The 57,671-nt window shown below is 54.0% G+C and carries 53 protein-coding genes (2 of these 53 cut by a window edge); 24 read left to right on the forward strand and 29 right to left on the reverse strand.

The window, feature by feature from the left end; all coding sequences use genetic code 11:
* From ABR39_RS15440 to ABR39_RS15460, 5 genes are all read right to left on the reverse strand, one after another.
* On the reverse strand, positions 1 to 278 hold the start of the coding sequence (locus ABR39_RS15440) for an amino acid ABC transporter permease (RefSeq protein ID WP_047347649.1). 904 nt of this gene lie to the left of the window's left edge; only the first 278 of its 1,182 coding nucleotides appear in the window; its start codon is at positions 276 to 278; its stop codon lies off the left edge, out of view.
* 67 nt (positions 279 to 345) lie between these two features.
* Positions 346 to 1,371 (reverse strand): amino acid ABC transporter substrate-binding protein, encoded by a 1,026-nt coding sequence (locus ABR39_RS15445; protein ID WP_023333654.1) that lies wholly within the window; start codon positions 1,369 to 1,371, stop codon positions 346 to 348.
* A 474-nt stretch (positions 1,372 to 1,845) separates the two neighbouring features.
* Positions 1,846 to 2,067 carry a lipoprotein gene (locus ABR39_RS15450; RefSeq protein ID WP_008502867.1) on the reverse strand — a complete coding sequence of 74 codons (222 nt, stop codon included), beginning with the start codon at positions 2,065 to 2,067 and terminating at the stop codon, positions 1,846 to 1,848.
* A 303-nt stretch (positions 2,068 to 2,370) separates the two neighbouring features.
* Positions 2,371 to 5,484, reverse strand: coding sequence for an efflux RND transporter permease subunit (locus ABR39_RS15455; protein WP_047347650.1), 3,114 nt, complete (start codon positions 5,482 to 5,484; stop codon positions 2,371 to 2,373).
* A gap of 11 nt (positions 5,485 to 5,495) precedes the next feature.
* On the reverse strand, positions 5,496 to 6,635 hold the full coding sequence (locus ABR39_RS15460) for an efflux RND transporter periplasmic adaptor subunit (RefSeq protein ID WP_047347651.1): 1,140 nt from the start codon (positions 6,633 to 6,635) through the stop codon (positions 5,496 to 5,498).
* A gap of 388 nt (positions 6,636 to 7,023) precedes the next feature.
* On the opposite strand from ABR39_RS15460, the gene envR reads away from it, so the two are divergent.
* Positions 7,024 to 7,743: an acrEF/envCD operon transcriptional regulator gene (gene envR / locus ABR39_RS15465; RefSeq protein WP_047347652.1), complete on the forward strand. Its 720-nt coding sequence runs from the start codon at positions 7,024 to 7,026 to the stop codon at positions 7,741 to 7,743.
* On the opposite strand, the gene ABR39_RS15470 is transcribed toward envR, so the two are convergent.
* From ABR39_RS15470 to ABR39_RS15535, 14 genes are all read right to left on the reverse strand, one after another.
* Positions 7,647 to 9,740, reverse strand: coding sequence for a putative bifunctional diguanylate cyclase/phosphodiesterase (locus ABR39_RS15470; protein ID WP_047347653.1), 2,094 nt, complete (start codon positions 9,738 to 9,740; stop codon positions 7,647 to 7,649). The two genes, envR and ABR39_RS15470, sit on opposite strands and share 97 nt — an antisense overlap.
* A 139-nt stretch (positions 9,741 to 9,879) precedes the next feature.
* The gene (locus tag ABR39_RS15475; protein WP_023309432.1) at positions 9,880 to 10,044 is read right to left on the reverse strand and encodes a DUF2556 family protein; all 165 of its coding nucleotides are present in this window, start codon (positions 10,042 to 10,044) and stop codon (positions 9,880 to 9,882) included.
* 179 nt (positions 10,045 to 10,223) lie between these two features.
* Positions 10,224 to 10,520 (reverse strand): DNA-binding transcriptional regulator Fis, encoded by a 297-nt coding sequence (gene fis / locus ABR39_RS15480; protein WP_000462905.1) that lies wholly within the window; start codon positions 10,518 to 10,520, stop codon positions 10,224 to 10,226.
* A 23-nt stretch (positions 10,521 to 10,543) separates the two neighbouring features.
* Complete coding sequence (dusB, locus tag ABR39_RS15485) at positions 10,544 to 11,509, reverse strand: tRNA dihydrouridine synthase DusB (RefSeq protein ID WP_047347654.1); 966 nt, start codon at positions 11,507 to 11,509, stop codon at positions 10,544 to 10,546.
* A gap of 330 nt (positions 11,510 to 11,839) precedes the next feature.
* A complete protein-coding gene (locus tag ABR39_RS15490) occupies positions 11,840 to 12,580 on the reverse strand; it encodes a carbonic anhydrase (RefSeq protein ID WP_047347655.1) in 741 nt (246 codons plus the stop codon).
* Positions 12,581 to 12,708: 128 nt separating this feature from the next.
* A complete protein-coding gene (gene prmA, locus ABR39_RS15495) occupies positions 12,709 to 13,590 on the reverse strand; it encodes a 50S ribosomal protein L11 methyltransferase (RefSeq protein WP_047347656.1) in 882 nt (293 codons plus the stop codon).
* A gap of 11 nt (positions 13,591 to 13,601) precedes the next feature.
* Positions 13,602 to 15,053: a sodium/pantothenate symporter gene (gene panF, locus ABR39_RS15500; RefSeq protein WP_047347657.1), complete on the reverse strand. Its 1,452-nt coding sequence runs from the start codon at positions 15,051 to 15,053 to the stop codon at positions 13,602 to 13,604.
* Positions 15,043 to 15,285 carry a YhdT family protein gene (locus ABR39_RS15505; protein ID WP_047347658.1) on the reverse strand — a complete coding sequence of 81 codons (243 nt, stop codon included), beginning with the start codon at positions 15,283 to 15,285 and terminating at the stop codon, positions 15,043 to 15,045. Before ABR39_RS15505 ends, panF begins: the two co-directional genes overlap by 11 nt.
* A gap of 108 nt (positions 15,286 to 15,393) precedes the next feature.
* Entirely contained in the window at positions 15,394 to 16,743 is a 1,350-nt protein-coding gene (accC, locus tag ABR39_RS15510; RefSeq protein ID WP_023333644.1) for an acetyl-CoA carboxylase biotin carboxylase subunit, read from the reverse strand.
* Between the two features lie 10 nt (positions 16,744 to 16,753).
* Entirely contained in the window at positions 16,754 to 17,215 is a 462-nt protein-coding gene (accB, locus tag ABR39_RS15515) for an acetyl-CoA carboxylase biotin carboxyl carrier protein (protein WP_010436174.1), read from the reverse strand.
* A 21-nt stretch (positions 17,216 to 17,236) separates the two neighbouring features.
* Positions 17,237 to 17,689, reverse strand: a complete 453-nt coding sequence (gene aroQ / locus ABR39_RS15520) for a type II 3-dehydroquinate dehydratase (RefSeq protein WP_023309405.1) — start codon at positions 17,687 to 17,689, stop codon at positions 17,237 to 17,239.
* A gap of 234 nt (positions 17,690 to 17,923) precedes the next feature.
* On the reverse strand, positions 17,924 to 18,523 hold the full coding sequence (gene msrQ, locus ABR39_RS15525) for a protein-methionine-sulfoxide reductase heme-binding subunit MsrQ (protein WP_047347659.1): 600 nt from the start codon (positions 18,521 to 18,523) through the stop codon (positions 17,924 to 17,926).
* The gene (gene msrP, locus ABR39_RS15530; RefSeq protein ID WP_047347660.1) at positions 18,524 to 19,525 is read right to left on the reverse strand and encodes a protein-methionine-sulfoxide reductase catalytic subunit MsrP; all 1,002 of its coding nucleotides are present in this window, start codon (positions 19,523 to 19,525) and stop codon (positions 18,524 to 18,526) included.
* A 77-nt stretch (positions 19,526 to 19,602) separates the two neighbouring features.
* On the reverse strand, positions 19,603 to 20,577 hold the full coding sequence (locus ABR39_RS15535) for an MDR family oxidoreductase (protein ID WP_047347661.1): 975 nt from the start codon (positions 20,575 to 20,577) through the stop codon (positions 19,603 to 19,605).
* 182 nt (positions 20,578 to 20,759) lie between these two features.
* Here ABR39_RS15535 and csrD point away from each other — a divergent pair, with 182 nt between their 5' ends.
* From csrD to tldD, 8 genes are all read left to right on the forward strand, one after another.
* Positions 20,760 to 22,700 (forward strand): RNase E specificity factor CsrD, encoded by a 1,941-nt coding sequence (gene csrD, locus ABR39_RS15540; RefSeq protein WP_047347662.1) that lies wholly within the window; start codon positions 20,760 to 20,762, stop codon positions 22,698 to 22,700.
* A 282-nt stretch (positions 22,701 to 22,982) separates the two neighbouring features.
* The gene (mreB, locus tag ABR39_RS15545; RefSeq protein ID WP_000913396.1) at positions 22,983 to 24,026 is read left to right on the forward strand and encodes a rod shape-determining protein MreB; all 1,044 of its coding nucleotides are present in this window, start codon (positions 22,983 to 22,985) and stop codon (positions 24,024 to 24,026) included.
* A 62-nt stretch (positions 24,027 to 24,088) separates the two neighbouring features.
* Entirely contained in the window at positions 24,089 to 25,105 is a 1,017-nt protein-coding gene (mreC, locus tag ABR39_RS15550) for a rod shape-determining protein MreC (RefSeq protein WP_023309400.1), read from the forward strand.
* The gene (gene mreD / locus ABR39_RS15555; RefSeq protein WP_023309399.1) at positions 25,105 to 25,593 is read left to right on the forward strand and encodes a rod shape-determining protein MreD; all 489 of its coding nucleotides are present in this window, start codon (positions 25,105 to 25,107) and stop codon (positions 25,591 to 25,593) included. The genes mreC and mreD overlap by 1 nt, the downstream gene beginning before the upstream one ends.
* Before the next feature lie 9 nt (positions 25,594 to 25,602).
* On the forward strand, positions 25,603 to 26,196 hold the full coding sequence (locus ABR39_RS15560) for a Maf family protein (RefSeq protein ID WP_047347663.1): 594 nt from the start codon (positions 25,603 to 25,605) through the stop codon (positions 26,194 to 26,196).
* On the forward strand, positions 26,186 to 27,655 hold the full coding sequence (gene rng, locus ABR39_RS15565) for a ribonuclease G (protein ID WP_010436156.1): 1,470 nt from the start codon (positions 26,186 to 26,188) through the stop codon (positions 27,653 to 27,655). The genes ABR39_RS15560 and rng overlap by 11 nt, the downstream gene beginning before the upstream one ends.
* 42 nt (positions 27,656 to 27,697) lie before the next feature.
* Complete coding sequence (gene yhdP / locus ABR39_RS15570; protein WP_047347664.1) at positions 27,698 to 31,498, forward strand: AsmA2 domain-containing protein YhdP; 3,801 nt, start codon at positions 27,698 to 27,700, stop codon at positions 31,496 to 31,498.
* Between the two features lie 84 nt (positions 31,499 to 31,582).
* Positions 31,583 to 33,028, forward strand: coding sequence for a metalloprotease TldD (gene tldD, locus ABR39_RS15575; protein ID WP_047347665.1), 1,446 nt, complete (start codon positions 31,583 to 31,585; stop codon positions 33,026 to 33,028).
* A 44-nt stretch (positions 33,029 to 33,072) separates the two neighbouring features.
* On the opposite strand, the gene ABR39_RS15580 is transcribed toward tldD, so the two are convergent.
* Positions 33,073 to 33,687: a YagU family protein gene (locus ABR39_RS15580; protein ID WP_047347666.1), complete on the reverse strand. Its 615-nt coding sequence runs from the start codon at positions 33,685 to 33,687 to the stop codon at positions 33,073 to 33,075.
* 219 nt (positions 33,688 to 33,906) lie between these two features.
* A complete protein-coding gene (gene aaeR / locus ABR39_RS15585) occupies positions 33,907 to 34,833 on the reverse strand; it encodes an HTH-type transcriptional activator AaeR (RefSeq protein ID WP_023616809.1) in 927 nt (308 codons plus the stop codon).
* A gap of 179 nt (positions 34,834 to 35,012) precedes the next feature.
* Between aaeR and aaeX the strand changes: the two genes are divergently transcribed.
* From aaeX to ABR39_RS15610, 5 genes are all read left to right on the forward strand, one after another.
* Positions 35,013 to 35,216 (forward strand): p-hydroxybenzoic acid efflux pump operon protein AaeX, encoded by a 204-nt coding sequence (aaeX, locus tag ABR39_RS15590; RefSeq protein WP_003860416.1) that lies wholly within the window; start codon positions 35,013 to 35,015, stop codon positions 35,214 to 35,216.
* Positions 35,217 to 35,223: 7 nt separating this feature from the next.
* Positions 35,224 to 36,156, forward strand: coding sequence for a p-hydroxybenzoic acid efflux pump subunit AaeA (aaeA, locus tag ABR39_RS15595; protein ID WP_047347667.1), 933 nt, complete (start codon positions 35,224 to 35,226; stop codon positions 36,154 to 36,156).
* A gap of 5 nt (positions 36,157 to 36,161) precedes the next feature.
* Positions 36,162 to 38,129, forward strand: coding sequence for a p-hydroxybenzoic acid efflux pump subunit AaeB (gene aaeB, locus ABR39_RS15600; protein ID WP_047347668.1), 1,968 nt, complete (start codon positions 36,162 to 36,164; stop codon positions 38,127 to 38,129).
* Positions 38,130 to 38,220: 91 nt separating this feature from the next.
* On the forward strand, positions 38,221 to 39,675 hold the full coding sequence (locus ABR39_RS15605; protein ID WP_047347669.1) for an NAD-dependent succinate-semialdehyde dehydrogenase: 1,455 nt from the start codon (positions 38,221 to 38,223) through the stop codon (positions 39,673 to 39,675).
* 45 nt (positions 39,676 to 39,720) lie between these two features.
* A complete protein-coding gene (locus ABR39_RS15610; protein ID WP_047347670.1) occupies positions 39,721 to 39,993 on the forward strand; it encodes a barstar family protein in 273 nt (90 codons plus the stop codon).
* A gap of 63 nt (positions 39,994 to 40,056) precedes the next feature.
* Here ABR39_RS15610 and yhcN (ABR39_RS15615) read toward each other — a convergent pair whose 3' ends face one another.
* From yhcN (ABR39_RS15615) to argR, 3 genes are all read right to left on the reverse strand, one after another.
* Complete coding sequence (gene yhcN, locus ABR39_RS15615) at positions 40,057 to 40,323, reverse strand: peroxide/acid stress response protein YhcN (RefSeq protein ID WP_032659672.1); 267 nt, start codon at positions 40,321 to 40,323, stop codon at positions 40,057 to 40,059.
* Positions 40,324 to 40,433: 110 nt separating this feature from the next.
* On the reverse strand, positions 40,434 to 40,697 hold the full coding sequence (yhcN, locus tag ABR39_RS15620; RefSeq protein WP_047347671.1) for a peroxide/acid stress response protein YhcN: 264 nt from the start codon (positions 40,695 to 40,697) through the stop codon (positions 40,434 to 40,436).
* Positions 40,698 to 41,072: 375 nt separating this feature from the next.
* A complete protein-coding gene (gene argR / locus ABR39_RS15625; RefSeq protein ID WP_047347672.1) occupies positions 41,073 to 41,543 on the reverse strand; it encodes a transcriptional regulator ArgR in 471 nt (156 codons plus the stop codon).
* Positions 41,544 to 41,940: 397 nt separating this feature from the next.
* Between argR and mdh the strand changes: the two genes are divergently transcribed.
* Entirely contained in the window at positions 41,941 to 42,879 is a 939-nt protein-coding gene (mdh, locus tag ABR39_RS15630; protein WP_023309387.1) for a malate dehydrogenase, read from the forward strand.
* 57 nt (positions 42,880 to 42,936) lie between these two features.
* On the opposite strand, the gene degS is transcribed toward mdh, so the two are convergent.
* From degS to zapG, 3 genes are all read right to left on the reverse strand, one after another.
* Positions 42,937 to 44,004, reverse strand: coding sequence for an outer membrane-stress sensor serine endopeptidase DegS (gene degS / locus ABR39_RS15635; RefSeq protein WP_047347673.1), 1,068 nt, complete (start codon positions 44,002 to 44,004; stop codon positions 42,937 to 42,939).
* 92 nt (positions 44,005 to 44,096) lie between these two features.
* Positions 44,097 to 45,464: a serine endoprotease DegQ gene (gene degQ / locus ABR39_RS15640; protein WP_047347674.1), complete on the reverse strand. Its 1,368-nt coding sequence runs from the start codon at positions 45,462 to 45,464 to the stop codon at positions 44,097 to 44,099.
* Positions 45,465 to 45,635: 171 nt separating this feature from the next.
* A complete protein-coding gene (zapG, locus tag ABR39_RS15645) occupies positions 45,636 to 46,034 on the reverse strand; it encodes a Z-ring associated protein ZapG (RefSeq protein WP_008502832.1) in 399 nt (132 codons plus the stop codon).
* Positions 46,035 to 46,223: 189 nt separating this feature from the next.
* Here zapG and zapE point away from each other — a divergent pair, with 189 nt between their 5' ends.
* From zapE to ABR39_RS15690, 9 genes are all read left to right on the forward strand, one after another.
* Entirely contained in the window at positions 46,224 to 47,348 is a 1,125-nt protein-coding gene (gene zapE / locus ABR39_RS15650) for a cell division protein ZapE (RefSeq protein WP_047347675.1), read from the forward strand.
* Positions 47,349 to 47,697: 349 nt separating this feature from the next.
* The gene (rplM, locus tag ABR39_RS15655; RefSeq protein ID WP_006178824.1) at positions 47,698 to 48,126 is read left to right on the forward strand and encodes a 50S ribosomal protein L13; all 429 of its coding nucleotides are present in this window, start codon (positions 47,698 to 47,700) and stop codon (positions 48,124 to 48,126) included.
* 15 nt (positions 48,127 to 48,141) lie between these two features.
* The gene (gene rpsI / locus ABR39_RS15660; protein ID WP_003860436.1) at positions 48,142 to 48,534 is read left to right on the forward strand and encodes a 30S ribosomal protein S9; all 393 of its coding nucleotides are present in this window, start codon (positions 48,142 to 48,144) and stop codon (positions 48,532 to 48,534) included.
* 310 nt (positions 48,535 to 48,844) lie between these two features.
* Positions 48,845 to 49,483, forward strand: a complete 639-nt coding sequence (sspA, locus tag ABR39_RS15665) for a stringent starvation protein SspA (RefSeq protein WP_014071978.1) — start codon at positions 48,845 to 48,847, stop codon at positions 49,481 to 49,483.
* A gap of 5 nt (positions 49,484 to 49,488) precedes the next feature.
* Positions 49,489 to 49,986 (forward strand): ClpXP protease specificity-enhancing factor, encoded by a 498-nt coding sequence (gene sspB / locus ABR39_RS15670; protein WP_047347676.1) that lies wholly within the window; start codon positions 49,489 to 49,491, stop codon positions 49,984 to 49,986.
* A gap of 427 nt (positions 49,987 to 50,413) precedes the next feature.
* Positions 50,414 to 51,085 carry a DUF1120 domain-containing protein gene (locus ABR39_RS15675; RefSeq protein WP_047347677.1) on the forward strand — a complete coding sequence of 224 codons (672 nt, stop codon included), beginning with the start codon at positions 50,414 to 50,416 and terminating at the stop codon, positions 51,083 to 51,085.
* 110 nt (positions 51,086 to 51,195) lie between these two features.
* Complete coding sequence (locus ABR39_RS15680) at positions 51,196 to 51,903, forward strand: fimbria/pilus chaperone family protein (protein ID WP_047347678.1); 708 nt, start codon at positions 51,196 to 51,198, stop codon at positions 51,901 to 51,903.
* Between the two features lie 6 nt (positions 51,904 to 51,909).
* Entirely contained in the window at positions 51,910 to 54,336 is a 2,427-nt protein-coding gene (locus ABR39_RS15685; protein ID WP_047347679.1) for a fimbrial biogenesis outer membrane usher protein, read from the forward strand.
* Positions 54,333 to 54,884: a hypothetical protein gene (locus ABR39_RS15690; protein ID WP_047347680.1), complete on the forward strand. Its 552-nt coding sequence runs from the start codon at positions 54,333 to 54,335 to the stop codon at positions 54,882 to 54,884. The genes ABR39_RS15685 and ABR39_RS15690 overlap by 4 nt, the downstream gene beginning before the upstream one ends.
* 35 nt (positions 54,885 to 54,919) lie before the next feature.
* Here ABR39_RS15690 and gltD read toward each other — a convergent pair whose 3' ends face one another.
* Both gltD and gltB read right to left on the reverse strand, forming a co-directional pair.
* Complete coding sequence (gltD, locus tag ABR39_RS15695; protein ID WP_047347681.1) at positions 54,920 to 56,338, reverse strand: glutamate synthase subunit GltD; 1,419 nt, start codon at positions 56,336 to 56,338, stop codon at positions 54,920 to 54,922.
* 9 nt (positions 56,339 to 56,347) lie between these two features.
* Positions 56,348 to 57,671 carry the 3' portion of a glutamate synthase large subunit gene (gltB, locus tag ABR39_RS15700; RefSeq protein ID WP_048339052.1) on the reverse strand. The gene runs 3,137 nt beyond the window's last position, so the window shows 1,324 of its 4,461 coding nt (coding positions 3,138-4,461); the start codon falls outside the window, past its right edge; its stop codon occupies positions 56,348 to 56,350.

Raw genomic sequence — 57,671 nt, forward strand, 5'->3', positions numbered from 1 at the left:
AACAGCGTATTCAATAGACCGACCACGAATACGCGGCCGTAGGTGTCTCCTTCCTGGTAATCAATAAGGTGCTGAACAATGCCAAACCCCGCGCTGCGATCCAAAAACGCAAAACCGGAGGTAATGCCGCGGTTATTCAGGTTGGTGATTGTGTTATGGATGAGATACACGGCGATGAGAACAACCGCAACGATAGCAATAATCTGGAATAGCCAGGCGCGGACCGCGGGATGAGAAAAGGATAGCGATCCTTTTACGGCTGAGCGGCGATGGGACATAAAGAAACCTCAGTAACCATGACTCTGGAGTGGGCACTGCCTGAGCGGTGCCCGTTACAGCTATGACTTAACGTACTGGTGGCGCGTACTGAATACCGCCGTTGTTCCAGAGATTGTTCTGGCCGCGTTTGATCTTCAGCGGGCTTTCCGATCCCACGTTGCGCTCAAAGATCTCAGAGTAGTTGCCCACCTGCTTGATGATGTTGTAAGCCCACTTGTTATCCAGCTTCAGATCCTTGCCGAAATCACCCTCTTTACCCAGCAGGTGTGCCATATCCGGGTTGGATGGTTTTGCGGCTTTCTCATCAACGTTTTTCGAGTTAATGCCCATCTCTTCTGCGTTCAGCATGGCGAACAGCGTCCAGCGAACAATGGAGAACCAGTCTTCATCGCCGCGGCGCACCACGGGGCCGAGAGGTTCTTTGGAGATCACTTCAGGCAGGACAATCCACTCTGCCGGGTTGCTCAGCTTAATACGTAAGGCATACAGCTGTGACTGGTCAGAGGCCAGCGTGTCACAACGACCGGATTCCAGCGCTTTAGCGGATTCATCCGAGCGGTCGAATGTGACCGGGGTGTATTTCATGTTATTCGCTTTGAAATAATCCGCGACGTTCAGCTCGGTATCGGTGCCCGCCTGGATACATACGGTCGCGCCATCCAGTTCTTTGGCGCTTTTCAGGCCAGCTTTATTGTGAGTCAGGAAACCGATGCCGTCATAATAGGTCACACCCGTAAATGACATCCCCATACCTGCATCACGGGAGGAGGTCCAGGTGGTATTACGGGAGAGCATGTCAACCTCACCGGATTGCAGCGCCGTAAAACGTTCTTTCGCCGTCAGCGGGGTATATTTTACTTTACTGTCATCACCAAAAACGGCGGCTGCGACGCCACGACAGACATCCACATCAATACCGGTAAATTTGCCGTTCGCATCGGCATAAGAGAAGCCAGGCAAACCGTCACTGATACCACATTGAACAAAACCTTTCTTTTTAACGGCATCCAGTGTCGTTCCCGCATGGGCTTGACCGGCTACGGCAAACAACATGCCTGCAGCGGCCAGGCTGGCTATCATCGTCTTTTTCATAATGCATCCTGTGTGGCGAAATTTATCGTTATAGAGGCGCTTTTAAACGCTTTACCTGTCTGTGGCGTTGGCCAACGTTTATAAAGCAAACGTAATGCCAGTTTTGCGTTCGATAAAATAAGTGATGATTGAACGCTTAATGCTGAGTGTAGACAGGCTTAAATAAAACGAGCGCCCCGAAACGGTGCGAAATTACAACCTGTGCCACAAATCGGAGCAAAAGTTTTAAGGAGAGTTAGAGGAAAGGGAGAGATAGTTTCCAGAGTGAATATTGGCAGGGTATTCAATAGTATTAATCTGTGAAAATCATCACGATAGAATATGAAATTTAAAGAAGTATACGAAAAAGATGTGACTGGCTTCTGGCTAAAATTAATTGCGCGAATAAATAGGGGGCTATTTTTTTACTTATTTAAAAATCCTGCACTCTTTAAAAGCAAAAGCGCGGCCAGAGCCGCGCTTTCTTAACAGATGTTACTTGGTCAGGGCAACGATACCCAGCGTCAAACCCGCCACTGCGGCAGCACCGCCGGCGATAGCACCCGCTGTTTCCCAGTTATCTTGGGTGGTGCCTTTCATACAGGTATTGGTATGAACCAGTCGGCCCTGGTCATCGTAAACCGGTACACATGGAGAGTCGTGCGCGCAACCAGCAAGCAGCGCAGCGAGTAGTGCAACGGAAATGAATCTTTTCATGATGTTACCTCAGTATTATTTCTCATCCGCTATAAAGCCAGGAGGGCTATTAACGAACTGGAGGTTATTTTACCACCGGGGTAACTCCTCGTTACACGAGGAATAATCTCAAATTATGTAGTTTGTAAAAATCGTGGAGAAAAAGCGGTTTCAGGATGAATTAATGGAGAAATTATGAAGCTGCAAGAGGCTGTTTTTACTTAATGCAAACCATCGTATTTTTAACACTGCTTTTGTGTAATGCCTAATTCATTGTTTAAGTTAAAAATAAAAAAGGCACCAGAGGTGCCTTTCAGGGAAAGATTAATCCTTATGGTTTGTAAACCGTCGCCGGACCACCACAAAGAAGACGGGTACGAAGAAAATCGCCAGAAGCGTTGCGGAAAGCATCCCTCCCATAACGCCCGTACCGACGGCGTTTTGCGCGCCGCTCCCGGCCCCGGTGCTGATCACCAGCGGCATGACGCCAAGAATAAAGGCCAGGGACGTCATCAGGATCGGGCGAAGGCGCATCCGTGAGGCTTCCAGCGTGGCCTCAATGATGCCTTTACCTTCTTTATCCATCAGGTCCTTAGCAAATTCGACGATCAGGATGGCGTTTTTCGCCGATAGACCAATCGTTGTCAGCAGGCCGACCTGGAAATAGACGTCATTGTTTAACCCGCGCAATGATGCTGCGAGAAGCGCCCCGATGACGCCCAGCGGTACAACCAGCATGACAGAGAACGGAATGGACCAGCTTTCATACAGGGCTGCCAGACACAGGAACACCACGATCAGTGAAATGGCGTACAGTGCAGGCGCCTGGTTACCCGAAAGCCGCTCCTGATAAGACATTCCTGTCCAGTCGTAGCCGATACCGGAAGGCAGTTTTGCCGCGAGGTTTTCCATCATGACCATCGCCTCACCGGTACTTTTTCCAGGAGCTGATTCACCGAGGATCTCCATCGATGGCATTCCGTTGTAGCGCTCCAGGCGAGGTGAACCATAAACCCAGTGAGCGTTGCTAAAGGCTGAGAACGGGACCATTTCTCCATTCGCGCTGCGCACGTAAAGGTTATTGATATCCCCCGGCAACATACGGAATTTTGCGTCGGCCTGGACGTAGACCTTTTTCACGCGACCGTGATCGATAAAGTCGTTCACATAGGTGCCACCTAAAGCCGTCGAGATCGTCTGGTTGACGTCAGAAAGACTGACGCCCAGCGCCTGCGCTTTCTCCTGATCGACATCGAGCTTGAACTGAGGGGTATCTTCAAGCCCGTTAGGACGCACGCGAACCAGAAGGTCAGGATGCTCTTTCACCATGCCGAGCAGTTGGTTTCGCGCCTGAGTCAGCTGCGTATGCCCAAGGTTCGCCTGGTCAATCAACTCAAAGTCGAAGCCCGTAGCGGTACCCAGCTCAATAATTGCAGGCAGGTTAAACGGGAACACGAGTCCATCTTTAATCTGACTGAAGGCTTTGGTCGCGCGACCGACAATGGCCTCGACGCCATTTTTCTCCCCCGGGCGTTCCTCCCAGGGCTTCAGGCTGACGAAGGCAATACCGGAGTTCTGACCCTGGCCGCTAAAGCTAAAGCCGTTAACGGTAAAGACAGATTCCACGTTCGCCTTTTCGTTGTTCAGATAGTAGTTCTGAACCTGGTCGAGTACCTGCTGAGTCCGCGTCTGGGTTGCGCCCGCCGGAAGTTGAACCATCGTCATAAACACGCCCTGATCTTCTTCGGGCAGGAAGGAGGTGGGCAAGCGAAGGAAGAGCACCGCCATCCCGGCGACGATAATGACGTACACCACCAGATAGCGGCCGGTCTTGCGCAAAATACCGCTCACGCTGTTGCTATAGTGCTCCACGCTCTTATCGAAGCGCGCATTAAACCAGCCAAAGAAGCCACCCTTTTTCTCGTGACGATCGTGGGAGACGGGCTTAAGCAACGTTGCACAGAGTGCTGGCGTCAGGATCAGCGCAACCAGTACCGACAGCGCCATGGCGGAAACGATAGTCAGCGAAAACTGGCGATAGATAGCCCCCGTCGAACCGCCAAAAAAGGCCATCGGAATAAAGACCGCCGAGAGTACCATGGCGATCCCCACCAGTGCGCCCTGGATCTGCTCCATCGACTTTTGCGTGGCCTCTTTCGGCGGCAGGTTGTCCTCGACCATGACGCGTTCAACGTTCTCAACGACCACGATAGCGTCATCGACCAGCAGGCCTATCGCCAGCACCATACCGAACATCGTCAAGGTATTGATAGAGAAGCCGAACGCTGCCAGAACCGCGAAGGTGCCCAGCAGAACGACCGGCACCGCGATAGTCGGGATGAGCGTCGCCCGCAGGTTTTGCAGGAACAGGTACATAACCAGGAAGACGAGAACGATCGCTTCAAACAGGGTCTTCACCACTTCGTGAATGGAGATTTTCACAAAAGGTGTGGTGTCATAGGGGTAGACTACTTTTAGCCCCTGCGGGAAGAACTGCTGCAGCTGCGCCAGTTTGCTCTTGATGGCTGCCGCCGTGTCCAGCGCATTTGCCCCGGTTGCTAGCTTAATCCCCAGGCCGGTCGCCGCCTGCCCGTTGATTTTGGTCACCATATTGTAGTTTTCGCCACCGAGCTCAATGCGAGCCACATCCTTCAGATGAACCATCGAGCCGTCCTGGTTCACCTTGAGCGTCACGCGACCAAACTCTTCCGGTGATTTCAGGCGAGTTTGCGCAATGATCGAGGCATTCAGCTGCTGCCCGGGAATGGACGGCGTTCCGCCCAGCTGGCCTGCCGCTATCTGGTCGTTCTGCGTTTTAAGCTGGTTGATAATATCCAGCGGCGTCAGCTGGTATTTGTTCATCGCGTTGCTGTCGAGCCAGATGCGCATCGCATACTGAGCACCAAACAGCTGAACGTCACCGACGCCAGACGTTCGGCTGATAGCATCTTTGACGTTCGAAGCGACGTAGTCTGAGATGTCATTTTGCGAAAGGTTCTTGTTGTCTGAAACAAAACCGGCAACAAGCAGGAAGCTGCTACTGGATTTCTCAACGCCAATTCCTTGCTGCTGAACCTCTTGCGGCAGCAGCGGCATGGCGAGCTGCAGCTTGTTCTGAACCTGCACCTGGGCGATATCCGGATCGGTTCCTGACTCGAAGGTCAGGGTGATGGTGACGTTACCCGCTGAATCGCTGGTGGAGGACATATACATCAGGTTATCGATACCGTTCATGTTCTGTTCGATAACCTGGGTCACGGTATCCTGCACCGTTTGAGCATCCGCACCCGGGTAGGTTGCGGATATCGCCACGGCGGGAGGCGCAATGGTCGGATACTGTGCGACGGGAAGTTTGAGAATGGCCAGCCCGCCTGCAATCATTAAAATGATGGCAAGTACCCAGGCAAAAACCGGTCTCTGAATAAAGAAATTAGCCATGTCGTCGTCCCTTAACTGGCTGGCGCTGTGGATGTATCAGGCGTGGCGACGACGGTTGCCCCTGGTCTGACTTTCTGTAACCCGCTGACGATGACGCGATCGCCGTTTTTCAGCCCTTCCGTCACCAGCCAGCGATCGCCAATCGCTTGAGGGGCGACGACGGTACGCGACTCAACCTGGTTTTTATCATTCACCACCAGAACGGTTGCATCGCCTCGCGGCGTACGTGTTACCCCTTGCTGTGGAACCAGAATCGCATCCGGCTGCGTGCCTTCATCAATGCGGGCGCGAACAAACATGCCGGGTAACAACAGATGCTGAGGATTCGGGAAAATAGCGCGCAGGGTAATCGAGCCGGTACTTTCATCGACCGTGACGTCAGAGAATTGCAATGTGCCTTTCAGCGGATAGGGCTGACCATTTTCCATCAGCAGCTCAACGGTGCTGGCGGTATCACCTTTTTGCAGGCTCGTCTGTTTCAGGCGCAAAAAATCATTACTGGACTGGGTGACATCGACATACATTGGATCAAGCTGCTGGACCGTTGCCAGCGCTGCGGCTTGTCCGTTAGTGACGAGTGCGCCTTCGGTTACGCTGGATTTGCCTATGCGGCCATCGACAGGAGACGTCACTTTGGTATAGGCAAGGTTAATACGCGCACTTTCAACGCCGGCTTTTGCGGCAACGACGCTGGCATCTGCCTGCTGCGCTGTGGCAACGGCCTGGTCATACTCCTGCTTACTGACATACTGTGTCCCCACCAATGGGAGATAACGTTTCACCGTCAGGTGCGCAATACTGGCCGCCGCCTGGGTCTTCGCCAGCTCGCCTTTCGCGCTGTCATAGGCCGCCTGATAGGTTGCAGGATCAATCTGATAAAGTGATTCACCCGCTTTTACATCGCTACCTTCCACGAAGTTGCGACGCAGGATAATGCCGCTAACCTGAGGTCGAACCTCCGCAACCCGAAATGCCTCTGTTCTGCCCGGGAGTTCAGTGGTGACAGCCAGAGGTGCGCTTTTCACGATGTGCACGCTGACCTGAGGCGCCTGCGGGGACTGTTGTTGTTTTTCCTGACCATCGCATCCAGTGAGCAGTACCGCGCAGACAATGAAACCGGATAAGGGTAAGCGTCTGAAATAATTCGTCATTGCTGTTCCTTTAAATACCCATTAACCGATATATGCCGTGAACCGGTAGCTGGGGCAGAGGGATAAAAAATAAAATGTAGCTGCGTATAATAATGAGGGTATTTAATGTTTTTTAATTTATAAGTGCGAATGACCAGGCCTGAAGACAAAATCAGAATCGGTCCCGGCACTTTCAGCGGTATACTTCTGGCGAATTAATCAGATAATCAGGGTTTAATGCTCTCTAATTATTCATGCCATGAATTTATTTGTTTTGATGTATTTGCATTAATTATAAATTATGCGCGTTGACTTTTTTTGTGCAAAATTAAAACGGATTTTGGTGAATACTTTCATTTCCATGAACGCAGTAATACCTTTAAACCTTGTGCATAACGAGTAGTTGTCTATGGCGCGTAAAAAGAAAGAAGAGGCTCAACAAACCCGGCAGCAGCTGATTGAGGCAGCTATCGGACAGTTTGCGACGCGTGGCGTAGCCAGCACGACGCTGACGGATATCGCGGATGCCGCCAGGGTGACGCGCGGCGCGATCTACTGGCACTTCACCAGTAAATCTGAAATATTTAATGCCATCTGGGAACAGCAATTACCGCTTCGCGACATTATTCGCGACAGGCTCTCTCTTTCCGAAAATGATGACCCGTTGTTAATGCTTCGTGAGCAATTTATTACTGCGCTGCAGTATATTGCGCAAGAGCCTCGGCAATGCGCACTTTTGCAAATTCTGTATCATAAGTGTGAATTTAGCAGCGATATGATTTCAGAGAGTGAAATCAGAAAGCGTATTGGATTCAATTATGAGACGCTACGCGTCGCGCTGGAGGCCTGTATTTCGCGGAAAATTATTTCGTCAAAGGTGAATGTTGATCTCACCTTGATCGTATTCCACGGTTTTTTTAGCGGAATAATTAAAAACTGGTTAATGAATAACGACAGTTTTAATCTTTATCAGCAGGCGCCAGCCCTGGTCGATAGCATTCTGGCGACACTCCCTGTCATTCGCGTATCGCCTCATGATAATGCTTGCAGCTCCGCGCCGGGTACCATTTCCCCTCGGGCACAAAGTGCCTCTATGGTCTGCGCGCTGACCGGTTTACCTAACAGATAACCCTGAAGGGTGTTACAGCCCAGTTCGGTCAAAAAGGTTTGCTGAGCCTCAGTTTCCACGCCCTCTGCCACGACTTTCAGGTTAAGCGTTTTTGCAAGGGCCACAATCGCGGAGACAATAGTCGCATCCTCGCTTTCCCCGCTTAACTCTTTCACAAACGCTCTGTCGATTTTCAATTCACAGGCCGGTAAGCGTTTAAGATACAGCAGGCTCGAGTACCCGGTACCAAAGTCATCAATGGAGGCTTTCACGCCCGCGTTCGTCAGCTCTGTCAGCACCCGCACGCTCTCATCCGGATTGCTCATCGCAGTGGTTTCCGTCACTTCCAGGATCAGCATTTCCGGTGGCACATGGTGAAGTGCCAGGCAGTCGAGAACCGTTTTAACCAGCGAAGGTTGTTCGAATTGCAATGTTGACAGGTTTACCGCCATTGACCAGCTTTGATGCCCCTGAAGATGCCATTCCCGCAGCTGGCGACAGGCTTCATTCATCACCCAGTTGCCAATCGGGATGATAAGCCCCGTTTTTTCCGCCAGCGGCAGGAAAAGATCCGGGGTCAGTAATCCCTGTTTAGGATGCTGCCAGCGCAATAGCGCCTCAAATCCAAGGATAGGCCCCGCCGGGGCGTGAAATTTTGGCTGATACAGCAGGCGCAGCTCATTGCGATCGATCGCCATCCACAGATCGTTCATCAGCTGGAGATGGGTCTGTGCCAGGGTGTTCATGGAAGGCTGGAAAAAGTGGTAACCGTTCCGGCCCATATGCTTCGTGTGGTACATCGCCGCATCGGCGTTAAACATCAGCTCGCGCTCGGTTTTGCCGTCGTGAGGATAAAGTGCAATACCGATACTGAGGGTCACCACCAGTTCATAGGGATCGATATTGAACGGGCTATCGATCGCGCGCACCAGGGAATTGGCCAGCGAGGCCGCATCGTCCGGACCTTCTCCCTCTGCCAGCAGGACAAACTCATCACCGCCGATGCGAGCGAGGGTAAACTGGCCTTTCAGCAGAAGCAGCAAGCGCTGCGTAACGGCGACCAGCAGTTTGTCACCGACATCATGGCCGTAGGCGTCATTGATGGCTTTAAAACCGTCGAGATCCATGAACATCAGGGCAAAATGGGTACCTTCACGGTCGGCTTTGCTGATGGCCTGATCGAGTCTGTCTTCCAGCAGGATGCGGTTCGGCAGACGCGTTAGCGTATCCTGCAGCGCCAGCTGAGCGAGCTCCCGGTTCGCTTCTGCAAGCGACGAGGCCAGAAGGGCGGTACGTGCCTGAAGGCGGGCATCCAGCATCGACACCAGCAGGGTGATCCCAAGAATAGAGAGCGCGACGACGCTGACCAGCACCGCCAGCCAGCTTCCGTTAATGCCGTCATGATGAACCATTGTGGACATCGGAAACTGTGCGGCTTTCATCCCGGCGTAGTGCATACCGGCAATGGCAATCCCCATCGTGATGGCGGCACCCATGCGCATCAGTACGACCTGCGCGGCTTCGTGACGCAGGCGGAAGGTCAGCCATAAGGCCGCGAGTGAAGCGGCAAGCGCAATCGCGACCGAAATAGCCACCCACAACTTGTCCCAGATAATCCCGGGCATCACTTCCAGCGCCGCCATGCCGGTGTAATGCATTGCAACAATACCGCTTCCCATCACCAGCGCGCCGGGCAGCAGCCGGCGCAAGCGCAATTGTTCACAGCTCACGAGCCATAGCGCAAACAGCGACGACCCTACGGCGATGACCATGGATAACACCGTCAGGGTAGCGTTGTAGCTCATGCTCATGGAGAGGTCCATCGCCAGCATGCCGATAAAATGCATGGCCCATACGCCAATGCCCATTGCAATTCCGCCGCCAGCCAGCCAGACGCGGGCAGCAACGCCCTGACTCCCGGCGACGCGTGCAGCCATATTCAGCGCGGTATACGCCGCAAGGATGGCAACTACGAAGGAGAGGACTACAAGGATATGGTTGTATTGGCTAACCAGCATGGTCGGTTCTACTCGAGTGTGAGGTTACGCTAGAGCGGTTGAGAAGGGCGAGACATTATCACCGTAAGGTAACGGCTCAAAGGGATTTAAATCCCCGTTTTTAGTGGGTAATAAGGGGGCGGTTTGCGCGATCGGGCGGTTAGTCGAGCTCTGAGCAGTTCACTAATTTCAGCGGATTCACGGAGTTCATATTGCGACACTTATCGGTCTCGGTGCTCATCAGTTCAATCCACTGCATCAGGAGCGTATCGAAGATGAGAACGGAGATTGCAAAGACAACCAGCCACCAGTATTTACGAATCATTGTGTCATTCCGCGAGAAGAGCGCCAGTAGAGTGGGGGAAAATATACACGAAAAGACGCGCTTTAAAAGCGGGATAAGCGAAGGTTTACAAAGCGTTGACGGAGAGGGGGGAGGAAATAAAAAAGGCGCATCCCCATGCCAGGTAGCGCCTTTTTAAACAAGCATTTCGCTAACCGAAATTAGTTCATGCCGTATTTTTTCAGTTTCTTACGCAGAGTACCACGGTTGATACCCATCATCAGCGCAGCGCGGGTTTGGTTACCGCGGGTGTATTGCATCACCATGTCCAACAGTGGCTGTTCAACTTCAGCCAGTACCAGCTCATACAGATCATTAACATCCTGACCATTCAGTTGAGCAAAATAGTTCTTCAGTGCCTGTTTAACCGAGTCACGCAGGGGCTTTTGAGTTACCTGATCCTGAGAGTTTACGGTAGATACGGTCAGTACGTCAGAATTTACGCGTTGTTCGAACATAGTTCTGTCAGCTCTTTATTTCATTACGCAAGATTTTCGAAGTATGCCTCCAACGCCTCCAGCTGTACGCTGGCATCCTCTATGGCGTTGAATGTGCGCCGAAACTGGTCATCTGGAGCATGCTCCTGGAGATACCAGGAGACGTGTTTACGCGCAATTCGGTACCCTTTTGCCTGACCATAAAAGTCATGCAATTCCCGAACATGCGAGCAAAGCAAGCGCTTAACCTCTGCCAGCGGCAGCGGGGCAAGCAGCTCCCCAGTGTCCAGATAATGCTGGATTTCCCGAAAGATCCAGGGTCTTCCCTGAGCGGCACGTCCTATCATCAGAGCATCAGCTCCCGTATAGTCGAGTACAGCTCTGGCTTTAAGCGGGTCAGTTATGTCGCCATTCGCGATAATCGGAATGGAAACTTTCTGCTTAACTGCCCGAATGCTGTCGTATTCAGCTTCACCGTTGAACAAACAGGCGCGAGTGCGTCCATGAATGGTCAGGGCCTGAATGCCACAGTCTTCGGCCAGTTGGGCAATTTCTACACAGTTACGGTGTTCCGGCGACCAACCCGTGCGAATCTTCAACGTAACAGGAACGTCCACTGCGCTGACAACCGCCGTCAGGATAGATTTCACCTGGTCGGGGTATTGCAGAAGGGCTGAACCTGCAAGCTTGCGATTCACCTTTTTGGCCGGGCACCCCATATTGATATCAATAATCTGGGCACCACTTTCCACGTTAATCCGCGCGGCATCTGCCATCTCTTCAGGCACGCTTCCGGCAATTTGCACGGTGCGAATACCTGGTTCATCAACGTGCACCATCCGAAGGCGGGATTTATCGCTTTCCCAAACCTGCGGGTTAGACGACATCATCTCGGATACGGTTAAACCGGCTCCCATCTCATAACACAGCGTCCTGAACGGCCGGTCTGTAATACCTGCCATTGGGGCTGCGATCAGGCGATTTCTAAGCTGGTGGTGTCCGATGCGCATGAGTTAAGAAATGACCATACTGTGACTGCAAGGCGGCGTATATTACGCATTTTTTGCACGAGATGAAAGGCCAAACTTTGAACAATCCACTGTTGTAGATCAAGGAATCGCCGCTCAATCTGTCCGTTCAAAATTATTCATTATTTAAATCATTATGTTATGCGGGAATGGTTATTTTATGGACGCTTACAATTTCCCGTAACTTCTCATCATTTCTGAATAAAAGCGTCACTGACGCGGGATAATCTGCTGTTTTTAGCAGCAGATTATCCCGCTTCTTTGCGATCTGCGTCGCATTTTAGAACATGATCGTCATGCGAAAAATGCGTCTTATTCGACCACAACACGCCCATGCAGCGACTGTACCGGACGGTTATTATCGTGGTGCATGGTATGGGTGAATTTTTCGAGCTGTTCTGCAGAAACCGTCATGGGGTGCTTAAGCACAATCCATGTGACGCCTTCTGAGCACGGTGGGGTGGTCAGTGAACCGCTAAAGCGCCAGTACGTTTTATCTTTCGGCAGCAGTGTGTTCAGGTTGAGATTATCTTTGATGGAGACGTTCTGCTCGGCCAGCTGAGGCATAACGCTCCACAGTTTTTCAAGTTCCGGGTTTGCGGTCCCTTTATCGAACATGACCGCCACCACCGCCAGTTCTCCGCCGGCATTTTTATGAACCAGGTGCATTTCCATCGCATATCTCTTGCCGTGAACGGTGTTTTCGCTCGGCGCGTGGAAATGGAACTGCTGTAACGTCCAGGTTTGCTTATCCAGAGTAAGGGTATCGCGGGTGTCAGCCGGTTCACTGGCCTGAATGGTATGGCCGTTGTTTGTCAGCGTCACGGGGCCATCAATGTAGTGCGTTTGTAGCGGGGAGAGATGGGCGTCAACGGTTGAATCAATATTAATGGGAGACTGGTTCATTCCGTTTTGACAGGTCTTGTATGCCTCATCCAGTTCGCCCCAGTGTTCCGGTGAACTATTTCCTTCGTAGCCCCAGTGTGATGCGAATGCCGAAGCCGAGATCATGCTCAGCGTCAGCAGCGCTGCCTTGCCTGTAATGTGTTTCATCATATTCTTCCGGTGAATTTTTGTAATACAAATCAACATGATTTGTATGGGTATATTACCGAAGAATGACCGGAGGAGAGAAAATTATCAGAGGCAGAAAGGCGTGGTCAGATGACCACGCCAGATTCTTATTTTTTACGACCGGTGATACGACACCACTCTTCTTTTTCCACCACCGGGTCGAGATCAAAGAGATCGGCATAAGCTTCACACACGCTATCAGCCTGGCTTGCCAGAATACCGGAAAGCCCCAGCAGACCGCCCTCAACGGGCAGCACGCTGATTAACGGAGCAAGCTCGCGCAGCGGGCCCGCCAGAATGTTGGCGACCACCACATCTGCTTTCATGGCTTCTGGCTGCGCATCCGGCAGATACAGCTCCAGACGATCGGAGACGCCGTTGCGTTCTGCGTTATCGCGGCTGGCCTGAATCGCCTGTGGATCGATATCGATCCCGATGGCTTTTGCCGCACCCAGCTTCAGGGCGGCAATCGCGAGGATCCCGGATCCACAGCCGAAGTCGATCACCGTCTTACCGTCAAGATCCAGACCATCCAGCCACTGCAGGCACAGGGAGGTCGTTGGATGGGTGCCGGTACCAAACGCCAGGCCCGGGTCGAGCATCACGTTAACCGCGCTTTCATCGGGAACATCGCGCCAGCTTGGGCAGATCCACAGGCGTTTGCCGAACTGCATCGGGTGGAAGTTATCCATCCACTCGCGTTCCCAGTCTTTGTCTTCAAGCTGTTCGATTTTGTGCGCAAAGCCCGCGCCCAGCAGAGGATGATTTTCCAGAATCGCGACCACTTCTTTCATGTCGGTTTCGGCATCAAACAGACCAATAACGTCGGTGTCGCCCCACAGGCGGGTTTCACCCGGCAGTGGCTCAAAGACCGGCGTGTCATGCGTGTCCTGGAAGGTGATAGAGACCGAGCCGGCCTCCATCAGCGCATCGCTCAGTTCCTCGGCGTTAGCGCCGGTTGTGTTCAGTTTTAGTTGGATCCACGGCATGGCAAAACTCTTTATTTATCAGAAGAAATCATAGCGGGTTGTGGCGCGGGCTGACCGAAACGGTTCCCCACCACAAACGCCAGTAAACTTAGCAGTAACGAAGGCACAATCGGATGGAAGCCCAGGTACTGAATTTTAAACGTAGCGAGAACGGCATACAGCACACCGCCGACAATCATGCCGCTCAGCGCGCCCGCAGCGTTCGCGCGTTCCCAGTAGAGCCCTAACACCAGCGGCCACAGGAAAACGGCTTCAAGGCCGCCAAACGCCAGCAGATTCAGCCAGATGATCATCTCCGGCGGGCGCCATGCGGCCAGCAGCAGCAGTGCCCCTAATACCAGCGTAATCACCGCAGACATACGCTTTAAGCGCCGTTCGTTTTCCATCTGCTCGGGATGCAAGTTCAGATAAAGATCTTTGATAATCGTAGCGGAACTTTGCAGCAGCTGAGCGTTGATTGTCGACATAATGGCAGCCATCGGCGCAGCAAGGAAAATCCCGGCAGCAAACGGTGGAAGCACTTTAACCATCAGGGTTGGGATCACCAGATCGGGCACTGTGAGGTCCGGAATCACCGCACGGCCTAATGCACCTGCCAGATGCATGCCCAGCATCAGTATCGCCACCACAATGGTCCCGATAATAATCCCGCGATGGACGGCCTTACTGTCCTTATATGAGATACACCGTACGGCGGTATGCGGCAGGCCAATGACGCCGAAGCAGACCAGCACCCAGAAAGAGGTCATAAAGGTTGGCGAAAGGATGTCATCTGCACCCTGTGGAGCGACCAACTTCGGGTCAATCGCTTCAAGGGTTTCAACGGCGTGGCTCAGCCCCCCTGCGGCATGGACAACCCCAACCAGCAGCACGATGGTCCCGATGAGCATCACCATGCCCTGCATGGTGTCGTTCAGCACGCTGGCGCGGAATCCACCAAACGCCGTATAGAGCGCGATACTGATCCCAAAGATAAGCAGGCCTGTCTCGTACGGGATCCCTGCTGCGGTTTCCAGCAGACGGGCTCCGCCAATAAACTGCACCGTCATCGCGCCAATAAAAGCGACCAGCAGGCTTAAGCTTGCCAGCCATACCAGTAAACGGCTGCGGTACCGTGCAAACAGCATGTCGTTCAGCGTCACGGCGTTATAACGACGGGCCAGAATAGCGAATTTCTTGCCGAGTATACCCAGAGAGAGCCAGACGGCCGGAAGCTGAATCATTGCCAGCAGCACCCAGCCTAGCCCATATTTGTAGGCAGCACCGGGACCGCCAATAAATGAACTGGCACTGATATAAGTGGCTGTCAGCGTCATCGCTAAAACGATGCCGCCCATCGAACGGCTGCCAAGAAAATATTCATTCAGGAAGGTGCCTGTTGCCCTTTTACGCATGGCATAAACGGACAAACCAAACACGACCAGCAAATACGCGATAAGCGGCAGAATGACTTCAAGCTGCATCATCGTCCTCCAGCGAAATATCACGATAGATGAATTTCACCATCGCCCAGCACAGCAGGATAAACACCAGCGGAACCAGCAGACAGGCCATTTCAAACCAGTGCGGCAGGCCAGTTATGCCGATAGCGGAATCAGGTAAGTAAGCAGTTACTAACCATGCTGCGAGATAGAGAAGGGTCAGCCACAGCGCCCAGCGCGCTTCTTTATGGGCCTGAACAAAACGTTTGTCCATTGTTTGTCCCTTGTGGATGAAGAAAGCGGGGATTGTACATGATGAGGCTTTCCAGGCCCCAGAAATAAAAAAGGCCGGAAAATCCGGCCTTTTAGCAAAGATGCTGTATTACTTCTCGTTCAGACCGAGTTTTTTCTCCAGATAGTGGATGTTGGTTCCACCATTCTGGAAGTGCTCGTCACTCATGATACGCATCTGCAGATCAACGTTGGTTTTGATTCCGTCGATGATCAGCTCCTGCAGGGCGTTCTTCATGCGGGCAATCGCCACGTCACGGTTTTCGCCATAGCAGATAAGCTTGCCGATCATTGAGTCATAGTACGGCGGTACGGTGTAACCGGCGTAGATATGAGACTCCCAGCGCACGCCAAAGCCACCCGGCGCGTGGAAACGCGTGATTTTACCCGGGCTTGGCAGGAAGGTGTTCGGGTCTTCGGCGTTGATACGGCACTCTACCGCATGGCCTTTCACCACAACTTCTTCCTGCTTGATGGACAGCGGCTGGCCCGCAGCGATGCGCAGCTGTTCTTTGATCAGGTCAACGCCGGTGATCATTTCGGTAACCGGGTGTTCAACCTGAATACGGGTGTTCATTTCAATGAAGTAGAACTCGCCGTTTTCGAACAGGAACTCGAAGGTACCCGCACCGCGATAGCCGATATCGACACACGCTTTGGAGCAACGCTCGCCGATATAGCGACGCAGTTCCGGGGTAATGCCCGGTGCTGGTGCTTCTTCGACCACTTTCTGGTGACGACGCTGCATGGAGCAGTCACGTTCTGCCAGATAGATGGCGTTACCCTGACCGTCTGCCAGCACCTGAATTTCGATGTGGCGTGGGTTTTCCAGGTATTTTTCCATGTACACCATGTCATTGCTGAAAGCGGCTTTCGCTTCAGCTTTGGTCATGGAGATGGACTGAGCCAGTTCAGCATCGCTGCGCACAACGCGCATACCGCGACCGCCGCCGCCGCCGGACGCTTTGATGATAACCGGGTAGCCAATGCGTTTAGCATGAGCACGGTTAGCATCCATGTCGTCGGTCAGAGGGCCGTCAGAGCCTGGTACGGTTGGAACACCGGCTTTTTTCATCGCGGTGATCGCAGACACTTTGTCGCCCATCAGGCGGATGGTGTCGGCTTTCGGGCCGATGAAGATAAAGCCAGAGCGTTCAACCTGCTCAGCAAAGTTGGCGTTCTCAGAGAGGAAGCCGTAACCCGGATGAATTGCCACCGCGCCGGTGATTTCAGCGGCGCTGATGATAGCCGGGATGTTCAGATAGCTTTTTACGGACGGAGCCGGGCCAATACAGACCGTCTCATCCGCCAGCAATACGTGTTTTAAATCGCGATCCGCGCTTGAGTGCACAGCGACGGTCTTGATGCCCAGTTCTTTACAGGCACGAAGAATACGCAGAGCAATCTCGCCGCGGTTGGCGATAACAATTTTATCCAGCATGTTCGCCTCGTTACTCGATGACGACCAGCGGCTCGTCAAATTCAACCGGCTGACCACTTTCGACCAGAATCGCTTTCACAGTACCTGATTTGTCTGCTTCGATCTGGTTCATCATTTTCATCGCTTCAACGATGCACAGGGTATCGCCTACGTTGACTTTCTGACCCACTTCGATGAACGCCTTCGCGTCCGGGCTCGGGGTGCGGTAGAAAGTACCAACCATTGGGGAACGTACGATGTGACCACTGATTTCTGCTGCAGCGGCAGGTGCGGCTTCAGCTGCTGGTGCAACGGCTGCAGAGAGCGCAGGCTGCTGCACTGGCGCAGCATAAGCCTGCTGCATTACCGGGAAGCTAGCGGCTGGGGCTGCACGGCTGATGCGTACAGACTCTTCGCCTTCAGAAATTTCCAGTTCGGAGATGCCTGATTCTTCAACCAGCTCGATCAGTTTTTTAATCTTACGAATATCCATGAGTGGGTTCCGTACTCTTGTTTAGTGTGATTGTGACAAGCGTTTTACCGCTGTCTGTAAAGCGTATGAATAGCCGTCAGCGCCCAGTCCGCAGATAACGCCAGCAGCGATATCCGACAGATACGAATGGTGGCGGAACGGCTCTCGGGCGTGCACATTACTGAGGTGGATCTCGATAAACGGGATACTCACCGCAAGCAGTGCGTCACGGATAGCAACACTGGTGTGCGTAAACGCGGCCGGATTAATCAGGATATAGTCCACATTGTCTTTAGCCTGATGAATACGGTCGATGAGTGCGTACTCCGCATTCGACTGAAAATGATCCAAATCCACATTCAGTGACGCTGCTTCCGTTCCCAGACGGTTAACAATTTCACTTAATGTCAGCGTGCCGTACTTCTCTGGCTCACGGGTGCCGAGCATGTTCAGGTTCGGTCCGTTCAAAACTAAGATATGGAACTTATCAGTCATTGTGCTGCCATCTCCTGCGATTTTCCGGTAAAAAACAAAATATACCTTCGAAGCGCAATTGTCACCTTTTCAGAGGCTTAAAACCGCTGTCAGGCGAACCAAGGTCGCACATTATAACGATTTCGTAGCATTTAGCAGCTAAATACTGGTCTTATCAGGGAAGATTATCAACCGCTATCCGAAAAAGATTTGCGGTTGACGGGGAATCTGCGGGAAAACGCACAGTTTCGCGAACTATCGCAACCACTGGCGGAACTTCTTGTAACGCCATGCTAAAAGTGCCACGGCCGCCAGTGCGTAAAGGACTGGCTGAGGCGAGAGGATCTTCACCGACCACAGGTAATGAATGGGGGCGAGGATCGCGACAAGATAGACGAAGTTGTGCAACAGTTGCCAGCGCCTGCCCAGCTTACGCTGCGCATACTGCGTAGACGTCAGCGCTAACGCCAGTAAAACCAGCCAGCTCACGATACCCAGCGTCAGATAAGGACGTGTCACCAGTTCTCGGCCCAGCAGCGCCAGATTGTTGATGCCCAGTTCCAGCAGCCCATAGCTGGTAAGGTGCAGCGTCGCCCAGGCAAAACACCATAGCCCCAAAAGCCGACGGGTTCGTATCAATAATGGCTGTTTAGCGTAGCGCGCCAGCGGCGAGACGAGCAAGGTCGCCAGCAAAAATTTCAGAGCCATCCGACCCGTAAAATGCTGAATATCCTTGGCCGGGTCTGCGCTAAAGAGCCCCTGGCTGGCGGCCCAGAACAGCCATATAAAAGGAAGTAACCCGGCCAGGTGCAGCAGCACCTTCAGCCAGGTAATCTGCTTTGCCGTTAAACGCACTTAGAAATTCTCCCGTAAATTCAGCCCACGGTAGAGGGAAGCCACTTCATCGGCATAGCCGTTAAACAGCAGCGTCGGCTGGCGCTTGACGTCCAGCGCGCCGCCGGAACCGATAAAACGCTCGGTTGCCTGCGACCAGCGCGGGTGATCCACATGCGGATTCACGTTCGCGAAGAAACCGTATTCGTCCGGCGCCGCCAGATTCCAGGTGGTTGGCGGACGTTCGCGAGTGAGCTTAATGCTGACGATAGATTTAATCCCTTTGAAGCCATATTTCCACGGCACGGTTAAACGGATGGGGGCGCCGTTCTGCGGGGGAAGCGCTTTGCCATAAACGCCGACGGTCAGCAGGGTAAGGGGATGCATCGCTTCGTCGAGACGTAACCCTTCGACATAGGGATACTCCAGCCCGCCGCCGATAAACCGGTCTTTCTGCCCTGGCATCTCGTCCGGCGCATAACGCGTCTGGAAAGCGACATATTTTGCGTTGCTGGTGGGCTCAGCCATCGCCAGCAATTTATGCAGCGGGAAGCCTACCCAGGGCACTACCATCGACCACGCCTCCACGCAGCGCATGCGATAGATACGCTCTTCGAGGGGAAAACGGGTGGTGAGATCGTGATGGTCCAGCGTCAGGGGTTTTGCCACTTCGCCCTCAATTTTCAACGTCCACGGATCGGTTTTGAGGCTGCCTGCGTTGGCTGCAGGATCGGCCTTGTCGAGACCAAATTCGTAGAAGTTGTTGTAGCCGGTAACTTTATCTTCCGGCGTGAGCGTCAGTTTATTTTGCCATTGGGCGGGTTTCGTGAAGGTGAGCGGTGCGCCGGAAGGTGCCTTTGGCCGATCGTTGCCTTTAAACCAGTCGAGCAGGTCGGCGTGTGCCGCCGGTGAGAGCGTGAGCGCGGTGGCGCTGATGCCAAGCATTTTCAGGATCTGGCGGCGCTGTAACATAAAGACAGACTCAGACGTTACGTCGGCTTCCGTCAGTTTTCGATTTTTCATGGCATCCTCCGTCATGCGTTTTACTAAGCATGACGGAGGAGAGGGATTCGCGCGAATATGTCACGAAAATTTGAAGATTAGGCGATTTTCACCAGCGCGCGACCGTGGAACTGATTGTCCATGATTTTACTGGCATATTCCGGCGCCTGGCTGAGGGTTATCTCCGTTGCGCTCTGGGTATAGAAGGATTCCGGCAGATCGCGCACCAGCCGTTCCCAGGCTTCAAGACGACGGACTGGCGGGGTCATCACGGAATCCACACCCTGCAGGCGTACGTTACGCAGAATAAATGGCATCACGGTAGTTGGCAGGGCAAATCCTCCGGCCAGTCCGCAGGCTGCGACGCAGCCGCCGTAGTTCATCTGCGCCAGCACTTTTGCCAGCACCTTATCACCGACGGTATCCACCGCACCTGCCCAGACCTGTTTTTCCAGAGGGCGAGTTTCGGCAAACTCGTCGCGGCCAAGAATGCGGCTGGCACCGAGCTGACGCAGGTAATCGTGGGTGCTTTCGCGACCCGACACCGCAGCGACCTGATAGCCCAGCTTGTGCAGTAGCGTAACGGCCGTGCTGCCGACGCCACCGCTGGCGCCGGTGACGACCACTTCACCCGACTCAGGGCGGACGCCCGCATCTTCCAGCGCCATCACGCACAGCATGGCGGTAAAGCCTGCGGTGCCGATAATCATCGCTTTGCGGCCATCCATGCCTTTCGGCATCGGCACCAGCCAGTCGCCCTTAACGCGCGCCTGCGTTGCCAGACCGCCCCAGTGATTTTCACCGACGCCCCACCCGGTAAGCAGCACGTGCTGGCCCGGATGGAAGCGCGGATCCTCGCTGGTATGAACCTGGCCAGCGAAATCAATTCCCGGCACCATAGGGAAATTTCGGATGATTTTACCCTTACCGGTGATAGCCAGCGCGTCTTTATAATTTAAACTGGACCAGTCGATATCGACGGTTACTTCGCCTTCCGGCAGGCGACCCTCTTCAACCGCCTGCACTGAGGCACGCGTTTTGCCGTCCTGCTGTTCTAAGATCAAAGCCTGCATACGGGGTCCTCTCGACTCAGATGATTGGAAAATAATTTCTGAAGACTATACTCGCTCAGGGAAACGCAGTGCCGATTTAACGCAATAAATTGCCAGATACACCAGGTTTGGTAGTATGCCGCATTTGAAATGCAAGTTAGCGCTTACTTGCTACCCCATCAACCCACGGAGTTATCTCAAGGATGCGATTAACGACGAAGTTCTCAGCTTTTATCACCTTGCTGACGGGGCTGACCATTTTTGTCACGCTTCTGGGCTGCTCTCTAAGCTTTTACAACGCCATACAGGACAAGCTGGTCAACCGGGTACAGTCTGTCGCATCGGTGATTGATACGCGTCTGCTGACGACGCCGCTGCCGGCGCTCTCCCGCGAGCTCGATGAGTTGATGGTACCTGTTGATATTGTTCAGATCGACATTCAGCAGGGAAAGCATCGCGTTTTAAGCCATGAACGTCAGGGAAGCTATCGCCCCGCGGGCGTGGTGAGCCAGTACCGGGAAGTGACGGTGCACTCCCTCAAAAATCCGGGCATGACCATCCACATGGTCTATCTCGATCCGATGGCCAGCTATTTCCGTTCCATGATGACCACCGCGCCGCTCACCGTCGCCGTGGTGTTTATTGTCCTGCTGATCTTTCTCGCGGTCCGCTGGCTGCGGCGCCAGCTTTCTGGTCAGGAGCTGCTGGAGCTCCGCTCCTTGCGGATCCTTAACGGTGAACGCGGCCCGCAGGTGCGCGGCTCAGTTCATGAATGGCCTTCACGCGCCAGCAGCGCGCTGGATACGCTACTCTCAGAAATCCAGTTTGCCAGCGAACAGCGCAGCCGTATGGATACGCTGATCCGCTCGTATGCCGCGCAGGATAATAAAACCGGCCTGAACAACCGACTCTTCTTTGATAATCAGCTCGCCACGCTGCTCGACGATTCGGAAAAGGTGGGAACACACGGGGTGGTGATGATGATTCGCCTGCCCGATTTCGATCTCCTGCGCGATACCTGGGGACAGCGGGCCGCGGAAGAAAATCTCTTTACGCTGATTAACCTGCTCTCCACCTTTATTATGCGCTACCCGGGGGCGCTGCTGGCCCGCTATCACCGCAGCGACTTTGCCGTATTGCTGCCTCATCGCACTCTGAAAGAGTCCGAAAGCATCGCCAGCCAGTTGCTGAAAGCGGTGGATGCGCTGCCGCAGAGCAAAATGCTCGACAGGGACGATATGGTGCACATGGGGATCTGCGCCTGGCGTGGCGGGCAATCGGCAGAACAGGTGATGGAACACGCCGAAGCCGCCACCCGCAACGCCGTTCTGCAGGGGGCGAACGGGTGGGCGGTATATGATGACTCTCTGCCGGAAAAAGGGCGCGGCAACGTGCGCTGGCGAACGCTGATTGAGCAAATGCTTAGCCGCGGCGGGCCTCGCATTTATCAAAAACCCGCGGTCATGAAAAATGGCAACGTCCACCACCGTGAATTGATGTGTCGTATTTTTGACGGCACGGAAGAGGTTATCTCTGCGGAATATCTGCCGATGGTGCTGCAATTTGGGCTCTCCGAAGAGTATGACCGCCAGCAAATTACCCGGCTGATTCCGTTTTTATCCTTCTGGCCTGAAGAAAACCTCGCGTTACAGGTCACCGTGGAGTCGTTAATACGCCCACGTTTTCAGCGCTGGCTGCGTGATACATTAATGCAATGCGAAAAATCGCAACGCAAACACATTATTTTTGAACTTGCTGAGGCGGATGTAGGTCAACACATCAGCCGGTTACGCCCGGTGGTACGTTTGATCAATGCGCTCGGCGCGCGTGTCGCGGTGACGCAGGCAGGTTTAACGCTGGTCAGTACCAACTGGATCAAGGAGCTGGATGTGGAGCTATTAAAGCTACATCCAGGCCTGGTAAGGAATATTGAGAAGCGTACGGAAAACCAGCTGCTGGTACAGAGTCTGGTAGAAGCATGCAAGGGAACGCGGACACAAGTATTTGCTACGGGCGTACGCTCCAGAAGCGAATGGCAGATGTTAAAAGAGCGCGGTGTTATGGGTGGTCAGGGGGATTTTTTTGCTGCCTCTCAACCGCTTGACACCAACGTGAAAAAATATTTGCAAAGATACTCTGTTTGACCTGCCGTTTACGCTGTTTTCACGTAGAATATCGCGCCTGTAGCTTTGAGTATGTCGAGCAAAAAGCCAGTGAACGACCTTTAACGGGTTACAAATGTCAGTGGGGAACGCTACTGTTTACTCAGCCCTGAGGGAGTCAGGGGATGATTTTGTAACATCAGGAAACGTACTGCACAAATTTTCACCGTTGCAGATGATTTTTGCGCCTTGTCGCTGCTGCGTGTGGTTGGTAAAGTAAGCGGATTTTGTTTTCCGCCCCAGCTTTCAGGATTATCCCTTAGTATGTTGAAAAAATTTCGTGGCATGTTTTCCAATGACCTGTCCATTGACCTGGGTACCGCGAATACCCTTATTTATGTAAAAGGACAAGGCATCGTATTGAATGAGCCTTCTGTTGTGGCCATTCGTCAGGATCGTGCGGGCTCGCCGAAAAGCGTGGCCGCAGTGGGTCATGACGCGAAGCAGATGCTGGGTCGTACCCCTGGCAACATCGCCGCCATTCGCCCAATGAAAGACGGCGTTATCGCTGACTTCTTCGTGACTGAAAAAATGCTTCAGCACTTCATCAAGCAGGTTCACAGCAACAGCTTCATGCGTCCAAGCCCGCGTGTTCTGGTGTGTGTGCCGGTTGGCGCAACCCAGGTTGAACGTCGCGCAATTCGTGAATCTGCCCAGGGTGCAGGTGCACGTGAAGTGTTCCTGATTGAAGAGCCAATGGCTGCGGCAATCGGTGCTGGTCTGCCTGTTTCTGAAGCTACCGGTTCTATGGTGGTGGATATCGGTGGTGGTACCACTGAAGTCGCCGTTATCTCTCTGAACGGCGTGGTGTACTCCTCTTCCGTACGTATCGGTGGTGACCGCTTCGATGAAGCCATCATTAATTATGTGCGCCGTAACTACGGCTCTCTGATCGGTGAAGCTACCGCAGAGCGTATCAAACACGAAATCGGCTCTGCTTATCCGGGCGATGAAGTGCGTGAGATCGAAGTTCGCGGTCGTAACCTGGCTGAAGGTGTTCCACGCGGTTTTACCCTGAACTCCAACGAAATTCTGGAAGCACTGCAGGAACCACTGACTGGCATCGTGAGCGCGGTAATGGTTGCGCTGGAACAGTGCCCACCAGAGCTGGCGTCCGACATCTCCGAGCGCGGTATGGTTCTGACCGGTGGTGGTGCGCTGCTGCGTAACCTCGACCGCCTGTTAATGGAAGAGACAGGTATTCCTGTCGTAGTTGCAGAAGATCCACTGACTTGCGTCGCCCGTGGTGGTGGCAAGGCGCTGGAAATGATCGACATGCACGGCGGCGATTTGTTCAGCGAAGAGTAGTCGAGTTTGAGAGGGTAGCAATTTGCTACCCTTTCTCTCTGACGCGAGAATACGCATAGCCTATGAAGCCAATTTTTAGCCGTGGCCCATCGCTACAGTTTCGCCTCATTCTGGCGGTTCTGGTTGCGCTTGGGGTCATTATTGCCGATAGCCGCCTCGGTACGTTCAGCCAAATTAGAACGTACATGGATACCGCCGTCAGTCCTTTCTACTTTGTATCAAATGGTCCCCGTGAACTGCTCGACTCCGTTTCTCAAACGCTGTCTTCGCGTGACCAACTCGAACTCGAAAACCGGGCATTACGTCAGGAACTGCTGCTGAAAAACAGCGAGCTGCTGATGCTGGGGCAGTATAAGCAGGAAAACGCGCGTTTGCGTGAGCTGCTCGGCTCGCCGCTGCGTCAGGATGAGCAGAAAATGGTGACCCAGGTGATCTCCACCGTGAACGACCCTTACAGCGATCAGGTTGTGATCGACAAAGGGAGCGTGAACGGCGTGTATGAAGGTCAGCCTGTTATCAGTGATAAAGGCGTGGTGGGCCAAGTTGTTGCCGTGGCCAAACTGACCAGCCGCGTACTGCTGATTTGCGATGCCACGCATGCGCTGCCGATCCAGGTTCTGCGTAACGACATTCGCGTGATTGCGGCCGGTAACGGCTGTACGGACGATCTGCAGCTGGAACACCTGCCTGCTAACACGGATATCCGCGTGGGTGACGTCCTGGTGACCTCCGGTCTGGGCGGACGCTTCCCTGAAGGCTATCCGGTTGCGGTTGTCTCGTCAGTGAAGCTGGATACTCAGCGCGCCTATACCGTGATTCAGGCGCGTCCAACCGCCGGTTTACAGCGTCTGCGCTATCTGCTGCTGCTGTGGGGTGCCGATCGCAATGGTGCTAACCCGATGACGCCTGAAGAGGTGCATCGTGTGGCGAATGAACGCCTGATGCAGATGATGCCGCAGGTTCTCCCGCCTGCGGATTCCATGGGGCCGCCTGCGCCAGTCCCGGCGCCGGCAACAGGGTTAACGCAGCCGCTGCCGGATGCGCCGCCACCGCCTAAACTCTCTTCGGGAGGGCAGTAGTGGCAAGCTATCGTAGCCAGGGACGCTGGGTCATCTGGCTCTCGTTTCTCATTGCACTGTTACTGCAAGTGATGCCCTGGCCGGATGACATTCTCGTTTTCCGGCCAAACTGGGTATTGCTCATTTTGCTCTACTGGATCCTTGCCCTGCCGCATCGCGTAAATGTCGGCACAGGTTTTGTGATGGGTGCCATACTGGATCTCATTAGCGGCTCTACGCTTGGCGTGCGTGCCTTGTCCATGAGCATTATTGCGTACCTCGTCGCTCTCAAATTCCAGCTCTTTCGTAACCTTGCGCTCTGGCAACAGGCCCTGGTGGTGATGCTATTGTCGCTCGCGGCGGATATCGTTGTTTTCTGGGCAGAGTTTTTAGTGATCAACGTCTCTTTCCGACCGGAAGTGTTCTGGAGTAGTGTAGTAAACGGTGTGCTCTGGCCATGGCTGTTCCTGCTGATGCGTAAGGTTCGCCAGCAGTTTGCTGTGCAATAAAAGGTTTCTATGACGTCTTTGTATCTCGCTTCCGGCTCCCCGCGCCGTCAGGAACTCCTGACGCAGCTAGGGGTGTCTTTTGAACGCATCGTGACCGGCATTGAAGAACAACGTGCTGAGGGCGAAAGTGCTCAACAGTACGTGTCTCGCCTGGCGCGCGAGAAAGCGCAGGCTGGCGTAGCCAGTGTGCCACGCGATCTTCCCGTGCTGGGGGCAGATACCATCGTTATCCTTAACGGTGAAGTGCTTGAGAAACCGCGCGACGCCGCTCATGCGGCGCGCATGCTGCGCAAACTGTCCGGACAAACGCATCAGGTGATGACGGCCGTCGCGCTGGCTGACAGCCAGCACGTGCTGGATTGCCTGGTGGTGACGGATGTGACATTCAGAGTACTTACCGACGACGACATCGCCGCTTATATTGCCAGCGGTGAACCGATGGATAAAGCAGGTGCATACGGTATTCAGGGGCTGGGTGGCTGTTTTGTCAGGAAGATTCATGGCAGCTATCACGCCGTAGTCGGCTTACCGCTGGTGGAAACGTATGAGTTGCTGAGCAATTTTAACTCACTGCGTGAGGGAAGGGATAATTATGACGGCTGAATTGTTGGTAAACGTAACGCCATCGGAAACCCGTGTGGCCTATATTGATGGTGGCATTCTTCAGGAAATTCATATTGAGCGTGAAGCGCGGCGCGGAATAGTAGGCAATATCTACAAAGGTCGTGTCAGTCGTGTACTACCGGGTATGCAGGCGGCTTTTGTAGATATTGGACTGGATAAGGCGGCATTTTTACATGCCTCCGATATCATGCCGCACACCGAGTGCGTTGCGGGCGAAGAGCAAAAGCAGTTTGCCGTGCGCGATATTTCTGAGCTGGTGCGTCAGGGACAGGATCTGATGGTACAGGTGGTGAAAGACCCCCTCGGTACCAAAGGCGCGCGTCTGACCACCGACATCACCTTACCTTCCCGCTATCTGGTCTTTATGCCCGGCGCGTCGCACGTGGGTGTTTCGCAGCGTATAGAGAGCGAAACCGAGCGCGAGCGTCTTAAAAAAGTGGTCAGCGCCTACTGCGATGAACAGGGTGGGTTTATCATCCGTACCGCCGCGGAAGGGATCAGCGAAGAAGACCTGGCGTCTGACGCGGCCTATCTGAAGCGCGTCTGGACCAAAGTGATGGAGCGTAAGAAACGCAACCAGACCCGCTATCAGCTCTATGGTGAGCTGGCCCTGGCTCAGCGTGTTTTGCGTGACTTTGCCGATGCGCAGCTCGACCGCATTCGCGTGGACTCTCGTCTGACTTATGAAGCCCTGTTGGAGTTTACCGCCGAATATATCCCCGAGATGCCCGGCCTGCTGGAGCATTACTCAGGGCGTCAGCCGATCTTCGATCTCTATGATGTCGAAAACGAGATCCAGCGCGCGCTGGAGCGTAAGGTCGAGCTGAAATCCGGCGGGTATCTGATCATCGATCAGACCGAAGCGATGACCACCGTCGATATCAACACCGGCGCGTTTGTCGGCCATCGCAACCTGGATGACACCATCTTCAATACCAACATCGAAGCCACGCAGGCGATTGCGCGCCAGCTTCGTCTGCGCAATCTGGGCGGCATTATCATCATCGACTTTATCGATATGAGTAATGAAGACCATCGCCGCCGCGTGCTGCACTCGCTTGAACAGGCGCTGAGTAAAGATCGCGTGAAAACCAGCATCAACGGTTTCTCACAGCTGGGGCTGGTAGAAATGACGCGCAAGCGTACCCGTGAAAGCGTTGAGCATGTGCTGTGTAATGAATGCCCAACCTGCCATGGACGCGGAACGGTAAAGACGGTTGAGACCGTCTGCTACGAAATTATGCGTGAGATCGTTCGTGTTCATCATGCCTACGACTCCGATCGTTTTCTGGTCTATGCTTCCCCTGCGGTGGCTGAAGCGCTGAAAGGCGAAGAGTCACACGCGCTGGCGGAAGTGGAAATCTTTGTCGGCAAACAGGTAAAAGTACAAATTGAACCGCTCTATAACCAGGAGCAGTTCGACGTCGTGATGATGTAAGACGCAGTACGCTGCGTGACGAAAGCTGACAAGGAGAGATGCGTGAGGCGATTGCCGGGGATTTTATTGCTTACAGGGGCAACGCTGGTCGTGATTGTCGCGTTGCTCGTGAGCGGGCTACGCCTCGTTTTACCGCATCTGGACAGCTGGCGTCCGCAGCTGCTGGCAAAAATCGAATCCACCACCGGCGTGCCGGTGAACGTAAGCCAGCTCAGCGCTAACTGGCAGAATTTTGGCCCGACGCTTGATGTCCGGGATATCAATGCCAGCCTGAAAGACGGCGGCTACCTCAAAATTAAACGCGTGACCCTGGCGCTGGACGTCTGGCAAAGCCTGCTGCATCTGCGCTGGCAGTTTCGCGATCTCACTTTTTATCAACTCCAGTTTCTGACCAACACGCCGCTCTCTGGTGGCGATAGCAGTCAGGGACTTGAAGCCAACCGCTTCAGCGATCTCTTCCTCCGCCAGTTCGATCATTTCGATCTGCGCGACAGCGAAGTGAGCTTTATTACCCTTTCTGGCCAGCGCGCCGAGCTCGCGATCCCCCAGCTAACCTGGCTCAACGGCAAAGATCGGCACCGCGCCGAGGGGCAGGTCAGTCTCTCAAGTCTGAACGGCCAGCACGGCGTGATGCAGGTGCGCATGGATCTGCGGGACGATGACGGCCTGCTCAACAACGGCAAAGTCTGGCTACAGGCCGACGATGTGGATGTGAAGCCGTGGCTGGGCGACTGGATCCAGCAAAATATGCAGCTGGAAACGGCCCGTTTCAGCCTTGAAGGCTGGCTGACCCTGACGAAAGGGGAATTTGCCAGCGGTGATATCTGGCTCAAGCAGGGGGGCGCAAGCTGGAAAGGTGAAAAACAGCAGCATCAGCTTTCCGTTGATAACCTCACCGCACACGTTACGCAGGAGAAAGAAGGCTGGCAGTTCGCCATTCCGGATACGCGCATCACCATGGACGGCAAGCCGTGGCCGCGCGGTGCGCTGACGCTGGCCTGGATGCCGGAGCAGGACGTTGGCGGTACGGCCAGCAAACGCAGCGACGAGCTGCGCATCCGTGCCAGTAACCTGGATTTGGCCGCTATTGAAGGGCTGCGCTCCATGGCAGCAAAGCTCTCTGCGGACCTTGGCGAGATCTGGCTGGCCACGCAGCCGAGCGGGAAGATAGACGCCCTGGCGCTGGATATTCCGCTACAGGCGACAGAAAAAACCCGTTTCCAGGCAACGTGGAAAGATCTCGCCTGGAAGCAGTGGAAGCTGCTGCCGGGTGCGGAGCACTTTAGCGGCAAGCTGGAAGGCAGCGTGGAGAACGGCAGGCTGACGGTTGATATGCACGACGCCAAAATGCCTTACGAAACGGTCTTCCGCGCGCCGCTGGAAATTGAACAGGGCAGCGCGGTGCTAAACTGGCTCCGTAACGATAAAGGTTTCCAGCTTGATGGCCGCCATATCGACGTAAAAGCCAAAGCGGTGCATGCGCGCGGCGATTTCCGCTATCTGCAGCCAGAAGGTGATGAGCCGTGGCTGGGTATTCTGGCTGGTATTAGCACCAGTGACGGTTCTCAGGCCTGGCGCTATTTCCCGGAAAACCTGATGGGTAAAGCGCTGGTGGACTATCTGAGCGGTGCAATTCAGGGCGGTCAGGCCGATAGTGCCACGCTGGCCTACGGCGGTAATCCGCATCTTTTCCCGTACAAGCATAATGAAGGTCAGTTCCAGGTGCTGGTGCCGTTACACAACGCTACCTTCGCGTTCCAGCCTGGCTGGCCCGCGCTGAAAAACCTGGACATCGAGCTTAACTTTCTCAATGACGGGCTATGGATGAAGTCAGACAGCGTTGCGCTGGGCGGCGTGACGGCCAGCAACCTGACGGCAAATATCCCGGATTATTCAAAAGAGAAACTGCTTATTGATGCCGACATCAGCGGGCCGGGCAAAGCGGTGGGACCGTACTTTGAGGAGACGCCGCTGAAAGAATCGCTGGCGGCGACGCTCCAGCAGCTGCAGCTTGATGGCGATGTGAATGCTCGCTTACATCTTGATATCCCGCTGGACGGCGAAATGACCACCGCCAAAGGCGACGTCCGCCTGAAGAATAACAGCCTGTTCATCAAACCCCTTGAGAGCACCCTGAAAAATCTCAGCGGGCAGTTCAGCTTCGAGAACGGTAACCTGAAGAGCGAGCCGCTTACCGCCAGCTGGTTTAATCAGCCCGTGAATATCGACTTCACGACCTCCGAGGGTGAAAAGGCTTATCAGGTGGCCGTCAATCTGGACGGTAACTGGCAGCCATCGCGTATGGATGTTCTTCCGAAGGCCATTGAGGAATCCGTGGACGGCGCGGTCGCCTGGCAGGGCAAAGTCGCTATAGAGCTGCCTTATCACGCGGGTGCGCATTATCAGGTCGATATCACCGGCGATTTGAAAAACCTTCATAGCCAGCTGCCTGCGCCGCTGGATAAACAGGCCGGACAGCCGCTGCCGGTGAAGCTGAACGTTGATGGCAACCTGAACAGCTTCGAGCTGACCGGAAGCGCGGGCGGGACGAACCACTTCAACAGCCGCTGGCTGCTTAACCGCAAGCTCACCCTCGACAAAGCTATCTGGACGACGGATAGCCGCTCCACGCCGCCGCTGCCGGAGCAGGCGGGCGTTGAGCTGAATCTCCCGCCGATGGACGGTGCGGAATGGCTGGCACTGTTCCAGAAAGGCGTTGGGCAAAACGTCGATCAAACTGCTCAGTTCCCGGAGGCTATTACCGTACGCACGCCGTCGCTGATGCTGGGCGGGCAGCAGTGGAACAACCTGAGTATTGTTTCACAGCCCACCGTTAACGGCTCGAAGGTGGAGGCCCAGGGCAGAGAGATCAACGGTACGCTGACCATGCGCAATAACGCGCCATGGCAGGCGGCGATCCGCTATCTCTACTACAACCCGGCAAGCGCGAGCGGGAAAGACCAGCCAGCAAAAACGTCGCCGTTGAGTAAGACATCCCGCATCGATTTTAGCGGCTGGCCCGATCTCCAGCTGCGCTGTGCGGAGTGCTGGCTGTGGGGGCAAAAATATGGCCGTATCGACGGTGATTTTGCCATCCAGGGAAACACGCTTACGCTCACTGGCGGGCTGGTCGATACCGGTTTTGGCCGCATGACGGCCGCAGGGGAATGGGTGAATAACCCGGGCGAGCAGCGCACGTCTCTGAAGGGTGACATTAAAGGCAACAAGCTGGATGCAGCAGCTAATTTCTTTGGTATCACTACGCCGCTGCGTGGTTCGTCATTCGACGTCGATTACGATCTTCACTGGCGTGATGCGCCGTGGAAGCCGGATGAGGCCTCGCTGAACGGCATTCTGAAAACCCGCTTCGGCAAAGGTGAAATTGCCGACGTGAGCACGGGGCGCGCCGGGCAGATCCTGCGCCTGCTGAGTTTTGATGCGCTGCTGCGCAAGCTGCGCTTCGATTTCAGCGATACCTTCAACGAAGGTTTTTACTACGATTCCATCCGCAGTACGGCGTGGATCAAGGACGGCGTTCTGCATACGGACGACACGCTGGTGGACGGACTGGAAGCGGATATCGCCATGAAAGGCTCAGTCAACCTCGTGCGTCGCGAGCTGGATATGGAAGCCGTGGTGGCGCCGGAAATTTCCGCGAGCGTGGGTGTGGCGGCGGCCTTTGTGGTGAACCCGATTGTCGGTGCGGCGGTGTTTGCCGCCAGTAAAGTGTTGGGGCCGCTCTGGAGCAAGGTCTCTATTCTGCGCTACCGCATTACCGGTCCGGTGGATAAACCGCAGATTAACGAGGTGCTGCGCCAGCCGCGCAAAGATGCACAGCAATGATTTGACGTGGGCAGGTAATTGCCTCACTCTCAATAAATACGATCTTTATACCGCCACGGGCGGCAACGAACGAGTAGCAATACGATGAGTCTGAACCTGGTAAGTGAACATTTGCTCGCAGCGAACGGCCTGAGCCATCAGGACCTGTTCTCCATTCTTGGTCAACTGACCGAACGCCGTCTCGACTACGGCGATCTCTATTTCCAGTCGAGCTATCACGAATCCTGGGTTTTAGAAGACAGCATCATCAAAGATGGCTCTTATAACATCGACCAGGGCGTCGGCGTTCGTGCCGTCAGCGGCGAGAAAACCGGTTTTGCCTATGCCGATCAGATTAGCCTGGCCGCACTTGAGCAGAGCGCGCAGGCCGCGCGTACCATTGTGCGCGATACCGGCGATGGTCGCGTGAAAACCCTGGGTGAAGTGTCGCACTCTGCGCTCTATACCAGCATCGATCCGCTGCAGAGCATGAGCCGCGAAGAGAAGCTGGATATCCTGCGCCGTGTCGACAAAGTGGCGCGTGCTGCCGATAAACGCGTGCAGGAAGTCTCCGCCAGCCTGAGCGGTGTTTATGAATTGATTCTGGTTGCGGCCACTGACGGCACTCTGGCGGCGGATGTTCGTCCGCTGGTGCGTCTCTCTATCAGCGTGCAGGTCGATGACGACGGTAAACGCGAGCGCGGCTCAAGCGGCGGCGGCGGTCGTTTCGGCTATGACTGGTTCCTGGGGGATGTTGACGGTGAAGCGCGCGCTGACGCGTGGGCAAAAGAAGCCGTGCGCATGGCGCTGGTGAATCTGAATGCTGTCGCGGCACCGGCGGGCTCATTCCCGGTTGTGCTGGGGGCCGGCTGGCCGGGCGTGCTGTTGCACGAAGCGGTAGGACACGGTCTGGAAGGCGATTTTAACCGTCGCGGTACGTCCGTATTCAGCGGCCAGATCGGGCAACTCGTCTCCTCTGAGCTGTGCACCGTGGTGGATGACGGCACCATGCGCGATCGCCGTGGCTCGGTGGCTATCGACGACGAAGGTACGCCAGGCCAGTATAATGTGCTGATTGAAAACGGTGTGCTGAAAGGCTATATGCAGGACAAACTCAACGCGCGCCTGATGGGCGTAGCGCCAACGGGTAATGGTCGTCGTGAGTCCTATGCGCACCTGCCAATGCCGCGCATGACCAACACCTATATGCTGCCGGGCAAATCCACGCCGCAGGAAATTATCGAATCCGTTGATTACGGTATCTTTGCGCCAAACTTTGGCGGCGGTCAGGTGGACATCACCTCCGGTAAATTCGTCTTCTCCACGTCAGAAGCGTATCTGATCGAGAAAGGCAAAGTGACCAAAGCGGTAAAAGGCGCGACGCTGATTGGCTCCGGTATTGAAGCGATGCAGCAGATCTCCATGGTCGGTAACGATCTGAAGCTGGATAACGGCGTGGGCGTCTGTGGTAAAGAGGGCCAGAGTCTGCCGGTTGGCGTGGGCCAGCCAACGCTGAAAGTGGACAACCTGACGGTGGGCGGCACGGCCTGATCTGCGTTCACATAAAAAAGGCGCTACGGAGTAGCGCCTTTTTTTTAACGTAATTGACCCAGCGATATCTCCGGATCCGGCTCGTGGGTAATGCGGTTGCGTAAATCGCGGCGAATGATTTCGATCGACCAGAACCAGATCAGATGACCCACGATCTCTGATACGTGCTCATACCAGGGAAGGTCGAACAGCGGTGGTGTCAGCCCCATCAGAGGGAAGGAGATCATATGAACAAAAAGCTGGGCTAACGCACCCGCCAGTAAACCCTGCCAGAGTTTAATTTTCGGAAAGACTTCAGCAACTACACAATACCCTACAGCGAACACGATTGAGAAAATAATATGTGTTACGCCAACCCAGTTAAATATATGACCGGCAAAGGTATAAACCGCCGCGTTAGGATCAACGACGCCCAGCCAGTCGCGTAAAAATACATAGGGAGGGTTTAAAAAATTACGGGAGCAATCAATCTGGCTTGCGGCTCTTATTAATTGTTCAGGCCCGCACGCGGCGGTGAATAAATCGGTGGGGCTTCGTGGCGGGAGAGGCACCTCGGCTCCCCATTTGACAAACGCGGAGACAATCCCTGCAATTAAACCGATGAACGCGGCGAGTCCATAGCGCCTGCGTGAGGGCGGTGTTTGTTCAAATATATTCATTTCTTTTCCTTGTTTAACGTCATCCTGCGGAATACATTTTATTATTCAAATCAGCAACAAATTAATAACAGTCTTAATGGCAGACTGCTTATAAGGTAAAGGGCAGGCAGCGGCAGTGTCAATTCGCTAATCCTCATAGCGGAGGGGAAATATTCTCGGATGAATGTATGTTTCATCCGGGAAATATTAATAACGCATATACTTTCAGGAATTAATCGATTATTCCTTCCTTCTTCCCCGCATCCCCTGAAACAGCTCCGCCACGTCCACAAAATACTCGGTCAGGTAGTTGATACACACCTGCACTTTAAGCGGCAGCTTGTCCTTTTCGGTGTACAGGGCGTACACCGGTCGCGGATCGGACTGGTAGCGCGGGAACAGGATCTCCAGCACGCCGCTGTTGATCTCGTTGATCACCCACATCAGCGGCACGTAGGCGATCCCGGCCCCGGCGACCAGCCAGCGGGAGATAGTCATCGGATCGTTGGTGACGAACCGGCCTTCCGGCAGCAGTTTGGTGGAGATCCCTTCCGGGGCGATCAGCTCAAATTCATTGTCGGGCCGCACGCTGTACTCCAGCCACGAGTGGTTGGTGAGATCGGCGGGTTTCTCCGGAACGCCGTACTGCGCCAGGTAGCTCTTTGAGGCGCAAACCACCATCGGCATGCTCCCCAGCCGACGTGAGAACAGGCTGGAATCCTGCAGCGCACCAACGCGGATCACCACGTCCAGGCCGTCGGCAATCAGATCCGGCGCCGGGATGCCCGTAACCAGATTGACGGTAAGCCCAGGGTACTCTTTCAGCATATCCGCGGTCATGGCAGCGAGAACATTTTGTGCCATAGTTGAAGAACACCCGATGCGTAGCGTGCCGATGGGGGTGTTGTTAAAGGCATAGAGCTGTTCGTGAACATCCTGCACTTCAAGCAGCATGCGGCGACAGCCCTGATAGTAAATTTTACCCGCTTCCGTCAGCCCAATGCTGCGGGTACTGCGGTTGAGCAGCTTAACCTGAAGCTCATCTTCCAGTTTGGACACCGTCTGGCTTATGGATGAGACACTCATCTGAAGCTGGCGTGCCGCCGCGGTGAAAGAGCCCAGTTCGACCACTTTGGCGAAGACCGACATGCGTTTTAAACGTTCCATTGTTCACTCTGGCTTAAAAGTGATTTAGATCACATATTATAGATAACAGCATAACAGTTACGTTAATATATTATTAATTACATAACGGCTGCGCCATTCTCGCCCGGCGTTTCTTGCTCTCCTGCGGTGGCGTGCGCTAAAAAATTCTGAAGCCTGCACTCTCTCTTATCAAGGTCAACATGAGTCTGTTTCCCGTTATCGTGGTGTTCGGTCTGTCGTTCCCACCGATATTTTTCGAGCTTCTTTTATCACTGGCGATCTTCTGGCTGGTGCGCAAGGTGCTGGTCCCCACCGGGATCTACGATTTCGTCTGGCATCCTGCATTGTTCAATACCGCGCTGTATTGCTGCCTGTTTTATCTGATATCGCGCATGTTTGTCTGAGGTTGATGTGAAAACGCTAACAAGAAAAATCTCCCGCACTGCCATTACGATGGCGCTGGTAATCCTCGCCTTCATCGCTATTTTCCGCGCCTGGGTCTATTACACCGAATCGCCGTGGACGCGCGATGCGCGCTTCAGCGCCGACGTCGTGGCGATAGCGCCCGACGTAGCCGGCCTTATCACGGCGGTTAACGTTCACGATAACCAGCTGGTGAAAAAAGATCAGGTCCTGTTCACCATTGACCAGCCTCGTTACCAGAAAGCGCTGGAAGAGGCGGAAGCGGATGTCGCCTATTACCAGGCGCTGGTTGCTGAGAAACGCCGTGAGGCAGGCCGCCGTAACCAGCTGGGCGTGCAGGCAATGTCCCGTGAAGAGATTGACCAGTCCAACAACGTGCTGCAAACCGTGCTGCATCAGCTGGCGAAAGCGCAAGCGACGCGCGACCTGGCGAAGCTCGATCTCGAGCGTACCGTGATCCGCGCGCCGTCCGATGGCTGGGTCACAAACCTGAACGTCTATGCCGGTGAATTTATTACCCGCGGCTCAACCGCCGTGGCGCTGGTTAAGCAGAACTCCTTCTACGTGCTCGCCTATATGGAAGAGACCAAGCTGGAAGGCGTGCGCCCAGGTTACCGGGCGGAAATCACGCCGCTCGGCAGCAACCGCGTCTTTAAGGGCACCGTTGACAGCGTCGCCGCGGGGGTGACCAACTCCAGCAGCTCTAACGATGCTAAAGGGATGGCAACGGTGGATTCCAACCTGGAGTGGGTGCGTCTGGCCCAGCGTGTGCCGGTGCGTATCCACCTGGACGAGCAGCAGGGAAATCTGTGGCCTGCGGGTACTACAGCCACGGTGGTGATTACCGGTGAAAAAGACAGGGATGCCAGCCAGGACTCGATCTTCCGTAAAATCGCCCATCGCCTGCGCGAGTTTGGTTAATCGCTATGGGGATCTTTTCCATCGCCAGCCAGCACATTCGCTTCGCCGTGAAGCTGGCCTGTGCCATTGTGCTGGCGCTGTTTGTTGGTTTTCACTTCCAGCTTGAAACCCCTCGCTGGGCGGTGCTGACGGCTGCAATTGTCGCGGCGGGTCCAGCCTTCGCCGCGGGTGGGGAACCCTATTCGGGCGCGATCCGCTATCGCGGGATGCTGCGTATCATCGGGACGTTCATCGGCTGTTTCGCGGCGCTCACCATTATTATTCTGATGATCCGCACGCCGCTGCTGATGCTGATGGTCTGCTGTATCTGGGCGGGTTTCTGCACCTGGATTTCGTCTCTTGTGAAAGTGGAGAACTCCTACGCCTGGGGCCTGGCGGGCTATACCGCGCTGATTATTGTCATCACAATTCAGTCCGAACCGCTGCTCGCCCCGCAGTTTGCGGTTGAACGCTGCAGTGAGATTGTCATTGGTATCGTCTGCGCCATTGTCGCTGACCTGCTTTTCTCCCCGCGCTCCATCAAGCAGGAAGTTGACCGTGAACTCGACGCGCTGATCGTTGCCCAGTACCAGCTGATGCAGCTGTGTATTAAGCATGGCGACAGCGAAGAGGTGGATAAAGCCTGGAGCGGGCTGGTACGCCGCACGCAGGCGCTGGAAGGGATGCGCAGCAATCTCAATATGGAGTCTTCGCGCTGGGCCCGCGCTAACCGTCGGCTTAAAGCGCTCAATACCGTCTCTCTGACGCTGATTACCCAGGCATGCGAAACTTACCTGATCCAGAACACGCGTCCGGAAGTGGTCACCGATACGTTCCGCGAACTGTTTGCCGAGCCGGTGGAAACGGTGCAGGACGTGCACAAGCAGCTTAAGCGCATGCGCCGGGTCATCGCCTGGACCGGGGAGCGCGATACGCCCGTGACAATCTACACCTGGGTCGGCGCTGCGACGCGCTACCTGTTGCTTAAACGCGGCGTGATTGGTAACACCAAAATCAGCGCGGCGGAAGAAGAGGTGCTCCAGGGCGAAGTGGTGATCAAGGCGGAATCTGCCGAGCGTCATCATGCGATGGTCAACTTCTGGCGCACGACGCTTGCCTGCATGCTCGGCACGCTGTTCTGGCTCTGGACGGGCTGGACGTCCGGCAGCGGCGCGATGGTGATGATTGCCGTTGTGACCGCTCTGGCGATGCGTCTGCCCAACCCGCGTATGGTCGCTATTGATTTCCTGTACGGCACGATTGCCGCGTTGCCGATAGGCGCGCTCTATTTCCTGGTGATCATTCCGTCTACGCAACAGAGCATGTTGCTGCTCTGTATTAGCCTGGCGGTGATGGCGTTCTTTATCGGCATTGAAGTGCAAAAGCGGCGGCTGGGATCGCTGGGGGCGCTGGCGAGTACGATTAACATTATTGTGCTGGATAACCCGATGACCTTCCACTTCAGCCAGTTTCTCGATAGCGCGTTAGGTCAGCTGGTGGGCTGTTTCCTGGCAATGATGGTCATTCTGCTGGTAAGGGATAACTCGCAGGCGAGAACGGGCCGCGTGTTGTTGAACCAGTTTGTGTCGGCTGCCGTATCGTCTATGACCACCAACACCGCGCGCCGTAAAGAGAACCACCTGCCCGCGCTCTATCAGCAGCTGTTTTTATTGCTGAACAAATTCCCGGGCGATATCGCGAAGTTCCGGCTGGCGTTAACCATGATCATTGCGCACCAGCGTCTGCGTAACGCGCCTGTGCCGATCAACGACGATCTGTCGGCTTATCACCGTCAGCTGCGTCGTACCGCCGACCACGTGCTTTCCGCGAGCAGCGATGACAAACGACGCCGCTACTTCACGCAACTGCTTGAAGAGTTGGATATCTATCAGGAGAAGCTTAAGGTCTGGGAAGCTCCGCCTCAGGTGACCGAGCCGGTAGGGCGGCTGGTGTCAATGCTGCATCGCTACCAGAGTGCCCTCACGGATAACTGACTGAAGTAAAAAAGCCGACGCCAAAAGCGTCGGTTTTTTTGTGGCTATACTTAATTCCAGCACGTTCTTACATTTCAGAAAGGGAGGGCATATGACGACCCAGGCGCTACAGGACCACATCCTTTTTCAGACCGGTTATCTGGTCAATGGAATCTGGAAAACGCTGGACACGACGTTTGATGTGCTGAACCCCGCGACCGGTGAGGTCATCGCCAGAGTGGCAAAAGCGGGTAAAGCGGAAACCGAAGACGCTATCGCAGCGGCCACCAAAGCCTTCCCGGCTTGGCGCGCCAAAACCGCGAAAGAGCGCTCGACTATCCTCTATCGCTGGTACGAGCTGATTATTGAGAATAAAAGCTGGCTCGGACGGTTAATGACCACCGAGCAGGGCAAACCCCTCAAAGAAGCGGAAGGGGAGGTGGAGTACGCTGCCAGCTTTATCCAGTGGTTCGCCGAAGAGGCCAAGCGCGCTAACGGTGAAATTATTCCCCCTGTCAAACCCGGCTCGCGCATTCTGGCGACTCGTGAACCGATTGGCGTGGTCGCGGCGATTACGCCGTGGAACTTCCCGATGGCGATGCTCACCCGCAAGCTAGGCCCGGCGCTGGCTGCTGGGTGTACCGGGGTAATCAAACCGGCAAATAACACGCCGCTCAGCGCCTTTGCGCTGCTTACGCTGGCAAAACAGGCCGGTGTGCCCGACGGCGTGCTCAACGCCGTGGCCGGGAATACGCATGAGATCAGCGACGCGATCATGGCGAGCCACGAGGTGCGGAAAATCTCGTTTACCGGTTCGACCTCCGTCGGCAAAACGCTGGTGCGTAATGCTGCGGAAACCATGAAGAAAGTCTCCATGGAGCTGGGGGGAAATGCCCCGTATATCGTTTTTGAAGATGCGGATATAGACGCTGCGGTTAAAGGGGCGATCGCCAACAAATTCCGTAATGCCGGACAGGTCTGCGTCAGCGTTAACCGCTTCTATATTCAGGAAACCGTCTACGACAAGTTTGTGAATAAGCTTGCCGATGCGGTGAAGGCGCTGAAGGTGGGAAATGGTCTGGACGACGGTGTGGTCGTAGGTCCGCTTATTGAACCCTCAGCGGTGAACAAAGTGCGCGAGCATGTGGAAGACGCTGTTGCCCGGGGCGCGACCGTACTGGCAGGCGGTAAGCCTCATCCGCTTGGCGGGAATTTCTGGATGCCAACCGTGCTGGGCGACTGCCATGAAGGCATGAAGCTGGCAGAAGAAGAGACGTTTGGCCCTGTTGCGGCGTGCTTCCGTTTCACCTCGGAAGATGAAGTCATCCAGCGCGCCAACAATACGCCCTACGGGCTGGCGGCTTACTTCTACACCCAGAATCTCTCACGGGTTTTCCGCGTTTCACAGGCCATCGAGAGCGGGATGATTGGCATTAACGAGTGCGCCGTGTCCACGGAGCTGGGGCCATTTGGCGGCGTTAAAGAGTCAGGTCTTGGGCGTGAGGGCTCCGTGCTGGGTCTGGAAGAATATCTGGAAGTTAAAACCCTGCATATCGGGGGATTATAATAGACAGGGCGGCATCTGCCGCTCGCCTGGACTGGGTGGCTGGCAATGAAAACCTATACCTTTGATTTTGACGAGATCGATGGTCAGGAAGACTTTTATCGTGAATTTATCCGGGTGTTTGATCTTGAACGGGGAAGCGTGACGAATCTGGACACGCTGTGGGACGTGGTGACCGGGAGTCTGTTGCCGCTACCTCTGGAGATCGAATTCATCCATTTGCCCGATAAGCTGCGCAGACGTTTTGGCGCACTGATATTGCTGTTCGATGAAGCAGAAGAAGAGCTGGAAGGGCAGCTGCGCTTTAACGCGCGCCATTGAATGCAAAAAAAGCCCCTGACCATAAGGCCAGGGGCAAGTCGTATGATGAGATACGACGAGGGTTTATTTATACAGTTCTGCCGTAGCATGCCAGTGGTCACCCTGATTCAGTTCGGTGACGCGATAGCTGCTGGCGCCTGCTTTTTCAGCTTTGGCGGCAAGTTCGTGTCGAATATCCATCGGTGAGCCGGTGACTGACGTGACAGATACGCTGCCCATACGCTGCAGATTTTGAGCCTGGTCGGCATTCACTTGCTGTACGGCTGCGCTCGCGCCGAAAGAGAGAACTGAAGCCAGACCGAGGGTTGCGATGATCAATTTAGTTTTCATAGTCTTTACTCCTGAATAGGGTTTTTGCTCAACGGCAGGAAGGGTTTAACCGCTATTTTTATGCCTGGTGCCGTTGAGTGGAGATTTACGTTTTCAGATATTACTAAAACTTATTTGTACAGCTCAGCGGTAGCGTGCCAGTGGTCACCTGAACGTGCTTCGATGATGCGATAGGATGACGCACCCTGTTCTTCCGCTTTTTTGTTCAGCATTTCATGCATGTCCATTGGAGACGTGCCGATCGCGCCGACAGAAACCGTACCGATTGCCTGGCGGGATTGCGCCTGGTCAGCATTGATAGAGTCAGCAGCGAAAGCACCGAATGACAGAACAGACAGGACGCTCAGCGCCGCTACAGTAGTTTTGATTTTCATGATTCTTACCTCGTCGAATTTTTTAGTGGGGTCTTGTTTCGTGACCCTCATCACAAAATCAAGTATACACTAATAACGCTAAAAATTAATACCAGACTAATGGTTTCTCTTGTTATTACGTGTTAACCAGTCTTTTTTTTATAACGAAATTGCATAATGCTGGCCGTTTTTTGGCCATTTTGTGGGGTTATATCTAATTAAATCATATGGATATCTGATTTTGATTTTTTGTGCGATTTTTTGATTTACCATTCACTGGATGAATGTTAATGGGTGGTAAAAAGCACTATTTGTCAAAGCCAGAGGCAGTAGAAGACAGGGGGAAATGATGCGGGAGCAGAATGATCCCCGCAGCGGCGCTACGGGGAGAGAGGATTACAGTTCCTGTTCGAACAGAGCCAGAATCGCTTCGTGGAGATCTTTAACGGAGAAACCGCTGGCCGGGATGGTAAAGATAGTGTCATCGCCGGCGATAGTCCCGAGGATACCCTCCGTTTTACCTACTGAGTCCAGCATTCGGGCAATCAGCTGCGCGGCACCAGGGCTTGTGCGGATCACCACAACGGCGTCGTTGTAATCGATATCCAGAACCAGATTCTTGAGCGGGCTGGTGGTGGTCGGCACGCCAAGTTCTGCAGGCAGGCAATAAACCATCTCCATTTTGGCATTACGGGTACGCACCGCGCCAAATTTGGTTAACATGCGGGAGACTTTCGACTGGTTGATGTTATCGAAGCCTTGTTCCTGCAGCGCCTGAACAATTTCTCCCTGAGAACTGAATTTCTCTTCTTTAAGTAGCGCTTTAAACGCCTTAACTAATTCTTCTTGCTTAGACGAGCTTCGCATAAGTCACCCGGAATATGACGATAGAAACAACATTATTATGCATGTGGATGAATTTTTATGCAAATTATCTACTCAGCGCCAGGCTGAAATAATGTTATGAAAGGGAGTGATTTTATCAGATTTCGTTATCAGAAAACATGCCTGGGTCACGCCGCGCAAATAAGCTTAAAAGTAAATTAAATGTTATCAAAATGATGTTGTTTTGGTGGCGGGGCAGGGTGTATTGTAACCACCTCTTAATTCGTTGCCATCTGTCGTCAGATAGTCTTCTGAAGAGAGATAAAGCCGCGTGACCTCAAATTCTTTAGCTACGAAAATTGTAATTAAACACTTGCTGAATTATGGTCGCCGCAACGGATTTACAGATACTTAAGTTAACCATAATAAGGAGTTTAGGATGAAAGTCGCAGTCCTCGGCGCTGCTGGTGGTATCGGCCAGGCGCTTGCCCTACTACTGAAAACTCAACTGCCTTCAGGCTCAGAACTCTCCCTGTACGATATTGCTCCGGTAACCCCAGGTGTGGCGGTTGACCTGAGCCACATCCCAACTGCTGTAAAAATCAAAGGCTTCTCCGGTGAAGATGCGCGTCCTGCACTGCAGGGTGCCGACGTGGTTCTGATTTCTGCAGGCGTGGCGCGTAAGCCAGGCATGGATCGTTCAGACCTGTTCAACGTCAACGCAGGCATTGTGAAAAACCTGGTGCAGCAGATTGCTGAAATCTGCCCGAAAGCATGCATCGGTATCATCACTAACCCGGTGAACACCACCGTTGCTATCGCGGCAGAAGTGCTGAAGAAAGCAGGTGTTTACGACAAAAACAAACTGTTCGGCGTAACCACGCTGGATATTATCCGTTCCAACACCTTTGTTGCTGAGCTGAAAGGCAAACAGCCAACAGAAGTAGAAGTTCCGGTTATTGGTGGACACTCTGGCGTCACCATTCTGCCACTGCTGTCGCAGATCCCAGGCGTTAGCTTCACCGAGCAGGAAGTTGCTGACCTGACCAAACGCATCCAGAACGCGGGCACCGAAGTGGTGGAAGCGAAGGCGGGTGGCGGTTCTGCGACCCTGTCTATGGGCCAGGCGGCTGCGCGTTTCGGTCTGTCACTGGTTCGCGCTCTGCAGGGCGAGAAAGGCGTTGTTGAATGCGCTTACGTTGAAGGCGATGGCGAACACGCTCGCTTCTTCTCTCAGCCGCTGCTGCTGGGTAAAAACGGTATCGAAGAGCGTAAATCCATTGGTACGCTGAGCGCGTTTGAACAACACGCGATGGAAGGCATGCTGGACACGCTGAAGAAAGATATCACCCTGGGCGAAGAGTTCGTTAACAAGTAAAACGCACCCCCACCCGGTAAAAAAAACGGAGCTTATTGCTCCGTTTTTTTATGCCTGTCAGTTGGTGGCCGGGTATTCCTGAATGGTGACGTGCAGCGTCAGTTTCTTATCGTTGCGCATGACTTCAACAGGGATGATAGAGCCTGGGCGAATTTCTGCCACCTGGTCCATCGTCTCCAGCGCAGAGACCGCCGGCGTGCCGTTGACCGACACAATGACATCATTTACCTGAATCCCCGCGTTCGCCGCCGGACCGCCTGGCGACACCTCGTTCACCACGATGCCCTGAATCTGATCGATACCGCCGCCCTGGGTATGCATAGGTGCAATTTCACGGCCGCCAATACCGATATAGCCGCGGATCACACGCCCATCGCGGATCAGCTTATCCATAATTTTGGTCGCCAGCTGGAACGGAATGGCAAAGCCGATCCCTTCAGGCGTCTCACCGTCGTTACTCTTATCGAACGAGAGGGTGTTGATGCCCATCAGCTCGCCCAGCGAGTTGACCAGCGCACCGCCGGAGTTACCGTGGTTGATTGAGGCATCGGTTTGCAGGAAGTTCTGCCGTCCCGATGGGTTAAGACCAATACGGCCGGTCGCGCTGATAATCCCCTGGGTGATGGTCTGGCCCAGGTTGTAAGGGTTGCCGATAGCCAGTACGACGTCACCAATATGCGGGGTACGTTTACGGTTGATCGGGATGACCGGCAAACCGCCCGTGGCGTTAATTTTCAGAACGGCCAGGTCGGTCAGGCTATCAGATCCAACGAGTAATGCCTCAAACACGCGGCCATCCTGCAGGGCGACGATGATCTGGTCGGCATCGTTAATCACGTGCTTGTTGGTAATAATGTAGCCACGCTCGTCCATAATTACCCCGGAGCCGAGGGTGCGGATCTCCAGCTGGTTATGGGCTGAGGTGTTCAGGCCACGGTTATAGACGTTAACCACGGCAGGTGCGGCACGGCGAACGGCCTGGTTATAGGTGGCCGGTGTTTCATCCGTGCTATCGAACTGAGGAGCTGACAGTTTGTTGAACTGACGTAAAGACGGCAGCGCCAGCAGCAGCAGGCCTGCGACAATCAAACCGATGACAATAGAACGTAAGAGCTTTAAAAGCATGATGCGCGTGTCGTTAAATAAGGAACGATTTGCAGCATAACATGAGTTATCCGGACATCACACGCAGCGGTGATGTCCGGGGTCGCAAATGCTTAGCGCAACAGAATATAGATGGACTCATTGCCACGCATGACCTGCAGGGCAATAACCGCCGGTTTACTTTCCAGCACCTTGCGCATTTCGGCAATGGACTGCACGCGATTGCGGTTTACGCCAATGATAACGTCATCCTGATGCAATCCGGCCTGCGCGGCAGGGCTGCCCTTCTCGACGGTGTCGATGCTGATGCCTTTCGTACCGTCTTTCAGCTGCCCGTCGCTCAACGTAGCGCCTTGCAGCGCCGGCGCGATAAGCTCTGCGCTGGCTGAGGAAGAGGTGCTCTTATCCAGCGTCACTTCAACGTTCAGCGGCTTACCGTCACGAATCAGACCCAGCTTCACTTTGGCCCCGGGTTCGGTTGTGGCAATCCGCGAACGCAGTTCCGCAAAGCTGCTCAGCGGTTTGTCGTTCAGGCTGACGATCACATCACCCGATTTCACGCCTGCTTTTGCCGAGCCGGAGTTTGGCAGCACTTCACTGACAAACGCCCCGCGCTGTACGTTAATGTTGAACGCCTTTGCGATATCCGCGCTCATCTCCATACCTTTAATACCCAGCAGCCCGCGTTTGATTTCGCCGAACTGGATGAGCTGCTGCGCCAGCGTTTTGGCCATATTACTGGGGATAGCAAAACCGATCCCAATGCTGCCGCCGCCTGGAGCCAGAATCGCCGTGTTGATCCCAATCAGCTCGCCGTTCAGGTTGAGCAATGCCCCGCCGGAGTTCCCACGGTTGATGGAGGCGTCGGTCTGGATAAAGTTTTCCAGCCCTTCCAGATTCAGGCCGCTGCGCCCGAGCGCCGAGACGATCCCGGAAGTTGCGGTCTGCCCTAAACCAAAGGGGTTGCCCACGGCGACGGCAAAATCGCCGACGCGCAGTTTGTCGGAATCCGCAATGGCAATCTGGGTCAGGTTGCTCGGGTTTTGCACCTGCAATAGCGCGATGTCGCTCTGGTCATCGCCGCCAATCAGCCTGGCATCAAATTCACGGCCATCGTTAAGCTGGACGCTGATTTTATCGGCCTGGCTGATGACATGGTTGTTGGTGAGAATATAGCCTTTTGCCGCATCAATAATGACGCCAGAACCCAGGCCTTCAAAAGGCTGAGCCTGCTGGTCGGGAGACTCATCGCCAAAATATTTCTTCAGTTCTTCAGGGACGCGTTGGCTTTGTACTGCGGTGCCCTCAACCTGAACGCTGACCACCGCAGGCAACACTTTTTCCAGCATTGGCGCGAGGCTTGGGATGGCCGCCTGGCCTGGCACCTGGGAGGGAATGGCGGCGAATACCGGGACGGACGCCGAGAGAGATAACCCGACACTTAACGCGATAGCGCTCAACAGCTGGTTTTTTTTCTTCATCGATGTTGACTCTCGTAACCTGGAATAAAGGAAAAACGGCCCCAAAAACACGTTGATGTTATTGAATTTTAAACCGCTGAACAATGAGGTGTTTAACTAAATGATAGCTGGGGTCATCAAGAAAGGACGGGCGCAATCGCTGCGCCCGTAAAATAAATTCTGGTTGTGTGATTAATCGCGTTTTACGCCACCGCGCAGCAGGCCGGACGCGCCATCTGAGTAGTCGCGTGGCATCTGAACCGGAGCCTGATCGTTACCGGCTTCAGAGTCTGCCAGACGGTTGCGGAACGGGTTGGTTTCCGCCGTCATTTCCGGCAGCAGGCTGCTGGAGCTTTTCGCCATGTGTTGATACAGCTGGCGATAGTCGGTCGCCATGTTGTCCAGCAGCTCGGCGCTACGGGCAAAGTGGCTGACCAGCTCTTCACGATACTCTTCCAGTTCGGCTTTGTTCTTTTCCAGTTCGTACTGCAGTGACTGCTGCTGACGCAATTTGCGATTACCGAAACGCATGGCCACAGCACCGATGACGATGCCGACGACTAAACCGATTAGCGCATATTCCCAGGTCATGAACTTCTCCCGTTGTCTTGTTGTTCCGTAGGGTGTTGGCTCGGCTCCTGCCTGTGCCTGATAATGCCACTATAACCGCTATTTCCGCAGAAGTGGAATCCTGACGTATCATCGCGTAGTGTAGAACGGCCTTTTTTTCATCAGTCACGCCTGCTGGTGAGCTTTAATTGAGGGAATAACAATAAGATTATGCAAAACCTGTCCCCTGCATCGCGATATCAACTGGCCCTTAACGAGGGCACCCATCAGCCGGATGACGTTCAGCGTGAGGCGGTAAGCCGTCTGGAGACGATCTATCAGGAGCTCACGGCAAAGCCCGCGGAAGCTGAACAGAGCAGTGGGCTCAAGGCGGCCTTCGGGCGGCTGCTTGGTAAAAAAGCGCCGCAGGAGCACGCTCCGGTGCGCGGTCTCTATATGTGGGGCGGGGTCGGACGTGGAAAAACCTGGCTGATGGACATGTTCTACCAGAGCCTGCCGGGCGCACGTAAACAGCGTCTGCACTTCCATCGTTTTATGCTGCGGGTGCATGAAGAGCTGACGGCACTGCAGGGCAAAAGCGATCCGCTGGATATTGTGGCCGACAGATTCAAGGCGGAAACGGACGTGCTCTGCTTCGACGAGTTTTTTGTGTCTGACATCACCGATGCCATGCTGTTAGGCGGCCTGATGAAAGCGCTATTTGCCCGGGGGATTACGCTGGTTGCCACGTCGAATATTCCGCCTGATGAGCTGTACCGCAATGGCCTGCAGCGGGCGCGCTTCCTGCCTGCCATCGACGCCATCAAACAGCATTGCGACATTATGAATGTGGATGCGGGTGTGGACTATCGCCTGCGCACGCTGACCCAGGCGCATCTGTGGCTCTCACCGTTAAATGCAGAGACCACCCAGCAGATGGATAAACTGTGGCTGGCGCTGGCGGGGGCAAAACGCGAGCACGCCCCGGAACTCGAGATTAACCATCGCCCGTTGCCAACGCTCGGCGTTGAAAACCAAACGCTGGCGGTCTCCTTTACGACGCTGTGTGTTGATGCCCGCAGTCAGCACGACTACATCGCGCTTTCGCGTCTGTTCCATACCGTGATGGTGCTGGATGTTCCGGTGATGACGCGGCTGATGGAGAGCGAGGCGCGTCGCTTCATCGCGCTGGTGGATGAGTTTTATGAGCGCCACGTCAAGCTGGTGATTAGCGCCGAGGTACCTTTATATGAGATCTACCAGGGGGAGCGGCTGAAGTTTGAGTTCCAGCGCTGCCTTTCTCGCCTGCAGGAGATGCAGAGCGAGGAATACCTCAAGCTGGAGCATATGCCGTAATAAATGCCACCCTCTCCCCGTGGGAGAGGGGCTGGGGGTGAGGGCACCAGACCTTAACAAATGCCACCCTCTCCCTGTGGGAGAGGGGCTGGGGGTGAGGGCACCAGACCGCACAATACCCACCCCCGAAAAACCCATTCCAAATCACATTTAAGGGTCGATCTTTGACCTCAACTTCTCTATAATCTTGCGACCCCACGTTACGAGAAGGTTTTTTTCCCGAAACTTTCTATGTGTCGGCATTAGCTATTCGAAGGGGTAGGTTTGCCGGACTTTGTCGTGTGAACCTCAACTGACTAAACGTTTGGGTGTTCACCAACGTGTAACTTATTATTTGGGTAAGCTTTTAATGAAAACTTTTACAGCTAAACCAGAAACCGTACAGCGCGACTGGTATGTTGTTGACGCGACCGGTAAAACTCTGGGCCGTCTGGCTACTGAACTGGCTCGTCGCCTGCGCGGTAAGCATAAAGCGGAATACACTCCGCACGTTGATACCGGTGATTACATCATCGTTCTGAACGCTGATAAAGTTGCTGTAACCGGCAACAAGCGTACTGACAAAGTGTACTATCACCACACCGGCCACATTGGTGGTATCAAAGAAGCGACCTTTGAAGAGATGATTGCTCGCCGTCCTGAGCGTGTGATTGAAATCGCGGTTAAAGGCATGCTGCCAAAAGGCCCGCTGGGTCGTGCTATGTTCCGTAAACTGAAAGTTTACGCAGGCAACGAGCACAACCACGCGGCACAGCAACCGCAAGTTCTTGACATCTAATCGGGATTATAGGCAATGGCTGAAAATCAATACTACGGCACTGGTCGCCGCAAAAGTTCCGCAGCTCGCGTTTTCATCAAACCGGGCAGTGGTAAAATCGTAATCAACCAGCGTTCTCTGGAACAATACTTCGGTCGCGAAACTGCCCGCATGGTAGTTCGCCAGCCGCTGGAACTGGTTGACATGGTAGAAAAACTGGATCTGTACATCACCGTTAAAGGTGGTGGTATCTCCGGTCAGGCAGGTGCGATCCGTCACGGTATCACCCGCGCTCTGATGGAGTACGACGAATCCCTGCGTTCTGAACTGCGTAAAGCTGGCTTCGTTACTCGTGACGCGCGTCAGGTTGAACGTAAGAAAGTGGGTCTGCGTAAAGCACGTCGTCGTCCACAGTTCTCCAAACGTTAATCCATTCTGCTTACGCAGAACGATTGGCGAAAAACCCGCTTCGGCGGGTTTTTTTTTATGGATAATGCGTAGGTTATCCACAGTATTAATGCATATATCTTCTCTTTTTCCACATTTCCAGAATCCCCTCACCACAAAGCCATCAAAATCTGGTAAACTATCATCCAATTTTCTGCCCAAATATCGGTGAATACTCGATTTTTGTTCGATTCTTGAACAATGTGTTTTCTCTGGGATGGGCGATACAACATCTGGCTGGCCCCTGTTGGGCTGGTAGCAGTAAAAATTCTGAATATACCTGGAGGTTTTCATGGCTGTCGCTGCCAACAAACGTTCGGTAATGACGCTGTTTTCTGGTCCTACTGACATTTATAGCCATCAGGTTCGTATCGTGCTGGCCGAGAAGGGTGTCAGTTTTGAGATCGAGCATGTGGAAAAGGATAACCCGCCTCAGGATCTGATCGATCTCAACCCGAGCCAAAGCGTACCGACGCTGGTGGATCGCGAGCTGACCCTGTGGGAATCCCGTATCATTATGGAATACCTGGATGAGCGTTTCCCGCATCCACCACTGATGCCTGTTTACCCTGTTGCGCGTGGTGAAAGCCGCCTGTACATGCAGCGTATCGAGAAAGACTGGTATACGCTGATGAACGTCATCGTTAACGGTTCTTCTTCTGAAGCCGATGCTGCGCGTAAGCAGCTGCGTGAAGAGCTGCTGGCCATCGCCCCTGTGTTTGGTCAGAAACCGTTCTTCCTGAGCGATGAGTTCAGCCTGGTGGATTGCTACCTGGCTCCGCTGCTGTGGCGTCTGCCTACCCTGGGCGTAGAGTTCAGCGGTCCTGGCGCGAAAGAGCTGAAGGGCTATATGACTCGCGTATTTGAGCGCGACTCTTTCCTGGCATCTTTAACTGAACCGGAACGTGAAATGCGTCTCGGCCGAGGCTAATAACTGTGGAAATGTCACAACTAACCCCACGCCGTCCGTATCTGCTGCGCGCCTTCTATGAATGGCTGCTGGATAACCAGCTCACGCCGCACCTGGTGGTGGATGTGACGTTGCCGGGCGTGCTGGTTCCAATGGAATACGCACGTGACGGACAGATCGTGCTGAACATTGCGCCACGTGCGGTGGGTAACCTGGAGCTGGCAAACGACGAAGTGCGTTTTAACGCGCGTTTCGGCGGTGTGCCGCGTCAGGTTTCTGTGCCGCTGGCTGCCGTGCTGGCTATCTACGCGCGTGAAAACGGTGCGGGTACCATGTTTGAGCCGGAAGCGGCTTACGATGAAGACGTTGCCAGCCTGAATGATGACGATGCAACCGGCGAGCGCGAAAGCGACGCGGTGATGTCCGTTATCGACGGCGACAAACCCGATCGCGAGGATGATAACGATCCGGATGACGATCCGCCGCCACGTGGGGGGCGTCCTGCTCTCAGAGTCGTAAAATAACGTATTGATCCATTATAAAATCCAGCCCTCGTCAGTCGGCTGGATTTTTTTGTTATTGATGTAAATATTACGTTGCATGCTGGGAGGGTATTTTTTTCCTGTATAGGTTTGTTTAAAATTCAAACAATGCAATGCATTATTCCAAATGAGAGATATTTTGGAATAAATGAATATTCGTAATAACTTAACGCAAGCAATATTCATTGTGAATATAAATGGTCTGTAAAGGACTTGAATCACCTGTTTTATAAAATACATCTATAGTTTGAGTAAATCTAAAAAGAATAATTAATAAACCTAATTTGCATGTATTTAGGATTTCTATATTATCGCCGCATGCTTTCTGCATACGGGAATGATAGCGACAAACATGGATTGTTTGCGTCGATATTGTATTTGTTATGACTCATTAGTTAAGGATTAACTCATGAATAAAATTCTATTGGCTGCAGCATTATTCCTTTGCGTCAATTCCACGTTTGCATCCGAAACCGCGGTACTTAAAATTAAAGGGACGCTGACGAGCTCTGCCTGTACGCCTGAATTTAGCAATGGTGGTGTGGTGGACTACGGCAACATTCGCCTGGGTGAATTGTCATCCACCGCCGTGAACCAGCTTGGGCAAAGGAATATCGATCTCACGATTACCTGCACGGCAGCAACAAAAGTTGCCTGGAATTTGATAGACGATCGCGCCGATTCTAACGCGGGGTTAACCGTCTCTGCCGGGACGTTTACGGGTGGTGCACAGAGTGCGAATAACCAGACTTACGGGGTCGGAAAAGCAGGCACGGTAAACATAGGCTCTTATGCCATGTTCATGAAAGTAAACAGCGTCACGGCTGACGGAAAATCTGTCGATCCTATATATCAGCAGAATGGTTCAACAACCTGGGCGAAGAGTACAGATGGCTCAAGCCAGGGTGAAAATAATCGCAATATTACTGTCGCATTATCAGGAAGTGTCGATCCGCTTGCTTTCCAGACGGCAACATTTCCGCTGGTAACATCTTTGGCTATTCAGAATACCACGACGCTAGGTATTACCGATGATACCCGACTGGATGGTCAGTTGACGATTAGCCTTAAATATCTGTAATCGTTTCAAATTTAAAGTGAGTTAAATTTAATCCAGAGATGAAATAATTTCTCTCGCCAAGAAGCGCCATAAACAGGGAACGTTAAGTAGTGCTTTCAAGGAATATACATATGACATGCTCTAAAACTGTTTTAATTAAAACGCTCGCTGCAGCTGCCTTGTTCACTGCACAGTTTGCCGTACATGCCGCAGGTATGGTGCCAGAAACCAGTCTGCTGGTTATTGATGAAGCGACCCACAGCGGCACCATCAACGTCAAAAATACCGATAGCCATCCGTCGCTGCTGTATACCGATGTGGTGGATCTGCCGGATGATAAAGGCCTGAAACTGGTGACCACTCAGCCCGTGGTACGTCTTGAGCCTGGTCAGACCCAGCAATTGCGCTTCATTTTGCAAAACAGCAAGCCACTGGATGTTGAGCATTATAAGCGTGTGACCTTTGAAGGTATCCCACCGAAAAGTGACGATAACAAAGTCAAAATTGGCATCAATATTCGTCAGGATCTGCCTGTACTGATTCGCCCTGCGAAGCTGGCCGTGGTGACCGATGCCTGGAAATATCTCGACTGGACCGCTTCAGGCACCTCCGTCACGGTGAAAAACCCGAGCAAATATGTCGTACGCCTGGCGCAAAACGTGGTCCTGCAGCCTTCAGGTATCAGCGGCTCGCTTACCAAAACCTACATATTACCCGGAGAAACCATGACGGTTTCAATGGGCAAATCCGTCAGCGGCAACAACAAAGTTAAATTCTTCCCGGCCAGCCGCTATGGGGTCGAAGTTCCAAGCTTTATCTCGGATCTCAATAAAAAATAAAGGATTATGGCGGTGCGTAAAAAAAGCCAACTTGCACTTTTTGTGCGCGCTGTTATTTATAGCGCAATACCTCTGATGCTGCTTGATGCCACCTCCCTCCACGCGAGGGAGGTGACGTTTGATACGGATATCCTCAAATCCCGGGGGCTGGGCGCCGATCTGAACCGCTACTTTGCCGAAGCCCCGCGCTTTCTACCGGGGACGCATTCCGTTTCGGTCAAAGTGAATGGTAACGATCGAGGTACGGCAGCCGTACGCTTCAGTGAAGACGGTACGATGTGCGTTGATAACGACTTCCTGGAATTCGCAGGTCTCATACCGGTGCCCATAAAAGCGAATGAAACCTGTCATGATATTCGCAGCGATTATGCTCAGGCGGTGATTAACCCCTTGCCAACCCAGGAGGCGGTCGAGCTTTATCTCCCGCAGGAAGCGCTTAACAGCCTGAGTGCAGACGTTAAAAACTTCCAGCATGGCGGCACGGCAGGCATGCTTAACTACTCGTTATTCAGTACCAAAAGTGACTACAGCGGAAGTGACAGCAGCAGTAACCGTTACTCTCAGGCAAGCCTGGAGGCGGGGTTCAATACGATGGACTGGGCTCTGCGCAGCCGTTATATCCTGACGGATGATAACGGCAACCGAAACGCAGAGAGTATTTATACCTACGCAGAGCATGTGTTTGTGCCCCAGCGCCTGACCATGCAGGTGGGTGAAATCAACGCCATGTCCGATGTGCTAAACGGCGTGCCGATCACCGGTGTACAGCTGATGCCAACGAGCGGTTTGCAGAAAGACAGCTCGGGCGTGAGCGTGTCCGGTATCGCCCGTACGTCACAGGCGCGCGTTGAGGTTCGTCAGAACGGGCGACTCATCTTTAACACCCTGGTTCCGGCGGGGCCGTTTACGCTGGATGATGTGCCTATGGTACGCAACAACGTCGATCTGGACGTCACCGTTGTTGAATCTGACGGCTCGACGAACCACTACATTGTTCCCGCTTCATCCGTAAAATCGCGGAACCTCTCAAGACCAAACGGTCTGACCGTTTCGGCAGGCCAGGTGCGCGGCATAGACAGTGACTACAGCGATCCGCTGGTGTTCAACGTATCCGATGGCTGGCGAATTTTCCCCTGGATGAACCTGCTTGCCTCCGGCGTGGTGGCTGAAGATTACCAGGCGGCAGGGGCGCGCACTGAGTTTATGGTCACCGATGACTGGAACATCTCCACCAGCATGGCCGCCAGCAAGGCGCAATTTGGCGACAGCGATAACGGTATCAAAAACGAATTACAGAGCGATTATTCATTAACCGAGAACGTCGGCCTGTCTGCCAGCGTGGCGCACTACAGCGGTGATTACCGCGAGCTGGCGGATGCCATGGACGACGATTACCAGGGCTATGACAACAGCTATTCCGCCAACATTCGCTGGTCGACTCCGTTAGCAGGGGCCTTTAGCGCAGGCCTGAGCTACAACCAGGCGGCAGGGGACGGCGAGGATTCACGCTATTTACTGCTGTCATGGGGTAAGACCTTCAAATATGCCTCGGTCAACGTTAACTGGCAAAGCGCGGTTGGTAACTCCGATGATGACCAGAATGACGATCTTTTATACATCAACCTCAGCATCCCGTTAGGCGGTTCGCAGAGCCTGAGCTCTTATATGCGCAAGCAGGGCGACAGCACCAGCTACGGCCTGGCAAACAGCGGCTCGCTGGGTAGTGACACTAACTACTATATTTCTGCCGATCGTGACCAGGAATCAAAGGAAAACAGCTTTAACGGCAACATCAACACCAACCTGCACTACACCCAGCTTAGCGTAGGCGGGGGAACCAGCGGTGATAACCAGCGTAACTATAATGCGACGCTGTCAGGCGGTATTGCCATGCATAAAGAGGGCGTGACCTTCTCGCCGTATTCCATCAAGGATACCTTCGCGATTGCCAAACTGAGCGAGCCGAAAGCGGGTGTGGAGATCACCACGCCGCAGGGTACCGTGTGGACTGACCGCTGGGGGCAGGCTGTCATCCCTGGTTTGACCGAGTGGCGTAACTCGCGCATCGAAGTGGATGCGAACAAACTGCCGCAGAGCATGACGCTGGCAAACGGCACCAAGTACATTGCGGCTGCCCATGGTTCGGTCAGTGAGGTGAGCTTTAAGGTGCTGAACAGCCGTCGCGTGATGTTACGCATCAAGCAGGCCGACGGTAAGCCGCTAACGAAAGGCCTGTCCGTGGTGGATGACAAAGATAATTACGTGGTGACGGTGGTCGATGATGGACATGTTTTCCTGAACGATGCCGATCAGGTCGCCGCACTGTATGCCATCAATGATGACAATCAACGTCTGTGCAAGCTTGATTTCACCCTTCCTGAAAAGCATGACGAAGACGCGTTTTATGAGGAAGTTAACGGAGTATGTCGATGAAAATTCAACGTCTGGCTACGCTATTGCTGCTTGCCTTACCGTGCTTTTCTTATGCTGAAGAGTGCCAGTTAACGCTCTCTCAGCAGGTCGTTGATTATCATCAGATGCGGCGTGACAACATTATTTCCAGTCAGCAAAGCTGGAACAAAATGCCGGAAAAAGAGATTAACGTCAGCGTCTATTGTCCGGAAAAACAGCAGATGGCGACGTTAATACAGGGCGCTTCCGGCCAGAAAGGACGTTTTCAGTTTGGCCAGAACGGCGGTGTGGCGATTAAAGTCAGCAACCTGACGCTTGACGGTAAAAGCTATAACGTGGGAAAAACAACCGATCAGGTGAACTTTACGCCGGAAAATGATAGCGGTGCATCACTCTATGTTCGCAATAACGAAGCGGTAATCGCGGTTGAAAACGATAAGGTGCCCAGCGGCCAGCAGCTAAATTTTACCGTGACGATTTTCCCGGTACTGAATGACAGCGCATTTAACCATATTGCCGATCAAACCGCTCTGGAGAGCGATTTGTCCTGGCAACTTCTCAAGAAATAAAAAAAAATGGCCCGGTGTATGCCGGGCCATTCTCGTTACACTTCCAGGTAGTTCATAATCCCGTCGGCCGCTTTACGCCCTTCGGCAATCGCGGTGACCACCAGGTCGGAACCGCGAACGATATCGCCACCTGCAAAGATTTTCGGGTTGCTGGTCTGGAATGCATTGTCGCTGCCTTCTGGCGCAATAATACGGCCCTGCGAATCCAGCTCTACGCTGTGCTTCGCCAGCCACGCCATGCTGTGAGGACGGAAACCAAACGCCATGACCACGGCATCGGCCGGGATCACATACTCGGAACCGGCTACGATTTCTGCACGACGACGACCTTTGGCATCCGGCGCCCCCATCTCGGTACGCGCCATTTTCACGCCGCTCACTTTACCGTTGGCATTCACTTCAATACCCAGAGGCTGGATGTTGAACTGGAATTCCACACCCTCTTCACGCGCGTTTTTCACTTCGCGTTTAGAGCCCGGCATGTTCTCTTCGTCACGGCGATAGGCGCAGATGACGTGTGCCGCATTCTGACGAATGGAGGTACGCACGCAGTCCATCGCGGTATCACCCCCGCCCAGCACCACCACGCGTTTGCCTTCCATGCTGACGAAAGGTTCTTCGGCCGTTTCGCCATAACCCATAATCTGCTTGGTGTTGGCAATCAGGAACGGCAGCGCATCGTACACGCCCGGTGCGTCTTCGTTCTCCAGACCGCCGCGCATGGACTGATAGGTGCCCACGCCCAGGAACACGGCGTCGTAATCCTTCAGCAGATCGTCGAGCTGCACGTCGCGGCCCACTTCCACGTTCAGCTTGAACTCGATGCCCATGCCGGTGAAGATTTCACGGCGGCGGGTCATGACCTCTTTCTCCAGCTTGAAGGCCGGGATACCGAAGGTCAGCAGACCGCCGATCTCCGGATGACGGTCAAAGACCACCGCCTTCACGCCGTTACGGGTCAGCACGTCCGCACAGGCCAGGCCCGCCGGGCCCGCGCCGATAATCGCCACGCGCTTGTCGGTTTGCTTCACGCCAGTCATATCCGGACGCCAGCCCATCTCGAACGCTTTATCGTTGATATAGCGTTCGATGTTACCGATGGTCACCGCGCCAAACTCGTCGTTCAGCGTACAGGAACCCTCACACAGACGGTCCTGAGGACACACGCGGCCGCATACTTCCGGCAGGGTGTTGGTCTGGTGAGACAGCTCGGCGGCTTCAAAAATACGTCCTTCGTTGGCCAGCTTCAGCCAGTTCGGGATGTAGTTGTGTACCGGACATTTCCATTCGCAGTAAGGGTTACCGCAGGACAGGCAGCGGTCTGCCTGCGCTTTGGCCTGGCCTTCTGAAAACGGCTCGTAGATTTCTACAAATTCAATTTTACGGATCTTCAGCGGTTTCTTTGGCGGATCAACACGCTGCAGGTCGATAAACTGGTATACGTTCTGGCTCATCTGAATTCCTTACTGCGCCTGCACACGCAGCTCTGCTGCGCTACGACTACGGTGACCCAACAGGGCTTTAACATCGCTGGACTTCGGTTTAACCAGCGCGAATTTCGCAGAGAACGCCGGCCAGTTAGCCAGGATCTCTTCGCCGCGCGAAGAACCGGTATGCTGCACGTGTTCGGTAATCAAACCGCGCAGGTGTTCTTCGTGGATGGCCAGCGTATCAACGTCCAGCACTTCCACCAGTTCCGGGTTCACGCGTTTGCGGAACTCACCGTCTTCGTCCAGGACATATGCAAAACCGCCCGTCATGCCTGCGCCAAAGTTCACGCCGGTTTTACCCAGGACGCAAACAATCCCGCCCGTCATGTATTCACAACCGTTATCGCCAATGCCTTCCACCACGGTGATAGCACCGGAGTTACGCACCGCAAAACGCTCGCCCGCACGACCTGCTGCGAACAGACGGCCGCCGGTCGCGCCGTACAGGCAGGTGTTACCGATGATGCTCGCTTCATGGCTGCGGAAGGCTGAGCCGACCGGAGGACGCACCGCCAGCAGACCGCCCGCCATGCCTTTACCGACGTAGTCGTTGGCATCGCCGGTCAGGTACAGCTCAACGCCGCCTGCGTTCCACACGCCGAAGCTCTGACCCGCGGTACCGCTGAAGTGCGCGGTAATCGGATCCGCCGCCAGCCCCTGGTCACCGTGCGTTTGCGCGATATAACCGGAGAGGGAGGCACCCACGGAACGGTCAGTGTTGCGGATATCAAACCAGAACGTTTTGCTCTGCTTGTCGTCCACGTACGGTTTCGCCTGCTGCAGTAGCTGCGTGTTCAGCACGCCGTTATCGAACGGCGGGTTGTTCTCGGTGCAGTAAACCGCTTTGCCAGGATGCGGCTGCGCGGTTTCCAGCAGCTTGCTCAGCTCCAGCTTCTGCTGCTTCGCGGTGAAGCCTTCCAGCTCTTTCAGCAGGTCGGTACGGCCAATCAGGTCCACCAGGCGTTTCACGCCCAGCTGGGCCATCAGCTCGCGGGTTTCACGGGCGATGAAGTCAAAGTAGTTGGTCACTTTGAACGGCAGGCCGTGGTAGTGGTTCTTACGCAGCTTCTCATCCTGGGTAGCTACGCCGGTTGCACAGTTATTCAGGTGGCAAATACGCAGGTATTTACAGCCCAGCGCAACCATCGGGCCGGTACCGAAGCCGAAGCTTTCAGCGCCCAGAATCGCCGCTTTGATGATGTCGAGGCCGGTTTTCAGGCCGCCATCCACCTGCAGGCGGATCTTGTGACGCAGACCGTTAGCCACCAGAGCCTGCTGGGTTTCCACCAGACCAAGT

It is taken from the genome of Enterobacter genomosp. O, assembly GCF_001022965.1.
GTDB classification, from domain to species: Bacteria; Pseudomonadota; Gammaproteobacteria; order Enterobacterales; family Enterobacteriaceae; genus Enterobacter; species Enterobacter cloacae_L.

Excerpts from the sequence above, each read along its gene's own strand:
- ABR39_RS15490 (WP_047347655.1), bottom strand. The coding sequence starts at position 12,580 with ATGAAACACATTACAGGCAAGGCAGCGCTGCTGACGCTGAGCATGATC.
- yhcN (WP_032659672.1), bottom strand. The coding sequence starts at position 40,323 with ATGAAAACTAAATTGATCATCGCAACCCTCGGTCTGGCTTCAGTTCTC.
- ABR39_RS15535 (WP_047347661.1), bottom strand. The coding sequence starts at position 20,577 with ATGCAGGCTTTGATCTTAGAACAGCAGGACGGCAAAACGCGTGCCTCA.
- degQ (WP_047347674.1), bottom strand. The coding sequence starts at position 45,464 with ATGAAGAAAAAAAACCAGCTGTTGAGCGCTATCGCGTTAAGTGTCGGG.
- mdh (WP_023309387.1), top strand. The coding sequence starts at position 41,941 with ATGAAAGTCGCAGTCCTCGGCGCTGCTGGTGGTATCGGCCAGGCGCTT.
- accB (WP_010436174.1), bottom strand. The coding sequence starts at position 17,215 with ATGGATATTCGTAAGATTAAAAAACTGATCGAGCTGGTTGAAGAATCA.
- ABR39_RS15675 (WP_047347677.1), top strand. The coding sequence starts at position 50,414 with ATGAATAAAATTCTATTGGCTGCAGCATTATTCCTTTGCGTCAATTCC.
- rplM (WP_006178824.1), top strand. The coding sequence starts at position 47,698 with ATGAAAACTTTTACAGCTAAACCAGAAACCGTACAGCGCGACTGGTAT.
- ABR39_RS15580 (WP_047347666.1), bottom strand. The coding sequence starts at position 33,687 with ATGAATATATTTGAACAAACACCGCCCTCACGCAGGCGCTATGGACTC.
- aaeR (WP_023616809.1), bottom strand. The coding sequence starts at position 34,833 with ATGGAACGTTTAAAACGCATGTCGGTCTTCGCCAAAGTGGTCGAACTG.
- ABR39_RS15560 (WP_047347663.1), top strand. The coding sequence starts at position 25,603 with ATGACGTCTTTGTATCTCGCTTCCGGCTCCCCGCGCCGTCAGGAACTC.
- degS (WP_047347673.1), bottom strand. The coding sequence starts at position 44,004 with ATGCTTTTAAAGCTCTTACGTTCTATTGTCATCGGTTTGATTGTCGCA.
- ABR39_RS15690 (WP_047347680.1), top strand. The coding sequence starts at position 54,333 with ATGAAAATTCAACGTCTGGCTACGCTATTGCTGCTTGCCTTACCGTGC.
- argR (WP_047347672.1), bottom strand. The coding sequence starts at position 41,543 with ATGCGAAGCTCGTCTAAGCAAGAAGAATTAGTTAAGGCGTTTAAAGCG.
- yhcN (WP_047347671.1), bottom strand. The coding sequence starts at position 40,697 with ATGAAAATCAAAACTACTGTAGCGGCGCTGAGCGTCCTGTCTGTTCTG.
- csrD (WP_047347662.1), top strand. The coding sequence starts at position 20,760 with ATGCGATTAACGACGAAGTTCTCAGCTTTTATCACCTTGCTGACGGGG.
- ABR39_RS15475 (WP_023309432.1), bottom strand. The coding sequence starts at position 10,044 with ATGATTCGTAAATACTGGTGGCTGGTTGTCTTTGCAATCTCCGTTCTC.
- accC (WP_023333644.1), bottom strand. The coding sequence starts at position 16,743 with ATGCTGGATAAAATTGTTATCGCCAACCGCGGCGAGATTGCTCTGCGT.
- mreB (WP_000913396.1), top strand. The coding sequence starts at position 22,983 with ATGTTGAAAAAATTTCGTGGCATGTTTTCCAATGACCTGTCCATTGAC.
- aaeB (WP_047347668.1), top strand. The coding sequence starts at position 36,162 with ATGGGGATCTTTTCCATCGCCAGCCAGCACATTCGCTTCGCCGTGAAG.
- ABR39_RS15680 (WP_047347678.1), top strand. The coding sequence starts at position 51,196 with ATGACATGCTCTAAAACTGTTTTAATTAAAACGCTCGCTGCAGCTGCC.
- ABR39_RS15470 (WP_047347653.1), bottom strand. The coding sequence starts at position 9,740 with ATGCTGGTTAGCCAATACAACCATATCCTTGTAGTCCTCTCCTTCGTA.
- zapE (WP_047347675.1), top strand. The coding sequence starts at position 46,224 with ATGCAAAACCTGTCCCCTGCATCGCGATATCAACTGGCCCTTAACGAG.
- aroQ (WP_023309405.1), bottom strand. The coding sequence starts at position 17,689 with ATGACTGATAAGTTCCATATCTTAGTTTTGAACGGACCGAACCTGAAC.
- ABR39_RS15505 (WP_047347658.1), bottom strand. The coding sequence starts at position 15,285 with ATGGACAAACGTTTTGTTCAGGCCCATAAAGAAGCGCGCTGGGCGCTG.
- ABR39_RS15685 (WP_047347679.1), top strand. The coding sequence starts at position 51,910 with ATGGCGGTGCGTAAAAAAAGCCAACTTGCACTTTTTGTGCGCGCTGTT.
- ABR39_RS15450 (WP_008502867.1), bottom strand. The coding sequence starts at position 2,067 with ATGAAAAGATTCATTTCCGTTGCACTACTCGCTGCGCTGCTTGCTGGT.
- rpsI (WP_003860436.1), top strand. The coding sequence starts at position 48,142 with ATGGCTGAAAATCAATACTACGGCACTGGTCGCCGCAAAAGTTCCGCA.
- msrP (WP_047347660.1), bottom strand. The coding sequence starts at position 19,525 with ATGAAAAATCGAAAACTGACGGAAGCCGACGTAACGTCTGAGTCTGTC.
- dusB (WP_047347654.1), bottom strand. The coding sequence starts at position 11,509 with ATGCGCATCGGACACCACCAGCTTAGAAATCGCCTGATCGCAGCCCCA.
- ABR39_RS15460 (WP_047347651.1), bottom strand. The coding sequence starts at position 6,635 with ATGACGAATTATTTCAGACGCTTACCCTTATCCGGTTTCATTGTCTGC.
- ABR39_RS15605 (WP_047347669.1), top strand. The coding sequence starts at position 38,221 with ATGACGACCCAGGCGCTACAGGACCACATCCTTTTTCAGACCGGTTAT.
- rng (WP_010436156.1), top strand. The coding sequence starts at position 26,186 with ATGACGGCTGAATTGTTGGTAAACGTAACGCCATCGGAAACCCGTGTG.
- ABR39_RS15455 (WP_047347650.1), bottom strand. The coding sequence starts at position 5,484 with ATGGCTAATTTCTTTATTCAGAGACCGGTTTTTGCCTGGGTACTTGCC.
- ABR39_RS15610 (WP_047347670.1), top strand. The coding sequence starts at position 39,721 with ATGAAAACCTATACCTTTGATTTTGACGAGATCGATGGTCAGGAAGAC.
- aaeX (WP_003860416.1), top strand. The coding sequence starts at position 35,013 with ATGAGTCTGTTTCCCGTTATCGTGGTGTTCGGTCTGTCGTTCCCACCG.
- envR (WP_047347652.1), top strand. The coding sequence starts at position 7,024 with ATGGCGCGTAAAAAGAAAGAAGAGGCTCAACAAACCCGGCAGCAGCTG.
- prmA (WP_047347656.1), bottom strand. The coding sequence starts at position 13,590 with ATGCCGTGGATCCAACTAAAACTGAACACAACCGGCGCTAACGCCGAG.
- sspA (WP_014071978.1), top strand. The coding sequence starts at position 48,845 with ATGGCTGTCGCTGCCAACAAACGTTCGGTAATGACGCTGTTTTCTGGT.
- fis (WP_000462905.1), bottom strand. The coding sequence starts at position 10,520 with ATGTTCGAACAACGCGTAAATTCTGACGTACTGACCGTATCTACCGTA.
- panF (WP_047347657.1), bottom strand. The coding sequence starts at position 15,053 with ATGCAGCTTGAAGTCATTCTGCCGCTTATCGCGTATTTGCTGGTCGTG.
- gltD (WP_047347681.1), bottom strand. The coding sequence starts at position 56,338 with ATGAGCCAGAACGTATACCAGTTTATCGACCTGCAGCGTGTTGATCCG.
- mreC (WP_023309400.1), top strand. The coding sequence starts at position 24,089 with ATGAAGCCAATTTTTAGCCGTGGCCCATCGCTACAGTTTCGCCTCATT.
- tldD (WP_047347665.1), top strand. The coding sequence starts at position 31,583 with ATGAGTCTGAACCTGGTAAGTGAACATTTGCTCGCAGCGAACGGCCTG.
- ABR39_RS15445 (WP_023333654.1), bottom strand. The coding sequence starts at position 1,371 with ATGAAAAAGACGATGATAGCCAGCCTGGCCGCTGCAGGCATGTTGTTT.
- zapG (WP_008502832.1), bottom strand. The coding sequence starts at position 46,034 with ATGACCTGGGAATATGCGCTAATCGGTTTAGTCGTCGGCATCGTCATC.